General features: G+C 74.7%; 50 protein-coding genes (2 of these 50 cut by a window edge). 20 read left to right on the top strand and 30 right to left on the bottom strand.

Annotated features, from left to right (window positions below; all coding sequences use genetic code 11):
- Positions 1-1,344, top strand: the 3' portion of a protein-coding gene (locus AC0B61_RS15555) for an ABC1 kinase family protein (protein ID WP_471741183.1). 24 nt of this gene lie to the left of the window's left edge; 1,344 of the gene's 1,368 nt are visible here — the last part of the coding sequence; its start codon lies beyond the left edge, outside the window; the stop codon is at positions 1,342-1,344.
- A gap of 135 nt (positions 1,345-1,479) precedes the next feature.
- On the opposite strand, the gene AC0B61_RS15550 is transcribed toward AC0B61_RS15555, so the two are convergent.
- The 4 genes from AC0B61_RS15550 to AC0B61_RS15535 all read right to left on the bottom strand — a co-directional run bounded on the left by AC0B61_RS15550 (position 1,480) and on the right by AC0B61_RS15535 (position 5,454).
- Complete coding sequence (locus AC0B61_RS15550) at positions 1,480-1,878, bottom strand: hypothetical protein (protein WP_471741182.1); 399 nt, start codon at positions 1,876-1,878, stop codon at positions 1,480-1,482.
- Entirely contained in the window at positions 1,875-2,243 is a 369-nt protein-coding gene (locus tag AC0B61_RS15545) for a WhiB family transcriptional regulator (RefSeq protein WP_420791139.1), read from the bottom strand. The genes AC0B61_RS15550 and AC0B61_RS15545 overlap by 4 nt, the downstream gene beginning before the upstream one ends.
- Positions 2,244-2,409: 166 nt before the next feature.
- Positions 2,410-2,868 carry a hypothetical protein gene (locus tag AC0B61_RS15540; protein WP_471741181.1) on the bottom strand — a complete coding sequence of 153 codons (459 nt, stop codon included), beginning with the start codon at positions 2,866-2,868 and terminating at the stop codon, positions 2,410-2,412.
- 318 nt (positions 2,869-3,186) lie between these two features.
- Complete coding sequence (locus tag AC0B61_RS15535) at positions 3,187-5,454, bottom strand: ATP-dependent DNA helicase UvrD2 (protein WP_471741180.1); 2,268 nt, start codon at positions 5,452-5,454, stop codon at positions 3,187-3,189.
- A 218-nt stretch (positions 5,455-5,672) separates the two neighbouring features.
- Here AC0B61_RS15535 and AC0B61_RS15530 point away from each other — a divergent pair, with 218 nt between their 5' ends.
- On the top strand, positions 5,673-5,930 hold the full coding sequence (locus tag AC0B61_RS15530) for a mycoredoxin (RefSeq protein WP_030236313.1): 258 nt from the start codon (positions 5,673-5,675) through the stop codon (positions 5,928-5,930).
- A 30-nt stretch (positions 5,931-5,960) separates the two neighbouring features.
- On the opposite strand, the gene AC0B61_RS15525 is transcribed toward AC0B61_RS15530, so the two are convergent.
- From AC0B61_RS15525 to AC0B61_RS15500, 6 genes are all read right to left on the bottom strand, one after another.
- Positions 5,961-6,800, bottom strand: coding sequence for a GntR family transcriptional regulator (locus AC0B61_RS15525; RefSeq protein WP_471741179.1), 840 nt, complete (start codon positions 6,798-6,800; stop codon positions 5,961-5,963).
- Positions 6,801-7,022: 222 nt separating this feature from the next.
- A complete protein-coding gene (nudC, locus tag AC0B61_RS15520; protein WP_471741178.1) occupies positions 7,023-7,973 on the bottom strand; it encodes an NAD(+) diphosphatase in 951 nt (316 codons plus the stop codon).
- Between the two features lie 60 nt (positions 7,974-8,033).
- Positions 8,034-9,437 carry a dipeptidase gene (locus AC0B61_RS15515; RefSeq protein WP_471741177.1) on the bottom strand — a complete coding sequence of 468 codons (1,404 nt, stop codon included), beginning with the start codon at positions 9,435-9,437 and terminating at the stop codon, positions 8,034-8,036.
- 154 nt (positions 9,438-9,591) lie between these two features.
- Complete coding sequence (locus AC0B61_RS15510) at positions 9,592-12,465, bottom strand: FtsX-like permease family protein (RefSeq protein ID WP_471741176.1); 2,874 nt, start codon at positions 12,463-12,465, stop codon at positions 9,592-9,594.
- On the bottom strand, positions 12,462-13,226 hold the full coding sequence (locus tag AC0B61_RS15505; RefSeq protein WP_471741175.1) for an ABC transporter ATP-binding protein: 765 nt from the start codon (positions 13,224-13,226) through the stop codon (positions 12,462-12,464). Before AC0B61_RS15505 ends, AC0B61_RS15510 begins: the two co-directional genes overlap by 4 nt.
- 156 nt (positions 13,227-13,382) lie before the next feature.
- Entirely contained in the window at positions 13,383-14,030 is a 648-nt protein-coding gene (locus AC0B61_RS15500; protein ID WP_471741174.1) for a PadR family transcriptional regulator, read from the bottom strand.
- A gap of 134 nt (positions 14,031-14,164) precedes the next feature.
- On the opposite strand from AC0B61_RS15500, the gene AC0B61_RS15495 reads away from it, so the two are divergent.
- Positions 14,165-15,136 carry an endonuclease/exonuclease/phosphatase family protein gene (locus AC0B61_RS15495; protein WP_471741173.1) on the top strand — a complete coding sequence of 324 codons (972 nt, stop codon included), beginning with the start codon at positions 14,165-14,167 and terminating at the stop codon, positions 15,134-15,136.
- Positions 15,137-15,145: 9 nt separating this feature from the next.
- On the opposite strand, the gene AC0B61_RS15490 is transcribed toward AC0B61_RS15495, so the two are convergent.
- The 4 genes from AC0B61_RS15490 to AC0B61_RS15475 all read right to left on the bottom strand — a co-directional run bounded on the left by AC0B61_RS15490 (position 15,146) and on the right by AC0B61_RS15475 (position 23,708).
- Entirely contained in the window at positions 15,146-16,327 is a 1,182-nt protein-coding gene (locus AC0B61_RS15490) for a PP2C family protein-serine/threonine phosphatase (RefSeq protein ID WP_471741172.1), read from the bottom strand.
- A 194-nt stretch (positions 16,328-16,521) separates the two neighbouring features.
- On the bottom strand, positions 16,522-19,779 hold the full coding sequence (locus AC0B61_RS15485) for a UvrD-helicase domain-containing protein (protein ID WP_471741171.1): 3,258 nt from the start codon (positions 19,777-19,779) through the stop codon (positions 16,522-16,524).
- A gap of 32 nt (positions 19,780-19,811) precedes the next feature.
- Positions 19,812-23,222 (bottom strand): ATP-dependent helicase, encoded by a 3,411-nt coding sequence (locus tag AC0B61_RS15480; RefSeq protein ID WP_471741170.1) that lies wholly within the window; start codon positions 23,220-23,222, stop codon positions 19,812-19,814.
- A gap of 126 nt (positions 23,223-23,348) precedes the next feature.
- A complete protein-coding gene (locus tag AC0B61_RS15475; protein ID WP_471741169.1) occupies positions 23,349-23,708 on the bottom strand; it encodes an MGMT family protein in 360 nt (119 codons plus the stop codon).
- Between the two features lie 134 nt (positions 23,709-23,842).
- Between AC0B61_RS15475 and AC0B61_RS15470 the strand changes: the two genes are divergently transcribed.
- On the top strand, positions 23,843-26,575 hold the full coding sequence (locus AC0B61_RS15470) for a flippase-like domain-containing protein (RefSeq protein WP_471741168.1): 2,733 nt from the start codon (positions 23,843-23,845) through the stop codon (positions 26,573-26,575).
- Between the two features lie 59 nt (positions 26,576-26,634).
- On the opposite strand, the gene moeZ is transcribed toward AC0B61_RS15470, so the two are convergent.
- The 5 genes from moeZ to AC0B61_RS15445 all read right to left on the bottom strand — a co-directional run bounded on the left by moeZ (position 26,635) and on the right by AC0B61_RS15445 (position 32,631).
- On the bottom strand, positions 26,635-27,813 hold the full coding sequence (gene moeZ, locus AC0B61_RS15465; RefSeq protein ID WP_471741167.1) for an adenylyltransferase/sulfurtransferase MoeZ: 1,179 nt from the start codon (positions 27,811-27,813) through the stop codon (positions 26,635-26,637).
- 231 nt (positions 27,814-28,044) lie between these two features.
- Positions 28,045-29,055 (bottom strand): NAD-dependent epimerase/dehydratase family protein, encoded by a 1,011-nt coding sequence (locus tag AC0B61_RS15460; protein ID WP_471741166.1) that lies wholly within the window; start codon positions 29,053-29,055, stop codon positions 28,045-28,047.
- Positions 29,056-29,175: 120 nt separating this feature from the next.
- The gene (locus tag AC0B61_RS15455) at positions 29,176-30,303 is read right to left on the bottom strand and encodes a hypothetical protein (RefSeq protein WP_471741165.1); all 1,128 of its coding nucleotides are present in this window, start codon (positions 30,301-30,303) and stop codon (positions 29,176-29,178) included.
- Positions 30,303-31,916, bottom strand: a complete 1,614-nt coding sequence (locus AC0B61_RS15450; RefSeq protein WP_471741164.1) for a DUF3492 domain-containing protein — start codon at positions 31,914-31,916, stop codon at positions 30,303-30,305. The genes AC0B61_RS15455 and AC0B61_RS15450 overlap by 1 nt, the downstream gene beginning before the upstream one ends.
- A gap of 433 nt (positions 31,917-32,349) precedes the next feature.
- Positions 32,350-32,631, bottom strand: coding sequence for an alpha/beta fold hydrolase (locus tag AC0B61_RS15445; protein WP_471741163.1), 282 nt, complete (start codon positions 32,629-32,631; stop codon positions 32,350-32,352).
- Between the two features lie 220 nt (positions 32,632-32,851).
- Here AC0B61_RS15445 and AC0B61_RS15440 point away from each other — a divergent pair, with 220 nt between their 5' ends.
- The 3 genes from AC0B61_RS15440 to AC0B61_RS15430 all read left to right on the top strand — a co-directional run bounded on the left by AC0B61_RS15440 (position 32,852) and on the right by AC0B61_RS15430 (position 34,331).
- Positions 32,852-33,511: a TetR/AcrR family transcriptional regulator gene (locus AC0B61_RS15440; RefSeq protein WP_030236358.1), complete on the top strand. Its 660-nt coding sequence runs from the start codon at positions 32,852-32,854 to the stop codon at positions 33,509-33,511.
- Positions 33,512-33,642: 131 nt separating this feature from the next.
- Positions 33,643-33,870: a DUF3107 domain-containing protein gene (locus AC0B61_RS15435; RefSeq protein ID WP_471741162.1), complete on the top strand. Its 228-nt coding sequence runs from the start codon at positions 33,643-33,645 to the stop codon at positions 33,868-33,870.
- Positions 33,871-34,004: 134 nt separating this feature from the next.
- Positions 34,005-34,331: a hypothetical protein gene (locus AC0B61_RS15430; RefSeq protein ID WP_471741161.1), complete on the top strand. Its 327-nt coding sequence runs from the start codon at positions 34,005-34,007 to the stop codon at positions 34,329-34,331.
- Between the two features lie 6 nt (positions 34,332-34,337).
- On the opposite strand, the gene AC0B61_RS15425 is transcribed toward AC0B61_RS15430, so the two are convergent.
- The gene (locus AC0B61_RS15425) at positions 34,338-35,066 is read right to left on the bottom strand and encodes a ferritin-like fold-containing protein (protein ID WP_471741160.1); all 729 of its coding nucleotides are present in this window, start codon (positions 35,064-35,066) and stop codon (positions 34,338-34,340) included.
- 479 nt (positions 35,067-35,545) lie between these two features.
- Here AC0B61_RS15425 and AC0B61_RS15420 point away from each other — a divergent pair, with 479 nt between their 5' ends.
- The 5 genes from AC0B61_RS15420 to AC0B61_RS15400 all read left to right on the top strand — a co-directional run bounded on the left by AC0B61_RS15420 (position 35,546) and on the right by AC0B61_RS15400 (position 41,309).
- Positions 35,546-37,834, top strand: a complete 2,289-nt coding sequence (locus AC0B61_RS15420) for a DEAD/DEAH box helicase (RefSeq protein WP_471741159.1) — start codon at positions 35,546-35,548, stop codon at positions 37,832-37,834.
- Positions 37,835-38,027: 193 nt separating this feature from the next.
- Positions 38,028-38,903 carry an alpha/beta fold hydrolase gene (locus AC0B61_RS15415; RefSeq protein ID WP_471741158.1) on the top strand — a complete coding sequence of 292 codons (876 nt, stop codon included), beginning with the start codon at positions 38,028-38,030 and terminating at the stop codon, positions 38,901-38,903.
- A 379-nt stretch (positions 38,904-39,282) separates the two neighbouring features.
- The gene (locus AC0B61_RS15410) at positions 39,283-39,441 is read left to right on the top strand and encodes a hypothetical protein (RefSeq protein WP_158834957.1); all 159 of its coding nucleotides are present in this window, start codon (positions 39,283-39,285) and stop codon (positions 39,439-39,441) included.
- A gap of 304 nt (positions 39,442-39,745) precedes the next feature.
- Complete coding sequence (locus AC0B61_RS15405; protein ID WP_063752611.1) at positions 39,746-40,384, top strand: DUF6758 family protein; 639 nt, start codon at positions 39,746-39,748, stop codon at positions 40,382-40,384.
- Between the two features lie 64 nt (positions 40,385-40,448).
- Complete coding sequence (locus AC0B61_RS15400; RefSeq protein ID WP_471741156.1) at positions 40,449-41,309, top strand: PHP domain-containing protein; 861 nt, start codon at positions 40,449-40,451, stop codon at positions 41,307-41,309.
- An 81-nt stretch (positions 41,310-41,390) separates the two neighbouring features.
- Here the strand turns inward: AC0B61_RS15400 and AC0B61_RS15395 are convergent, their stop codons facing one another.
- Positions 41,391-42,032, bottom strand: a complete 642-nt coding sequence (locus AC0B61_RS15395) for a suppressor of fused domain protein (RefSeq protein WP_471741155.1) — start codon at positions 42,030-42,032, stop codon at positions 41,391-41,393.
- 459 nt (positions 42,033-42,491) lie between these two features.
- On the opposite strand from AC0B61_RS15395, the gene corA reads away from it, so the two are divergent.
- The gene (gene corA / locus AC0B61_RS15390; RefSeq protein WP_471741154.1) at positions 42,492-43,613 is read left to right on the top strand and encodes a magnesium/cobalt transporter CorA; all 1,122 of its coding nucleotides are present in this window, start codon (positions 42,492-42,494) and stop codon (positions 43,611-43,613) included.
- Positions 43,614-43,616: 3 nt separating this feature from the next.
- Here corA and AC0B61_RS15385 read toward each other — a convergent pair whose 3' ends face one another.
- Positions 43,617-44,552 (bottom strand): DMT family transporter, encoded by a 936-nt coding sequence (locus tag AC0B61_RS15385; protein WP_471741153.1) that lies wholly within the window; start codon positions 44,550-44,552, stop codon positions 43,617-43,619.
- A gap of 130 nt (positions 44,553-44,682) precedes the next feature.
- Between AC0B61_RS15385 and AC0B61_RS15380 the strand changes: the two genes are divergently transcribed.
- From AC0B61_RS15380 to AC0B61_RS15365, 4 genes are all read left to right on the top strand, one after another.
- Positions 44,683-45,222 (top strand): hypothetical protein, encoded by a 540-nt coding sequence (locus AC0B61_RS15380; RefSeq protein WP_471741152.1) that lies wholly within the window; start codon positions 44,683-44,685, stop codon positions 45,220-45,222.
- A gap of 128 nt (positions 45,223-45,350) precedes the next feature.
- Positions 45,351-46,652 (top strand): magnesium transporter MgtE N-terminal domain-containing protein, encoded by a 1,302-nt coding sequence (locus AC0B61_RS15375; protein ID WP_471741151.1) that lies wholly within the window; start codon positions 45,351-45,353, stop codon positions 46,650-46,652.
- Positions 46,653-46,701: 49 nt separating this feature from the next.
- A complete protein-coding gene (locus AC0B61_RS15370; protein WP_471741280.1) occupies positions 46,702-47,277 on the top strand; it encodes a DUF1003 domain-containing protein in 576 nt (191 codons plus the stop codon).
- 56 nt (positions 47,278-47,333) lie between these two features.
- Entirely contained in the window at positions 47,334-48,494 is a 1,161-nt protein-coding gene (locus tag AC0B61_RS15365; protein ID WP_471741150.1) for an Mrp/NBP35 family ATP-binding protein, read from the top strand.
- Between the two features lie 70 nt (positions 48,495-48,564).
- Here AC0B61_RS15365 and AC0B61_RS15360 read toward each other — a convergent pair whose 3' ends face one another.
- The 4 genes from AC0B61_RS15360 to sigE all read right to left on the bottom strand — a co-directional run bounded on the left by AC0B61_RS15360 (position 48,565) and on the right by sigE (position 51,818).
- On the bottom strand, positions 48,565-49,233 hold the full coding sequence (locus AC0B61_RS15360) for a hypothetical protein (protein ID WP_471741149.1): 669 nt from the start codon (positions 49,231-49,233) through the stop codon (positions 48,565-48,567).
- A gap of 222 nt (positions 49,234-49,455) precedes the next feature.
- Positions 49,456-49,884 (bottom strand): sec-independent translocase, encoded by a 429-nt coding sequence (locus tag AC0B61_RS15355; protein WP_471741148.1) that lies wholly within the window; start codon positions 49,882-49,884, stop codon positions 49,456-49,458.
- Positions 49,885-50,064: 180 nt separating this feature from the next.
- Positions 50,065-51,090, bottom strand: coding sequence for a zf-HC2 domain-containing protein (locus AC0B61_RS15350; protein WP_471741147.1), 1,026 nt, complete (start codon positions 51,088-51,090; stop codon positions 50,065-50,067).
- On the bottom strand, positions 51,087-51,818 hold the full coding sequence (sigE, locus tag AC0B61_RS15345; RefSeq protein ID WP_471741279.1) for an RNA polymerase sigma factor SigE: 732 nt from the start codon (positions 51,816-51,818) through the stop codon (positions 51,087-51,089). The genes AC0B61_RS15350 and sigE overlap by 4 nt, the downstream gene beginning before the upstream one ends.
- A 288-nt stretch (positions 51,819-52,106) precedes the next feature.
- On the opposite strand from sigE, the gene AC0B61_RS15340 reads away from it, so the two are divergent.
- Positions 52,107-52,742, top strand: a complete 636-nt coding sequence (locus AC0B61_RS15340) for an O-methyltransferase (RefSeq protein WP_471741278.1) — start codon at positions 52,107-52,109, stop codon at positions 52,740-52,742.
- Positions 52,743-52,877: 135 nt separating this feature from the next.
- Here AC0B61_RS15340 and AC0B61_RS15335 read toward each other — a convergent pair whose 3' ends face one another.
- Complete coding sequence (locus AC0B61_RS15335) at positions 52,878-53,045, bottom strand: DUF3117 domain-containing protein (RefSeq protein ID WP_014137929.1); 168 nt, start codon at positions 53,043-53,045, stop codon at positions 52,878-52,880.
- Between the two features lie 300 nt (positions 53,046-53,345).
- Between AC0B61_RS15335 and AC0B61_RS15330 the strand changes: the two genes are divergently transcribed.
- On the top strand, positions 53,346-54,146 hold the full coding sequence (locus AC0B61_RS15330; RefSeq protein ID WP_471741146.1) for an enoyl-CoA hydratase-related protein: 801 nt from the start codon (positions 53,346-53,348) through the stop codon (positions 54,144-54,146).
- Here the strand turns inward: AC0B61_RS15330 and AC0B61_RS15325 are convergent.
- Positions 54,143-54,736 (bottom strand): DNA-3-methyladenine glycosylase I, encoded by a 594-nt coding sequence (locus tag AC0B61_RS15325; RefSeq protein ID WP_471741145.1) that lies wholly within the window; start codon positions 54,734-54,736, stop codon positions 54,143-54,145. The two genes, AC0B61_RS15330 and AC0B61_RS15325, sit on opposite strands and share 4 nt — an antisense overlap.
- Positions 54,733-55,179, bottom strand: coding sequence for a DivIVA domain-containing protein (locus AC0B61_RS15320; RefSeq protein ID WP_471741144.1), 447 nt, complete (start codon positions 55,177-55,179; stop codon positions 54,733-54,735). Before AC0B61_RS15320 ends, AC0B61_RS15325 begins: the two co-directional genes overlap by 4 nt.
- Before the next feature lie 181 nt (positions 55,180-55,360).
- On the opposite strand from AC0B61_RS15320, the gene folP reads away from it, so the two are divergent.
- A complete protein-coding gene (folP, locus tag AC0B61_RS15315; RefSeq protein ID WP_471741277.1) occupies positions 55,361-56,173 on the top strand; it encodes a dihydropteroate synthase in 813 nt (270 codons plus the stop codon).
- Between the two features lie 10 nt (positions 56,174-56,183).
- On the opposite strand, the gene AC0B61_RS15310 is transcribed toward folP, so the two are convergent.
- Positions 56,184-56,628 carry the 3' portion of an LOG family protein gene (locus AC0B61_RS15310; protein ID WP_471741143.1) on the bottom strand. 365 nt of this gene lie beyond the right edge of the window, so the window shows 445 of its 810 coding nt (coding positions 366-810); the start codon falls outside the window, past its right edge; it ends in the stop codon at positions 56,184-56,186.

The raw sequence follows: 56,628 nt of genomic DNA, 5'->3' as shown, positions 1-56,628 counted from the left end.
GTGACCCGCACGGCACGGCTCGCCGCGCTGCCGCTGGGGATAGCCGGCCGCGCCACGCTCGGCCTGGGCAGGCGGATCGGCGGCCGGTCCGCCGAGGTGGTGACCGCCGAGCTCCAACAGGCCACCGCCGACCAGCTCTTCAAGGTCCTCGGCGAACTCAAGGGCGGGGCGATGAAGTTCGGGCAGGTGCTGTCCGTCTTCGAGGCCGCGCTGCCCGAGGAGGTCGCCGGCCCGTACCGGGCGGCGCTCACCAAGTTGCAGGACGCCGCTCCCCCGATGCCCGCCGCCAAGGTGCACACCGCGCTCGCCCAGCGGCTCGGTGAGGGTTGGCGCGAGCTGTTCCGGGAGTTCGACGACCGCCCCGCGGCGGCGGCCTCGATCGGCCAGGTGCACCAGGCGGTCTGGCACGACGGCCGCCGGGTCGCGGTCAAGGTGCAGTACCCGGGCGCGGGCGACGCCCTGCTCGCGGACCTGTCCCAGCTGAGCCGGGTGGCCTGGCTGCTCGGCCCGCTGATCCCCGGCCTGGACATCAAGCCGCTGATCGCCGAGCTGCGCGAGCGCGTCTCGGAGGAGCTGGACTACGAACTGGAGGCGCAGGCCCAGCGCCGGCACGCCGAGGAGTTCGCGGGCGACCCGGACATCGCGGTGCCGGGCGTGGTGGCGCAGGCCGACCAGGTGCTGGTCACCGAGTGGATGGACGGCACCCCGCTGGCCGAGGTGATCGCGCGCGGCACCCAGGAGGAGCGCGACCGCGCCGGGCAGCTGCTGGCCCGGTTCCTGTTCGCCGGCCCGTCCCGGACCGGTCTGCTGCACGCGGACCCGCACCCGGGCAACTTCCGGCTGCTGAAGGACGACGGCCCGGTGTCCGGCTGGCGGCTGGGCGTGCTGGACTTCGGCACGGTGGACCGGCTGCCGGGCGGGCTGCCCGCGCCGATCGGGGCGTCCCTGCGGATGGCGCTGGACGGGGACGCGGCGGGCGTGCTGCAGATGCTGCGCGAGGAGGGCTTCGTGAAGCCCGCGATCCGGCTGGACCCGGACGCGGTGCTGGACTACCTGCTGCCGATCATCGAGCCGGCGGCGGTGGACAGCTTCCACTTCACCCGGGCCTGGATGCGCGCCCAGGCGGCCCGGATCGCCGATCCGCGCTCCCCCGCCTACAACCTGGGCAAGCAGCTGAACCTGCCGCCCGCGTACCTGCTGATCCACCGGGTGACGCTGAGCACCATCGGCGTGCTCTGCCAGCTGGGCGCGAAGGCGCCGTTCCGCGCGGAGATGCTGCAGTGGCTGCCGGAGTTCGCCGAGCAGCCGACCAGCCGACCTGACCGGAGCGACCAGCCGACCTGACCGGCGCGGCCGGCCGCGCCGGCCCCCACCGCACCGCACCCGCACCGACGGCCGCAGGCCGCTCCCCACCAACGGGGAGCGGCCTGCGGCACGACGGGGGTCAAGCGGAAGGGGCGCGGACGCGCTACATCAGCGCTACATCAGCGCCACGGCGAGCGCCTTGCGGGCCCGCATCGAAGCCCGCTCGGCCCGCTGCCTGAGCTTGCGGGCCCGGACGACCCGGCTGACGAGGCGTTGGTTCTCGGCCTCGTGGAGCCTGTCTTGCATATGGGCCCGGGCCAGGGATTCGTGGAGGAGTTGCATTTCGAGGATCCTGTTCTGGGTCTGACGTTCGGTGGCCTGCTCGGCGCGGGCGGTGGGATCGGTGGCGGCGGGGGTCATGTCGTGGTCCTGCTCGTGGTGCGTGCTCGGAAATGGGGTACGGGCTGCGGCGTCGGCCTTGGCGGCGGCGATCCGCACGGATCGGCGGAGGGCGTTGTCCAGCGGGGTGTGCGTTCCCCTGCGGACGGCCCCGGCCTCGACGGCGGGGTTCACGCCATGACCTCGGTCTTGCGCGGGCGGCCACGCGGCCGCTTGCGGGCCACGACGACGCCCTGGACGAACAGCTCGCCGCCCCAGACGCCCCACGGCTCGCGCCGCTCCAGCGCGCCGGTGAGACAGGCGTCCTTGACCGGGCAGGTGCCGCAGAGGGACTTCGCGTACTCGACGTCGGCGGGCGTCTCGGCGAAGAAGACCTCGGGGTCGAAGGCGCGGCAGGGGATGGGGAGCCCGAGCGCTTCGGCCTGCTCGATGGAGCTGATCTGCATGGAAGGAACCTCCGGGGGGTCGGCCTGGTCGGCCTTGGTGATCTGGCTTGTCGGCGGTACGGACGGGGTGGGCGGTGTGATGACCGTGGACACTGTGGCGTCTTCCTCGTCTTCTCAGTGGTTCCGGCCCAGGTGACTGGTGGTGCTGGGCCGGAGGCCCCGGAGGGCCTGGGTGGTCTTGCGTACCGGACAAAACAGAAGGGCCGCGGATCCCGGTGTACGGGTTCCGCGGCCCTGGAGGTGCCGACCTGAGGCTGGCTCAGGTTCGTTCTCTCCAGGGTTCAGGCCCGCGGAAGGCCCGCATCCGGATGGCCTCGGCGCCGGTGAAGGCGGCCATGGCCTGGTTGATCAGCTGCTCGTTCTGCTTCTGGGGGTTTCCGGCACCGACGACCTGCGCATAGCCGCCATGCGTGGCGGCGGCTACTGCTGCCTTCGGTGCCTGAGTCGGTCGCTCGTCGCGCAGGGAGCGCGGCGTGCCGAACGACGCCCAGCCACGGGACAGACCGGTCTCGACGGAGATGCCTTCGACGCTCCTGTTGCCCGTGAGGCAGAGATCAGTGTGTCCAGGACCACTGACAGTGGGGGCGACGGAGACACCGGTGGTGTCGAGACCCAGACCGGTTCCACCGAGCTCGGCGAGCGCCCGCAGGCGGGCGGCACGCAGGGAGGCAGCGACAACGGTCCGGCCAGTCATTTTGGTGATCATGATGTTTCCCACTGTGCTCGCCTCCTCTCGGCGTCTCGCGGAGCCGGGTTTCCCCAGCGCCGAATGTTCGGATGTCTGTCTCGGTGAAGCAGTGAAGCAGTGAAGCTGTGTATCGGTGAAGCTGTGGGTGCAGGAGGCCGCTCGGCACAGGTGTGACCCCGTGCGACCGCGTCTCCTTGACCGCCCCGGCAGGCTATTGCGCTCCCGGTACGCCGCGCAAACTATTTTTCACGGCGAGTTCCGCGGCGAGTCCCGCGGCGTGTTCCGCGGCGGTCGTGCGGCCGGCGTCGAAGTCCCCCGAGCAGTCCCCTGGACCGCGCCCGTGCCGGCTCACGCCGGATCGACCGGACCGTCGTCCTCGACGCCGTCCGGATCCTCCTCGGGCTCCTCCCCCGCACACAACGAGAGCACGGCGGCCCCGTACTTGTCCAGCTTCATCGCGCCGACCCCGGAGATCACGGCCAGGTCCTGGCGGCTGGCCGGGACGTCCTCGGCGATCGCCATGAGCGTGGCGTCGGTGAACACCACGTAGGCCGGGGCGCCCTGCTTCTTCGCCTGCCGGGCCCGCCACTCGCGCAGCCGCTCGTAGAGCGCCTCGTCCATGGTGGAGGGGCAGTCCTCGCAGCGGCGCAGCTTGCGTTCGACGGCCTCGGTGAGCGCCTTGTCGCAGACCCGGCACTTGACCGGTCCGCGGGCCCGTCGGGCGGCGGAGCGCTCGCCGGCCTCGACGCCCCCGCGCCCGCCGCGCGCGCCGGTCCGTGCGCCGGGTGCGCTGGAGCCGGGGCGCAGCCCGTCCATGAAGCGGCTGGGCTTGCGGGAGGCGCGGCCGCCCGGGGAGCGGGAGAGCGCCCAGGAGAGGCTGAGGTGCTTGCGGGCGCGGGTGACGCCGACGTAGAGGAGGCGGCGTTCCTCCTCTACCTGCTCGTCGGTCTTGGCGTAGATGATCGGCAGGGTGCCCTCGGTGAGGCCGACGAGGAAGACGGCGTCCCATTCGAGGCCCTTGGCGGCGTGCAGGGAGGCGAGGGTGACGCCTTCGACGGCGGGGGCGTGCTGGGCGGCGGCGCGGGCGTCGAGTTCGACGACGTAGGCGGCGAGGTCGGCGTCCTGGCCGGCGGCGGTGCGGGTGCGCTCGAACTCCTCGGCGAGGCGGACGAGGGCGGCGAGGGACTCCCAGCGGTCGCGGACGGCGCCGGAGCCGGTGGGGGGTTCGGCGGTGAAGCCGCGGGTGGCGAGGACGGCGCGGACCTGGCCGGCGAGGTCGGGGGCGCCGTCGGTGAGGGGGTCGGAGGCGGCGCGGGCGGCGCCGCGCAGCAGGACGCCGGCGTCCCGGACCTCGGGGCGTTCGAAGAACCGTTCGGCGCCCTTGAGCTGGTAGGGGACGCCGAGGTCGGCGAGGGCCTGTTCGTAGACCTCGGACTGGCCGTTGGTGCGGAAGAGGACGGCGATCTCGCTGGCGCGCACGCCGGCGGTGAGCAGGTCCTTGATCCGGCGGGCGGTGGTCTCGGCCTCGGTGGGTTCGTCCTCGTACTCCGTGTAGACGGGTTCGGGGCCGGGGTCGCGCTGGGAGACGAGTTCGAGCCGGTGGCGAGCGGCTTCGCCGCGGGCCTGGGCGAGGAGTCCGTTGGCGAGGTGGACGACCTGGGGGGTGGAGCGGTAGTCGCGGACGAGCTTGACGACGGTGGCCTCGGGGTGGCGGGCGCGGAAGTTCAGCAGGTAGTCGGGGGTGGCGCCGGTGAAGGAGTAGATGGTCTGGCTGGCGTCGCCGACGACGCAGAGGCTGGCGCCGCCGTCGGGGCCGGTCCACTGGTCGAGCAGGCGCTGCTGGAGCGGGGAGACGTCCTGGTACTCGTCGACGGTGAAGTGCCGGTACTGGGAGCGGACCTGGTCGGCGATGTCCGGCCGGTCCTCCAGGATGGCGGCGGTGAGCAGCAGGACGTCCTCGAAGTCGATGCTGCCGCGGCGGCTCTTGGTCTCCTCGTACACGCGGTAGACCTGGGCGGTCTCGGCCGGGTCGCGGGGGGCGTCGCGGCCGGACTTGACGACGGCGGCGGGGTAGTCGTCGGGGCCGGTCTGGGTGACCTTGGCCCATTCGATCTCGGCGGTGAGGTCGCGCAGTTCGGTTCGCTGGACGCGCAGGCCGCAGCGGCCGGCGGCCTCGGCGACGAGCTGGACCTTGCGTTCGAGGAGCTGGGGCACGGGGCCGCCGACGGCGCGGGGCCAGAAGTATTGGAGCTGGCGCAGGGCGGCGGCGTGGAAGGTACGGGCCTGGACGCCGTCGGCGCCGAGCTGGCGCAGGCGGCCGCGCATCTCGCCGGCGGCGCGGGCGGTGAAGGTGACGGCGAGGACCTGCTGGGGGTGGTAGACGCCGCTGCGCACGCCGTAGGCGATGCGGTGGGTGATGGCGCGGGTCTTGCCGGTGCCGGCGCCGGCGAGGACGCAGACGGGGCCGTGCAGGGCGGTGGCGACGGCGCGCTGTTCGGGGTCGAGCCCGGCGAGCACGGCGTCGGGGCCCGTGGCGGCGCCGGGGTCGGCCCAGGGGGAGCCGTGGGTGCCGTCGTCGGGGCTGCCGCTCAAGAGGTCTTCCTGCATGCGTTCCATCTTCTCAGCCCGGTGGGACAGCCGGGGCGGGGTTGTCCACAGGCCCGGTGTGATCGCAGGATGATCGCTCCGAGCGACGGTCGACGGCCGACGGCCGACGGTCGACGGCCGAGCCGACGGTTGACGGTCGACGGTCGACGGAGTGCCGGAATGCCCGCCGCCCGGTGGACGTTCCGTCCTGAGACCGTACGCACCCCTCTTTCGAAGGAGCCCCCTCGATGTCCGGCACCGTGACGATGTACAGCACGACCTGGTGTGGGTACTGCAACCGCCTGAAGAGCCAGCTGGACCGTGAAGGCATCGGCTACACCGAGATCAACATCGAGGAGGACCCGGCGTCGGCGTCCTTCGTCGAGTCCGTGAACAACGGCAACCAGACGGTGCCGACGGTGCTGGTGACGCCGGTGGGCGGCGGCGAGCGGGTCGTGATGACCAACCCGAGCCTGCTGCAGGTCAAGAAGGCCCTGGCGGCCTGATCCGGCCGGGCCGCCCGGGGCCGGCGCGCGTCACGGCGCGTCGGCCCGGGCGGGGTCGACGGGTGCGGCGGGCGCGGGCAGGGTGGTGCGCGCGCCGAGGTCGCCGACGCCGTAGACGAGCCGGCTGCGGTCGGCGGAGTAGCGGGTCTCGATGACCCGGACCGGCCCGCGCCGGTCGTAGGTGACGCGGGTCTGCACCACGAGCGGCACGCCGGGGCCGCCCTGGAACCACTGGGCCTCCTCGGGGCCGGGCATCCGGGCGACGAGGTGGTCGACGGCGCCGATCTCGGTGCGGCCGAGGGTGGCGAGCACGGCCTCGTCGCCGCCCTCGACGGGGTCGGGTTCCATCAGGGGGGTGCCGGCGGCGAGGCCGGCCCGGTAGTGGCTCTCCTCGATGGAGTACGGCTCCCGGTCGAGCAGCCGCAGCTGGCGGCGGACCACGATGGCCTCGCCGGGGCGCAGTCCGAGCCGTTCGGCGATGTCCACCCGGGCCCGGACGATCATCATCTCGAAGTCGGTGCCGAGTTCGCGTCCGGCGTCGGCGGCTTCGCGGAGGTAGACGTCGGAGGGCGCGGCGAGGCAGTCGCGCGGGGCGGGGGCCGGGCCGGGTCCGTAGGCGCGGTGGTCCAGGACGGGGTGCTCGCGAAGGTAGGTGCCCTTGCCCTGGAGGCGGACCAGGCGGCCTTCGTTGACCAGGACGTCGACGGCGAGGCGGACGGTGTTGCGGGCGACGCCGTACTGGCGTTCCAGTTCGCTCTCGACCGGCAGGGCGGCGTCGGCGGTGAATTCGCCCTCGGCGATCCGACGGCGCAGGTCGGCGGCGAGGCGCTGGTATTTGGGGGATTGGGCGGTGCCCCGGGGGATTGTCACCCGAGTGAATCTAGCGAGCGCGGTGACCCGGTTTCAGCCGTTTCCGGCAATGTCGTCCGTGTGGGTTGACGGCGGGGCGTCGAGAGTGCCTTCCGGTAGCAGAACTGGCCCGTCCGGCCACGAACAGATGGGTCGTGGCGAATCGGGGAAGGGTTTGCGGAGAAAAACGGGGGCGCATGGCATAAGCCGCACGCCCCCTTTTCCGGGAAGCCCCGGACCGCATTACCAGCGCACCGCCGAGGGCAGCGGCTCGCCGTACCAGAGCTCGACCAGGTGCCGCGCGATCGAGATGCCGGACGGCGGCAGGATCTCGCCCGCCTCCATCCCGGCCCGCAGCTCCTCGCGGGAGAACCAGCGCGCCTCGGCCAGCTCCTCGCCGTCCACCGTGATCTCGGTGCCCCCGGGCAGCGCCTTGCCCTCGAAGCCGAGCATCAGGCTGGACGGGAACGGCCACGGCTGGCTCGCGACATAGCGCACCTCGCCGACCCGCACGCCCGCCTCCTCGTGCACCTCGCGGGCCACCGCCTGCTCGATGGACTCCCCCGGCTCGACGAACCCGGCCAGCGTCGACCAGCGGCCCTCCGGCCACAGCGCCTGGCGGCCGAGCAGGCAGCGGTCCTGCTCGTCGGTGATCACCATGATCACCGCCGGGTCGGTGCGCGGGTAGTGCTCGGCCGCACAGGAGGTGCAGCGCCGCACGTGGCCGGCCCCGGCCTTCTCGGTCGGGTGGCCGCAGCGCGAGCAGAAGCTGTGCAGCCGGTGCCAGTGCTCCAGCGCGACGGCGTGCACCAGCAGCCCGGCGTCCCGGTCGGACAGCATCGCGCCGACCTCGCGCAGCCCGGCCGGCCGGGCGTCGCCGTCCAGTCGCCCGGGCAGGCTCTCGCCGGCCAGCGCGAAGTACGAGACGCCGTCCTCGTCGGTGCCGAGGAAGTAGCGGTCGCCGTTCTGCGGCGCCTCGAAGGAGGGCAGCAGCACGAGTTCGGTGCCCTGCGCGGTGTCGACCACGAACGCCTCGCCGCCGGCGATCGGCAGCACCCGGGTCGCCGGGTGGCTCCAGGCCGCCGCCAGCCAGGGCTCGTCGAAGCGGTGCTCGGCCGCCCGTTCCACCCCGGCCCGGGCCAGTGCCAGGTGCAGCGGGCGCTCGGTCTCAGGCACGGTGCTCACAGGTTCCATCCCCACGTGGTGAATCATCCGGATGAGTGATCTGACTGGCCATGGTGTCCACGGGGCGGGTCACGCGCCGGGCCGGAAGTTCTCGGCCAGGTCGCCCCACAGGTACGCGGCGGTCTCCACGCCCTTGGCCAGCAGGTCCAGCTCGACCTTCTCGTTGACCGAGTGCCAGCCGTCCGAGGGCACCGAGATGCCGAGGAACAGCACCGGCGCGCCCAGCACGTCCTGGAGGTCGGCGGCGGGCCCGGAGCCGCCCTCGCGGGTGAACAGGACCTTCTGCCCGAAGGCCCGGCCCATCGCGCGGACGGTGGACTGCAGCGCCGGGTGGTCCAGCGGGGTCAGGCAGGGCCGGGTCGCGCCCGGGAAGGCCAGCTCGTAGCGGACTCCCTCGGGCACCCGCTCGGCCACCCAGGCCCGTACGGCCTCGCGGACCTTCTCCACCTCCTGCCCGGCGACCAGCCGGAAGGACAGCTTGAGGTGCGCCGAGGCGGGCACGATGGTCTTGCCGCCGGGGCCGGTGTAGCCGCCCCAGATGCCGTTGACCTCGGCCGTCGGGCGGGCCCAGATCCGCTCCAGGGTGGTGTACCCGGCCTCGCCCCGGGTGCCGTACGACTTGGCGACCCGCAGCCACTGCTCCTCGTCGAAGGGCAGCTCGGCGAACAGCTCGCGCTCGCGGTCGGTCAGCTCGACCACGCCGTCGTAGAAGCCCGGCACCGCGACCCTGCGGTCGGCGTCGTGCAGGGCGGCGGCCAGCTCGGCCGCGACCTGCGCCGGGTTGGGGACGGCGCCGCCGAAGGAGCCGGAGTGGATGTCGGTGTCCGGCCCGTACAGGTCGATCTGGGCGTCGGCGAGGCCGCGCATGCCGGTGCAGACGGTCGGCGTGTCGGCGGACCACATGCCGGTGTCCGAGATGACGACGACGTCGGCGGCCAGCCGGTCGGCCTCGCGGCGGACCAGGTCGGCGAAGTGCGGCGAGCCGGACTCCTCCTCGCCCTCGATCAGCAGCTTGAGGTTGACGGCCGGCGCGGTGCGGCCGGTGGCGTCCAGGTGGGCGCGCACCCCCAGGGTGTGGAAGAAGACCTGCCCCTTGTCGTCGGCGGCGCCGCGCGCGTACAGCCGGCCGTCGACCACGGTCGGGGTGAACGGCTCGGTGTCCCAGCCGTCCTCCTGGGCGGCGGGCTGCACGTCGTGGTGCCCGTAGACCAGGACGGTCGGCGCGGACGGATCCCCCGAGGGCCATTCGGCGAACACCGCCGGCAGGCCGTCCGTCTCCCACACCTCGGCGACCGGGAAGCCCGTCTCGCGCAGCTTGCCCGTCAGCCACTCGGCGGAGCGCCGCACCTCGCCGGCGCGGGCCGGGTCGGCGGAGACCGAGGGGATGGCCAGCCATTCGGCGAGGTCGGCGAGGAAGGCGGCCTGGTGCCGGTCGATGTAGGAGCGGACGGCGCTGTCCGGGGTTCTCGTCATACCGACGACTGTAGTTCGCCCGTACGGGTGCCCGCCCCGGACGTCCGGCTGCCGGGCGCTCACGGGGCTGTAACCTCCGTCACCCCCGCCGCGGTACGGCTGCGGCGGGGGTGGGGAGCGGTCGGACGGGCCTCAGCCCGGGCGGCGCGGGCAATCAGCCCGAGCGGCGCAGCATCGTGATCCGCGAGCGGGTCAGTACCGCCGCGAGGGCGGCCGCGAGCAGCGGGAGCACCACGACGGTGGCGGCGATGGTCGGCCACGGGAAGACCACGGACGCCCGGTGGGCGAGCTCGTCGGGGCTCATGCCGGGGTAGTAGCTCGCCGCGCCCTCGACCTTGCGCAGGGCCGCGCCCGGCACGATGCCGCAGACCACGCCGAGCAGGGCGCCCATGGCGGCGATCACGCCGCACTGGAAGCCGGACAGCGAGCGCCGGATGCGGGGCTCGGCGCCGACCGCCGCCAGGGTGGTGAGGTCGCGCTGGGAGTCCGCGGCGGCGAGTCCGGTGGCGATGCCGGCCGCGCCGAGGGCGACCAGCCCGGCGAAGACGGTCAGGCCGAGGGTGATGAGGTCGGCGTGGGACTGGTAGCCGCGCTCGACGGTGAGCAGGTCGCGGTCGGTGATCCTGGCCAGCGCGCCGTCGGCCTTCTGCTGGGCGCTGTCGGAGGGCGCGGAGCCGGGCAGCCAGACCGAGCCGGCTTCCGAGGTGGTGAACCCGAGCTTCGCGGCGGTGTCCGGGCTGAGCACGGCCTGCGCGGGGGAGGGCAGCGAGGCGTCGGCGAGGACGGCGTCGACGGCGACCTCGTGGCGGACCTGCTTGCGGGAGGCGTTGCCGCTCGCGTTGTAGTCCACCGGGTCGCTGTACTGCAGGGCGACCTTGCCGTCCCGGAGGTACCGGGCGTCGAAGATCACCGCCTTCCCGGCGGCGAGGGCCTGGCCGGCGGCCGGGTCGGTGACGCCGTAGAGGTTGCGCAGCAGGGTGGCGTCGCCGACGGTGAGCGGGCCGTACGGGCTTCCGCGGCGGGTGTCCGCCTGGCAGCGCTTGTCGGTCTCCAGGATCCGCTCGGCCTCGCCGGGCCCGAACTCGCGGTCCTCGTCGAGGACCGGGCAGCGCATCTCCTTGGGCAGGTCCACGCTGATGTAGCCGCAGGGCCCGCCGTCGGAGCAGTTGCCCTTGTAGTGCACGTTGCGGACGTCGGCGCGCGGGCCGAGGTCGGGGATGCCGCGTTCGACGGCCTCGCGCATCTGGGGCAGCAGCTTGCCGTCGGTCCCGCTCAGCCAGCCGCTGCCGAGCAGGACGGCGCCGGACGGGCCGTGGGCGACGTACTCGCTCCGGTACTGGTCCTCGAAGCTGGCGGTGTACACGCTGACGGCGACGGAGCCGGCGACGGCGGCCATGACGGCGGCGACGGCGGGCGCGGTGCGGCCCCGGTGGCGCACCGAGTCGCGCAGGGCGAGCCGGGGGCCGAGCGAGAGCCAGCGGCCGAGCCGGCCGAAGAGGCCGACCAGGTAGGGCGTGAGCGCGACCATGCCGAGTTCGGCGACGGCCGAGCCGCCGAGGACGGCCAGGCTGCGGTTGCCGATGCCGCTGGTGGCGCCCACCAGGGCCAGGGCGGCGCCGCCGCCGAGCATCAGCAGGCCGAGCACGGCGAGCTTGCGGCTCGGCGGCTTGAGCGAGTCGCGGCCGGTGAGCGCGGAGACGACGTCCTGCCGGGAGGCCTGGACGGCGGGGACGACGGCGGCGAGCAGGCCGGTGACCAGGCCGACCAGGAGCACGCCGAGCAGGTCGAGCGGCTGGAGGGCGAAGTGCCCGAAGCGCCGGCCGGAGTACTGCTCCGCCTGGGTGCGCAGCAGGGCGACCAGGCCGACGCCGAGGGCGAGGCCGGTCGCGGCGCCGACGACGCCGAGGACGATGCCGCCGCCGAGGACGACGGCGCGGACGTTGGCGCGGTCACCGCCGGCCGCGGCGAGCAGGCCGAGCTGCCGCCGGGAGCGCCGGGCCCCGACGGCGAAGGCGGGGCCCGCGAGGAGGACGATCTCCAGCAGGGCCATGCCGACGACGGTGGCGAGGATGACGACGGAGGTCCGGTTGAAGTACGACGCCTCGCCGAAGCCGTGCCGGTCCTGGTCGGTGAAGTACGGGACGTCGGCGCGGGCCGGGGGGTCGGTCAGGACCGCGCGCGAGGTGACGTGGAAGCCGTACTCGTTGAGTTCGGTGACCTTGTGCCAGTCGAGGCCGGCGCCGTCCGGGAGCTTGACCAGCCAGGTGGTGGGCTCGCCGGTGCCGGAGCCGGGGCCGCGGGCGGCGCCGGGGGTCTTGGCGATCCGGTCGATCAGGGCGCCGGGCTGGGCGAAGAGCTCGGTGGCGTTGAGCTCGCCGGGGTACTCGTAGACGCCGGTGATGGTGAACGGGGTGGCTTCCAGGCCGCGGACGGCGGTCCGGTCGCCGACCTTGAGGCCGGAGCGCTTGAGGAAGTCGGGGGTGACGGCGGTCTCGTGGTCGTTCGCGGGTGCCCGGCCCGTGACCAGGTCGACGCGGCCGTTCCAGACCGGGTCGCCCAGGTCGGCCTCGGTGACCCGGGTGGCGAGCAGGCCGTCGGTGCTGCTCGCCGCGGTGTACGGGCCCTGGCGTTCGGGCACGAGGGTGGCGCCGGCCGGCAGCAGCTGCCGGGCCAGTTCGGCGGGGTCGGTGCCGAGGGAGCGCTGCTGCGTGGCGGTGTACTGGGGCTCGGCGCCGCCGTTCTTCGCCGCGTCCTTGGGGCTCTTGACGGTGAAGCCCTGGTCCGGGTCCGGCGCCTGCACGACGGTGGCGCCGGGCTCGACCATCTCCAGCTCGGCGGCGGCCCGGCCCATGACGCGGACGGCGCGTTCGGCGGGCGAGAGGGCGGCGCTGCGGAAGACCACGTCGGCGCCGGTGACGCCGAGGACGGGCAGCGCGACCATCGCGATGACGAGGGCGCTGCGGCCCTTGGCGCGCAGGGCGTCGCGGCGGGCGATGCGCAGGGCGACCCGCCAGGTGCTGAGCTTCACTCGTCCACCTTCGCGCTGTTGGTGGCGGCGCTGACGAGCAGGCTGGCGGCGTCCTGGCTGACGGACTCGTCGACCATGCGGCCGTCGCGCAGGAAGACGACGCGGTCGGCCCAGGCGGCGTGCCGGGCCTCGTGGGTGACCATCATGGCGGCGGCGCCGGCGTCGCAGCGGGCGCGCAGGACGGCGAGGACGGCTTCGCCGGTGGTGGAGTCGAGGGCGCCGGTGGGTTCGTCGGCGAGGACGAGGCGGCGGTCGCCGATCAGGGCGCGGGCGATGGCGACGCGCTGCTGCTGGCCGCCGGACATGTCGTCGGGGAAGCGGTCGGCGAGCTCCGGGATGCCGAGTTCCTCCAGGGCGGCGAGGGCCTCGCGGCGGGCGGCGCGGGTGGACAGGCCGTCGAGTTCGCGCGGCAGTGAGATGTTCTCGGCGGCGGTGAGCGCCGGGATCAGGTTGTAGTCCTGGAAGACGTAGCCGACGGAGCGGCGGCGGACCTGGGCGAGCTTCTTGCGGTTGAGGTCGCCGAGGGCGACGCCCTCGACCAGGACCCGGCCGGTGCTCGGGCTGTCGAGGCCGCCGGCCAGGGTGAGCAGGGTCGACTTGCCGGAGCCGGAGGGCCCCATGACGGCGACGAACTCGCCGGGGTGGACCTTGAGGTCGACGCCGCGCAGGGCCTGGACCTCGGCTGCGCCGTGGCCGTGGACCCGGGTGACGTTCTCCAGGTGCAGCACCGGCGTGTGCCGGGCTTCTTCGGTGTGGGACACGATTCCCCCCTCGTACTGGGTGTCGGCTCGGGGTCGGGGTCCGAGCCGGTGGTTCGGTGCCGAGCGCTCAGGCGCCTCGGCGTTCAGGCGTGACGGCGCTCAGGCATTCGGGCGCTCAGGGCATTTAGGCGCTCAGGCATTCAGACGCTCAGGCGGTCAGGCGCGCAGCCGGCGGCCGCGCTTGGCCGGTGCGGCGCCGCCGTCGCGGCCGGCTTCGGCGGTGCGGGTCTGAAGCAGTTCGGCCTGCTGGGCGAGCCGGGTCTCGCAGTGGTCGAGCCAGCGGATCTCGGCCTCGGTCTGGAAGATCAGCTGGTCGAGGACGAGCAGCCAGGCGAGGTCGTTGCTGGTGGCGGGCACGGTGCCGGGCCGGTCCGCTTCGCCGGGCTGCGGGGCTCCGGCCAGGGCGCGGCCCTTGAGCCGGGTGTAGTCCTGCAGTGCCTTGATGCTGTGCCGGCGCTGGCCCTGGACGACGGCGGAGACGTCGACGCCGGGGACGGTGACGGCCATGGCGAGCTTGATCGCCAGTTCGTCGCGCGGGGGGCTGGTCCGGGGCACCGGGGTGTCGAACCAGGCCCGGAGTTCGGAGCGGCCGGCGTCGGTGACGGCGTAGAACTGGTGGCCGTCCTGGTCCTCCCCGGCGGGTTCGACCAGGCCGTCGCGCTCCAGTCTGGACAGCGTGGTGTAGACCTGCCCGACGTTGAGCGGCCAGGTGGCGCCGGTGCGCGCCTCGAATTCGGTGCGCAGTTGGTAGCCGTAGCGCGGGCCCTGGTCGAGCAGGGCGAGCAGACCGTGACGGATGGACATACTCGGTATGTATACCCGGTATGCCCTCCCACCTCAAGCCGCGCCCCTCACCTCGCCCCGCGCCCTCGCACCCCGCGCCCCACCCCTCCGCCTCGCGCCCCGCCTCTCCCGGCGACCGGGTACCGTCGTGCGGTGTGAGCCAGTTGCGCATCGCCACCTTCAACCTGTTGCACGGTCAGCCCCTCGCCCCGGACGGCGCGCCGCGGCCCTACCCCTCCGACGCCGGCGCACCGCTGGCCGAGGCCGTGGCCGCGCTGGACGCCGACGTCCTGGCCCTGCAGGAGGTGGACCGGCACCAGGCGCGCTCCGGCGGCACCGACCAGGCCGCGGTGGCGGCCGCGGCGATGGGCGCCAAGGACTGGCGGTTCGCCGCCGCGCTGCACGGGCGCCCGGCGCCGGTGGCCGGCTGGCTGCGGGAGCCGTCCGGGCCCGACGGCCTGCGGGTGTACGGGCCGGGCGAGGTGGGCGACGACGCCCCGCCCTCGTACGGGACGGCGCTGCTGACCCGGCTGCCGGTGCGGCACTGGCGGGCCCGGCGGTTCGCCCCGGCGCCGTTCGGGCTGCCGCTGCGGGTGGCCGGGCGGCGCGGGCTGACCCCGGTGCCGGACGAGCCGCGGGCGGCGGTGGCCGCGGTGCTGGAGGGCGACCTCGGGCCGTTCACCGTGGTGGCGGCGCACCTGTCCTTCGTGCCGGGCTGGAACATGGCGCAGCTGGCGGGCATCCGGCGCTGGATCGCCGACCTGCCCCAGCCGTACCTGGTCCTGGGCGACTTCAACCTGGTCGGCGCGGTGCCGCGCACGGTGCTCGGCGGGGCGACGGCACTGGAGCGCACCGCGCCGCGGGTACGGGTGCGGGAGCTGCGGGCGGCCCGCCGGGCGCACCCGCGGCCGGCCGAGGCGCGCCGGCGGCGCGTGCGCGAGCCGCGGCCCCGGCTGCCGGGCTGGTACGACCTGGCGCGCACGCCGACGTACCCCTCGCACCGGCCGGCGGTGCAGTTCGACCACGTGCTGGCGGTCGGTGTGCCGCGCACGGCGGTGGGCCCGGCGGCGGCGCCGCGCACGGCCGTGTCGGACCACCGGCCGCTGCTGGTCGAGGTGTCGCTGTAGCGGGTGGGGTCAGTGCCGCGTCAGGACTCCGGCCTGCTGCGGGACGTGGACGGTCGGCGGCGCGGGGGCGTACTGCAGGAGCAGCATGGCCGCGTCGTCGCCGAGTTGGCGCCCGACGTGGCGCACCACGTCCTCGTGGAGGCGCCGCAGGACGTCGGCGGGGCGGCCGTCGGCGCAGTGCGGGAGCCGTTCGGCGAGCGGGTAGAAGGTGCCCGCGCGGTCGCGGGCCTCGATCATCCCGTCGGTGAACAGCAGCACCCGGTCGTCGTCCCGCAGCTGGACCCGGTGCACCGGCGGGTGGACGTCGGCCGGGTCGAGGACGCCCAGCGGCGGTACGGTCTCGGCGAGTTCGAGCGGGCTGACCTCGCCGGAGCGCAGCAGCAGCGGCGCGGGGTGGCCGCAGTTGACGATCTCGGCGGCGCCGTCGGGCCCGACGCCGATCAGTACCAGGGTGACGAACTCCTCCTCCACGCCCGGGTGGTCGTTCTCGTGCAGGGCGCGGTCGAGGCTGACGGCCAGCCAGCCGGCCACCCGGTCCAGCGCGGGTTCCTGGTGGGCGGCCTCGCGGAAGGCGCCGAGCACGGCGGCGGCCGTCTCGACCGCGCCGAGGCCCTTGCCGCGCACGTCCCCGACCACGGCCCGGACGCCGTGCCGGGTGTTGACCACCTCGTAGAGGTCGCCGCCGATGCGGGCGTGGGCGGCGGCGGCCTCGTAGTGGACGGCGGCCCGGACGGTGCCGACCCTCTCGGGGACGGGCCGCAGCAGCACCCGGCGGGCGATCGAGGCGACCAGCTGGGCGTCGGCCAGGGCCCGCTCCTGGCGCAGTCTCAGGGTGGCGCTGACCCAGCCGATCGTGGCGACCAGCAGGACCGCGATGACGCTGGCGGCGTGCACGGACTCGCCGAGCGTGTCGCTGCGGAAGGCCATCAGGAAGGCCGCCGCCTCGGTGCACAGACCGATGACGAGCGGGTACCAGGTGCGGCGGCTGACCATGGCGGCCAGCGCGGGTACGGCGGTGAGGGCGGGTTCGACCGTCACCTCGGTGCCGCTGACGTAGTCGAGGGCGACGATCAGCACCATGCCGAGGAGGGGCAGCGCGAGCGCCGTCCTCGGCCAGGTGCCGGTCGTGCGCGGGGCGGGTCGCGGGGTCGGCCCGGCGAACCGCTCTCTGATCCATCCGGTCGCGCTCAACTTCGGTCTCTCCAGCAGAAGACGCCGGTGCCCGGGGGCACCTGCGGTGATGACTGAGGGTCAGGGAATGTGGGCCTCGCTGGCGGCCGGAGCACGGGGGTTGACCGGTTACCGACCCCACAATAGGCGCGAAACGTGCATGACGCACAGGTTTCGGGCACTGGCGTGATGACTTGGATGCTCTGCGTGACTCATTAGTCACTGTTCCCGATCAGGAGCCGTTCCAACTCTTTTCGGTCGGGAAGTCCTGCCGGACGGACGATCCGTCCGCTGCGGACGTACAGGAACGAAGCGGTGACCTGCTCGGGGTCGACGCCCGCCTGCTCGGCCCAGGCCAACCGGTAGACCGCGAGCTGCAGCGGGTCCGCCGTCTCCTCGCGGTGGGTCTTCCAGTCCACCACTTCGTAGCGTGACGCACCACCGGATTCCGTCAACGCGCCGGCGTCCCGGTAGACCGCGTCGATCCGTCCGCGCACCACCCGCCCCGCCAGCACCAGTTGGAACGGCGCCTCGACCCGGTGGGGCTTGCGCTGCGCGTACGGGGTGCGCAGGAACGCCTCCTTGAGCCGCTCCAGGTCCTGCTCGTCCTCGATGCCGTCGTCGTCGGCGCCGGGCAGCGCGCCGGGCTCGATCAGCAGCAGCGGCTCGATCCGGGACTGCACCCAGGCGTGGAAGCGGGTGCCGCGCCGGGCGGCGGGCTGCGGGGGGCGCGGCATCGGGCGGGCCAGGTCGCGGGCGAAGCCGTCCGGGTCGGCGGCCAGCCGCAGCAGCTGGGTGGCGGACAGCGCGGCGGGCAGCGGCACCTCGCGCGCGGTGCGCCGGGAACGCTCCAACTCGCCCAGCAGCGCGGTCAGATCGCGGTCCCAGGAGGCCACCTGGCGCTGGTCCTCGGCGGCCATCGGCTCGGGCTCCGGCGCCGGCCGGCCCGCCAGCCGGGCGTGCACCACCTCGGCGACCCGGCGGCGGGCGTGCTGCGCGGCAGGGTCCAGCGGCAGCGGCCAGGGGTGCTCGACGGGGGCGGTCAGCGCCGGGTTCGCGGCGCCCTCGGCCGGCCGCTCGGCCCAGTGTTCGACCTCGCCCGCGCCGGGCTGCTCGCAGTGCTCGCGCAGCCGCTCCAGGAAGTCGGACGGGCCGCGGACGGTCTTCTGGCTCGGCCCCCACCAGTGCCCGGAGGCCAGCAGCAGCGAGCGCGGGCGGGTGAACGCGACGTAGCCGAGGCGCAGTTCCTCGGTGCCGGCGTGCTCGGCCAGCTCCTTCCGGAAGGCGGTCATCGACTTCCCGGTCCAGCCGCCGCGCACGTCGGGCAGGGTGGCGGCGTCGCCGCGCAGGGCGTGCGGGAGCACGCGCTTGGCGCTGGTCCAGCGCTCGCGCGGGGTGGCGGAGGGGAACGCGCCCCGCACCAGGCCGGGGACGGCCACCACGTCCCACTCCAGGCCCTTGGACTTGTGGGCGGTGAGGACCTTCACGGTGTCCTCGCCGCCGGGCAGGCTGCTGTCCAGGCCGCGGTCGTACTCCTGGGCGGCGCGCAGGAAGCCCAGGAAGGCGGCGAGGCCCGGGTCGCCGTCGAGGTCGGCGAAGGAGGCGGCGACGTCCAGGAAGGCGTGCAGGGTCTCCCGCCGCCGGGCGGCCAACGCCTGCGGGGAGGCGGCGAGTTCGACCTCCAGGCCGGTGACGGCCAGCACCCGGTGCAGCACGTCCATCAGCGGGTCGGCGAGCGAGCGGCGCAGATCGCGCAGCTCCTGGGCGAGACGGGCGAAGCGCACCCGCGCCTCGGCGGAGAACGGCAGCCCGTCGGACTTGCCCTCCTCACCGGACGACCCGTCGAGGAAGCTCTCCACCGCGTCGGCCAGCGACACCACCTCGGTCGGGTCGGCCTCGGCGACGGCCGCGGCCAGCGCCTCGACGCCCTCGGGCCGGGCGGTGCGCACCAGTTCGGCGGCCCGCCGGCCGAGCAGCGCGAGGTCGCGCGGGCCGATCCGCCAGCGCGGGCCGATCAGCAGGCGCACCAGCGCGGCGTTGGCGGTCGGGTCCTGCAGCACCTCGCAGACCGCCACCAGGTCGGCCACCTCGGGCAGTTGCAGCAGCCCGCCGAGGCCCACCACCTCGACCGGCACCTCGCGGGCGACCAGCGCCGCGTGGATGTCCGGGAAGGCGGCGCCGCCGCGGCACAGCACGGCGATCCGGCCGGGCGCGGTGCCGGTGCGCACCAGGTGGGCGACCGAGTCGGCGAGCCAGTCGACCTCCTCGGCGTGGGTGGGCAGCAGCGCCGCCCGGACGAAGCCGTCGTGTTCGGCGCCGGGTGCCGGGCGCAGCGCCTCGACGCCCTCGTGCATCTCCCGCAGCGGCGCGGCGAGGGTGTTGGCGAAGGCGAGCAGGCGTCCACCGCTGCGGCGGTTCTCGCTGAGCGCGTAGCGGTCGGCGGGGCGGCCGTCGGCCTTGGGGAAGTGCCGGGGGAACTCGTCGAGGTTGGCGACGGAGGCGCCGCGCCAGCCGTAGATCGCCTGGCAGGGGTCGCCGACGGCGGTGACCGGGTGGCCGGTGCCGACGCCGCCGGGGCCGGCGCCGAACAGGCCGGCGAGCATCAGGCGCTGGGCCACCGAGGTGTCCTGGTACTCGTCCAGCAGCACCACCCGGAACTGGCCGCGCAGCAGCTCGCCGACCTCGGGGCGCTGCTGGGCGAGGCGGGCGGCGGCGGCTATCTGGTCGCCGAAGTCCATCAGCCCGGCGGAGCGCTTGCGGCGCCGGTACTCCTCGACCAGGCGCAGCAGCTCCTGCCGGGCGCGGGCGGCGGCCGGGACGGCCCGCAGGTCGTCGTTGGTCAGCTTGACGGTGGCGAGGGTGTCCAGCAGCCGCTCGTCGAAGTCGCGCAGGGCCTGCGGCTCGACGAGGTGCTCGGCGAGTTCGCCGTCCAGCGCGGTGAGGTCGGCGACCAGGTTGGTGAAGGTGCCGGTGAGCGCGGGGAACGGGCCGCGGGCGGTGCGCAGCACCTTGGCGGCGAGCTGGAAGCGGGTGGCGTCGGCGAGCAGCCGTACGTCCGGTTCGATGCCGATCCGCAGGCCGTGCTCCTTGAGGAGGCGGCCGGCGAAGGCGTGGTAGGTGGAGATCTCCGGCTCGCCGAGCGGTTCGGCGGCGCCCTGGCCGGCGGCGCTCCCCCAGCCGTCGGCCGGGGCCGTCCCCAGGCCGCAGACCCGCAGGGCGGTCCGGACCCGGTCGGCGAGTTCGCCGGCCGCCTTGTTGGTGAAGGTGAGGCCGAGCACCTCCTCGGGCCGTACGGCGCCGGAGCCGACCAGCCAGACGACCCGGGCGGCCATCACGGTGGTCTTGCCGGAGCCGGCGCCGGCCACGATCACGGCCGGTTCCAGGGGGGCGCCGACGGCCGCCATCTGCTCCCGGTTGAACGGGATCCCCAGCAGCTCCTTGAGCTGGTCGGGATGGCTGAGCACGGCGGTCACCCCGCAACCGTAACCGGAGCGGCGGACAATCCTCACTCGACCAGTTGGGCGCCGTCCCGCTGGGCCGAGCAGCTGCGGCGGAAGGAGCAGCGGTCGCAGCCGCCGCCGGTCTGCGGGACGAAGCGCTCGGCGAGGACCTTCCCGGCCGCCTCGGCGAGCAGGTTCTCGATCCAGCGCTCGCCGTCCGGCGGGTCCTGCCGCTGGACCTTGGGGGCGTCCTGGGCGGCCTTGGCGGCGGGCTCGCGCAGGTGCACCAGTTCGGCGCCGCCGGTGGCCGGGGGGTCCTCGGCGAAGCCGGGCAGCCCGCCCAGGGCGCCGGCCCGGACGGCGAGCTGGTAGACGGCGAGCTGCTTGTGCTCCGGCAGCGACCGGTCGGTGGGCAGCTGCTTGCCGGTCTTGAAGTCGACCACGTAGGCGCGCCCGGAGCCGTCCTTCTCGACCCGGTCCATCGAGCCGCGGATGCGCACCGAGACGCCGCCGACGTCGAGGGTGACGTCGAAGCCGTGCTCGGTGGCGACGACGTCCCGGCCGCGTTCCAGGACGTGCCAGTTGAGGAAGCGCTCCAGGGCGGCGCGGGCCTCGGTCTTCTCCTGCCGGGACTTCCAGGGCGCGTCGAAGGCCAGCGCGTCCCAGACGGTGTCCAGGCGCTCCATGAGGACGGCGAGGTCGGCGGGAGTGCGGCCGGAGCCGACCTCGTCGGCGAGCGCGTGCACCACGTTCCCGAAGCCCTGGGCGGCCGAGCCAGCGCCGCGCGCCTTGACCTCCTTGTCCAGGAACCACTGCAGCGAGCAGTTCTCCAACTGCTCCAGGCCGCTGCCGGACAGCCGTACCGGCAGGTCGGCGCTGCGCAGCGGCTCGGGGGCGGCGGTCGGTTCGTCCAGGCCCCACCAGCGGTCCGGGTGGGCGGCGGGCACCAGCGGCAGCCCGTCCTCGTCGGTGGCGGTGGCGAGGACGGCGAGCCGTTCGGCGGCGGCGCGGCGCAGTTCGGGCGAGCGCGCGGGGTCGACGGTGACCGCGCGCAGCTCGGCGACCAGCGCGGCGACGGACAGCGGGCGGCGCGGGCGGTGGGTGACATCCTCGACGGTGACCGGCGGGGTGCGGCGCACCACCTTGCCGGAGTGCGGGTCGACGTCCTCGCGGTAGAGCTCGCGCAGGAAGCGGGAGGGTTCGTCGCCGTCGTCGGCGGGGGCCTTGACGGCGGTGACGACCAGCCGTTCCCTGGCGCGGGTCGCGGCCACGTAGAAGAGGCGGCGCTCCTCGCCGAGCAGGGCGCCCGGGGAGAGCGGTTCGGCGAGGCCGTCGCGGCCGATCCGGTCGGCCTCCAGCAGGGAGCCGCGGCGGCGCAGGTCGGGCCAGAGGCCGTCCTGGACGCCGGCGACGACAACCAAGCGCCACTCCAGGCCCTTGGAGCGGTGGGCGGTCATCAACCGGACGGCCTCGGGGCGCACCGCCCGGACGGTGAGGGTGTCGGCGGCGATGTCCTGGGCTTCGAGTTCGGCGAGCAGGTCGAGGGCGCTGCGGTGGCCGGTGACCTGCTCCTCGGCACGGGCGGCGGTCTCGAACAGGGCGCACAGCGCGTCCAGGTCGCGGTCGGCGTTGCGGCCGGCGGCGCCGCCGCGCAGGGCGGCCCGCTCCAGGCGCTCGCGCCAGCGTCGGCTGCCCTCCCAAAGCTCCCACAGCGCCTCCTCGGCGGTGCAGCCGCCGGCCAGCATCTCGCGGACCTTGCGCAGCAGCGTGCCGAGGTCGCGGGCACGGCGGGCGTACGCGGGGTCGAGGGCGACCAGCCGCTCGGGCTCGGCGAGGGCTTCGCGGATCAGCTCGTCGGCCGGGCGCGGGGCCGTGCCGGGACGGCCTTCGGCGCGCAGCGCGGCGCGTTCCTCCTCGCGCAGGGCGCGGCCCAGGCGCCGCAGGTCGGAGCCGTCGAGGCCGCCGAGCGGGCCGGTGAGCAGGGCGTGGGCCAGCTCGGTGGTGAGCGGGTCGGCTGCGGCGTCGGTGTCGGTGTCGCGGGCGCCGGGAGCCTCCACAGCGTCCGCAACGTCCGTCACATCCTCTGCGTCCGCTGCCTCCGGGTCGCCGTACCGGTCGCGGGCGGCCTGCCGCGACGCCTGTCGGGCGCAGACCCGCAGGGCGAGCAGCAGCTGGGCGACGGCCGGCTCCTCGCGCAGCGGCAGGTCGTCGCCGTCGATCTCCAGCGGGACGCCGGCCGCGCCGAGGGCCCGCCGCACGCCGGGGATGGAGCGGGCGCCGGCCCGGACGAGCACGGCCATCTCGCCCCAGGGCACGCCGTCCTCCAGGTGGGCGCGGCGCAGCAGGTCGGCGATCGAGTCGAGTTCGGCGCCGGGGGTCGGGTAGGTGTACACCTCGACCCGGCCGCCCTCGCGGGAGGGCAGCAGGGCGCGGTGCTGGGCGAGCTTGTCGGCGGGCAGGCGGCCCATCGGCATCCGCCGGGCGATCTCCCGGGAGGCGGCGAGCAGGAGCGCGCCGGAGCGGCGGGAGACGCGCAGGACCTTGACCTCGGCGGGGCTGCCGTCGGCCCGGCGGAAGGTCTGCGGGAAGTCGAGGATGCCGTTGATGTCGGCGCCACGGAAGGCGTAGATCGACTGGTCGGGGTCGCCGACGGCGACGAGGTCGCGTCCGTCGCCGGCGAGCCGGCGCAGCAACCGGACCTGGGAGGGGTCGGTGTCCTGGTACTCGTCGACGAAGACGGCGTCGTAGCGCTGCCGCAGCTCCTGCCCGACGTCGGGGCGCTCGGCGAGGAGGACGGCGCGGTGGACGAGTTCGGCGTAGTCGAGGACGCCGCGCAGGTCGAGCACGTCGAGGTAGTCGGCCAGGAAGTGGGCGGCGGCGGCCCAGTCGGGGCGCTGGACGCCCTGGGCGAAGCGCTCCAGTTCGGCTTCGCCGAGGCCGAGCTCGCGGCTGCGGGCGAGGACGGCGCGGACTTCGTCGGCGAAGCCGCGGGTGGTCAGGCAGGCCCGCAGGTCCAGCGGCCACGGGATCCGGGAGCTGCCGAGGCGGGCGTCCTCGGCGCCGCCGGCGAGCAGTTCGCGGACCATGACGTCCTGCTCGGGGCCGGAGAGCAGCCGCAGCGGCTCGGCGTAGTCCTGCGGGTCCTGGTGGGCGCGCAGCAGGGCGTAGCAGAAGGAGTGGAAGGTGGTGGCCTGCGGGGCGGCGGCGGTGCCGCCGAGCCGGCCGGCCATCCGGTCGCGCAGCTCCGTCGCGGCCTTGCGGCTGAAGGTGAGGACGAGGATCCGCTCGGGGTCGGTGCCGTCCTCGATCCGCCGGGCGACGGCCTCGACGAGGGTGGTGGTCTTGCCGGTGCCCGGGCCGGCCAGGACCAGCAGCGGGCCGCCGGCGTGCTCGACGACGGCGCGCTGGTAGGCGTCCAGCACGGGGGGGTCGGGCTGGACGAGGGGGCTGCGCACGAGCCGGTAGGGGGAGTTCACGGACTGGTCCCGGGGTCGAACAGGGCATGGCCGGGCGGGCCCCGCCGGGGCCCGCCCGCATCGAGCCTACGGTCCTGCTCCGTCATTCCCCGCCCGCGCGGGGCGTCCCCGGCGTCCCCGGCGCCCTCAGTGGGCTTCCGGCGGTTCCCCGTCCCAGCGGGCCCGCTTGAGGTCGACCCGGGGCGGGTCGGCGAGTTCGCGCAGCGGGGTGCCCTCCTCGCCGTAGTGGGCGAGGGCGCGCTGCTCGTGGCCGGGCAGGAGGCGCCCGTCCGCGCGGATGACCCGCCACCAGGGCACCGAGCCGCCGTAGTGGGCCATCACCCGGCCGACCTGCCGCGGTCCGCCCTGGCCGAGGTACTCGGCGACGTCGCCGTAGGTCATCACCCGCCCGGGTGGAATCCGCTCGGTCAGGTCGAGCACCAGTTCGGCGAAGGGCGGTAGGGCGTCCGGGAGGCCGTCGTCTGTTACGTCCGTCACCTGCGGCATTCTTCCGCACGGGCGCGCACCCGCGGTGCCGTACGAACGGGACGCCGCGCCCGATCCGCCCCCTGTCCAGCACGGGGCCTCGGGGCATGCCACCATCTTCGGGGCGGTGAGTGGTGATACGAGGACAAGACCAGATGACCGGGACGGTTGACGTGGGCGTGGACAAGGACTCCGACGAGTCCGCTGCCGCCGTGCCCCCGGCGCCCGGCGGCGGGGACGAGGACCGGCCCGCACCGGGGCCGACCCCGGAAGTCTCCCTGATCAAGGACCGGACGATCAAGACCCCCGCGCCCGGCCGGCCCGCCACCCCGCAGCCCCCGGCCCCGGAGCCCGCAGCCCCGCAGGCCCAGGCTCCGCTGCCCGACGACCACGACCAGGACCCGCTGGACGACGCCCCGCACCTGGACGTCGACGAGCCGCTGCTCGCCGCCCGCGCGCACCGCCCGTCCGACCTGCTCCGCTTCCTCACGGGCGTCTTCGGGATCGTCGCCGTCTTCGTGCTGGCCGGCATCGCCACTTCAACGACCACCGGCATCGAGCAGGACATCGCCACCAACGCGCCGCACTTCTCCGCGGTGCTCGCCACGATCACCGGCCTGGTCTCCAGCGTCGCGGTGCTCGCCGTGCCGCTGGCCTTCGCCGTCGAGCGGCTGATCAAACGCGACGGCCTGCGGGTCGCCGACGGCGTCCTGGCCTCGGTGCTCGCGTACGGCGTCTCGCTCGGCATCGACTGGTGGGTGGCCGAAGGCGCCTCCGACCACATCCGGGAGGCGCTGACCAGGCTGCCGCTGGACAGCAACGGCACCCTCACCGACCCGGTGCACGGCTACCTCGCGCCGGTGATCGCCTACATGACCGCCGTCGGCATGTCGAGCAGACCGCGCTGGCGGGTCGCCCTGTGGGTGGTGGTGGTCTTCAGCGGGGTCACCGAGCTGCTCGGCGGCTACACCACCCCGCTGTCGCTGATGCTCACCGTGCTGATCGGCTGGTCCGTCGCCTACGGCACGCTGTACGCGATCGGCTCCCCCAACATCCGGCCCACCGGCCAGCACATGATGATCGGCCTGCGCAAGGTCGGCTTCACCCCGGACGGCGCCCACCGCGCCTCCGACGCCCCCGGCGGCACCCGCCGGTACTACGTCACCCAGCAGGGCGGCCCGCCCCTGGACGTCCACATCATCGACCGCGAGCAGCAGGCCTCCGGCTTCTTCTACCGGGCCTGGCGGCGGCTGCGGCTGCGCTCGGTCGCGGTGCGCCGCAGCCCGCAGTCGCTGCGCCAGGCGCTGGAGCAGGAGGCCCTGATCGCGTACGCGGCGGCCGCCTCGGGCGCCCGCGCGCCGCAGCTCGTCGCCACCTCCGAACTCGGCCCGGACGCCGCGATCCTGGTGTACGAGAACGTCGAGGGCCGCGCCCTGGACGAGCTGGCCGACGACGAGGTCACCGACCGGGTGATGGCCTCGATCTGGCAGTCCGTGGCCGCCCTGCACGAGCGCCGGATCGCCCACCGCCGGCTGACCGGCGAGTCGCTGCTGGTGGTGGACGAGGAGACCGGCTGCCTGGTCAACCTCTCCGGCGGCGACATCGCCGCCACCGACCTGACCCTGCGCATCGACGTCGCGCAGCTGCTCACCACCTTCGCGCTGCGGATCGGCCCGGAGCGGGCCGTCGCCGCCGCCAACGCGGTGCTCGGCGCCGAGCGGGTGGCGCAGGCGCTGCCGCTCCTCCAGCCGGTCGGGCTGAGCCGTTCCACCAGGATCGAACTGGCCAGGCTCGGCAAGGAGCGCAAGGCCGCCGCCCGCGCCAAGGCGCTGGCGCAGGTCGCGGCCGGCGAGCGCACCCAGCAGCAGGCCGAGGAGGACATCGCGGCGGCCGGCGAGGACCTGCTGAGCCGCATCCGCGGCCAGATCCTGCAGATCGCCCCCGAGGCGCCGATGGAGCCGGCCAAGCTGGAACGGCTGAAGCCCAAGAGCCTGATCATGGTGATCGCGCTCACCTTCGCCGCCTACCTGGCCCTGACCACCATCAAGCCGGCCCAGCTCAAGCTCTCCCAGATGAACTGGGCCTGGGCGGCGGCCGCCCTGGTCGCGGCCGCGTTCAGCTACGTCGCCGCCGCGATGAGCCTGACCGGCTTCGTCCCCGAGCGGCTGCCGTTCCGGCGCACCGTCGCCGCCCAGCTGGCCGGCTCCTTCGTCAAGCTGGTCGCCCCCGCCGCGATCGGCGGCATCGCCCTCAACACCCGCTACCTGCAGCGGGCCGGCATCCGTTCCGGCCAGGCCGTGGCCTCGGTCGGTGCCTCCCAGCTGGCGGGCCTGGCCGGGCACCTGCTGCTGCTGTTCAGCTTCGGCCTGATCACCGGCAGCCAGACCAACGGCGACCTCTCCGCCTCCCGCGCGGTGATCATCGGCGTGCTGACCGCCGCCGTACTCGCCCTGGTGGTGGCCGCCGTCGCGCCGCTGCGCCGGTTCGTGCTGGGCCGCCTGCGCTCGCTGTTCTTCGGCGTGGTGCCGCGGATGCTCGACCTGATGCAGACGCCCAGCAAGCTGGTCACCGGCTTCGGCGGCATCCTGCTGCTGACCCTGTCCTTCACCGCCTGCCTGGACTTCTCGGTGCAGGCCTTCGGCGGCGACGTCAGCTTCTCGGCCGTCGCGGTGGTCTTCCTGACCGCCAACGCGGCGGGCTCGGCGATCCCCACCCCGGGCGGCATCGGCCCGGTCGAGGTGGCCCTGATCGGCGCCCTGACCGTCGCGGACGTGTCCCCGACGGTCGCCACCCCGGCGGTGTTCCTCTACCGGGCGCTCACCTTCTGGCTGCCGGTGCTGCCGGGCTGGATCGCCTACAACGTGCTGCAGCGCAGGCACGCGCTCTGACCGCACGACGAAGGGCCCGCCGAACGGCGGGCCCTTCGTCGTCAACGTGAACGCGTCGGTCAGTAGACCGGCTTGTGCGGCTCGATCTGGTTCACCCAGCCGAGCACGCCGCCGCCAAGGTGGACGGCGTTGGCGAAGCCCGCGGACTTCACCACGGCCAGCACCTCGGCCGAGCGCACGCCCGACTTGCAGTGCAGCACGATCTTCCGGTCCTGCGGCAGCGACTCCAGGGCGTTGCCCATCAGGAACTCGTTCTTCGGGATCAGCACCGCACCGGGGATGTTGACGATCTCGTACTCGCCGGGCTCGCGGACGTCGACCAGGAAGATGTCCTCCTTGTCGTCCTGCCACTGCTTGAGCTGCTTCGAGGTGATGGTCGAACCGGCGGCGGCGGCCTGCGCCTCGTCCGACACGACGCCGCAGAAGGCCTCGTAGTCGATCAGCTCGGTGACCGTCGGGTTCTCGCCGCAGACCGCGCAGTTCGGGTCCTTGCGGACCTTCACCTGGCGGTAGGTCATCTCCAGGGCGTCGTAGATCATCAGCCGGCCGAGCAGCGGCTCGCCGATGCCGGCCAGCAGCTTGATCGCCTCGGTGACCTGGATCGAGCCGATGGACGCGCACAGCACGCCCAGCACGCCGCCCTCGGCGCAGGAGGGGACCATGCCCGCCGGCGGGGCCTCCGGGTACAGGCAGCGGTAGCAGGGGCCGTGTTCGGCCCAGAAGACGCTGGCCTGGCCGTCGAAGCGGTAGATCGAGCCCCACACGTACGGCTTGCCGAGCAGCACCGCGGCGTCGTTCACCAGGTAGCGGGTGGCGAAGTTGTCGGTGCCGTCGACGATCAGGTCGTAGCCGGAGAAGATCTCCATGACGTTGGAGTTGTCGAGGCGCTCCTCGTGCAGGACCACGTCGACGTAGGGGTTGATCTCCTTGACCGAGTCGCGCGCCGACTCCGCCTTGGAGCGGCCCACGTCCGACTGGCCGTGGATCACCTGGCGCTGCAGGTTCGACTCGTCCACCACGTCGAACTCGACGATGCCCAGCGTGCCGACACCGGCGGCGGCCAGGTACAGCAGGGCGGGCGAGCCCAGGCCGCCGGCGCCCACGCACAGCACCTTGGCGTTCTTCAACCGCTTCTGCCCGGCCATGCCCACGTCGGGGATGATCAGGTGGCGGGAGTACCGGCGGACCTCATCGACGGTGAGCTCGTCGGCCGGCTCGACCAGGGGTGGCAACGACACGGGGACTCCGATGGGTGTCTTGTTCGGGTGGCCTGGGCCAGCCTCTTCGTGGGGTTGTTGCTCCACCACTCGGGTGGCTCTCTAGGCCAACAGTGTCACGCCCCCTCTCTATTCCGAGACAGCCTGTCCGGTGGGCGAGACAGGTGGCGCCGGATCGTGGGACCGGGCGCCGGGCCCCCGAAGGCGCCCCGGGCCCGTGTCCCACCGGCCCCGAGGCACCCCGGAGCCTCCTCAGACCCGGCAGGCCGTCTCCAGCCAGACGTCCCCGAGGGACTCCTCCAGCGGCACCTGCGTCCGCCATCCGAGACGGTCCCGGGCGGTGCGCACGTCCGCCTGCCGCCACGGCACCGGCTCGCCCGCCGCCGCCCGGCCCTCCGGCCGCTGGCCGTCCGCCCGGTGGCCCGGGAGGTAGGGGCCAGGCTGGTGGTGGTGATGGCCGTGCGGGTGCTCGCCCGCCGCCACGCCGGCCTGCGCGGGCAGCAGGACCTGCCGGTTCTCCTCCACGATGGACCCCTCGAACCCCGAGGCCCGCACCAGCAGTTGGGCCGCGTCACGGGCCCGGACGGCGTGCCCGCTGCCGATGTTGACCACCCCGGTGGCGGCCGACACCGCGGCCGCCTGGATGGCCCGTGCGACGTCCCGCACGTCCACGAAATCCCGGTATCCGGACAGGTCCGGCATCCGCACCTGGCTCTCGTCCCGCTCCAGCGCCCGCCGCAGCCCCTCGGCCAGCCGCCCGAACAGCGAGGCCGTCGGCGCCCCCGGCCCCACCACGTCGAACACCCGCAGCACCGCCGCGTCCAGGCCGGAGGCCAGCACCAGCTCCGTCCCGGCCAGCTTGGACACGCCGTACGGGCCGACCGGCCGCGGCTCGGCCTGCTCCGAGACCGGCACCCCGCCGGGCACCGGCCCGTACTCGGCGGCCGAGCCGACGTGCACCAGCCGGGCCGGCTCCCGGCTGCGCCGGATCGCCTCGCAGACCGTCGCGACGGCCAGCGTGTTCGACCGGATCAGGGTGCGCGAGCTGCCGTAGGTGGCGCCGGCGCAGTTGATCACCACCTGCGGCGCGACCGCGTCCAGGAACCGGGCCAGCGCACCCGGGCTCCCGGTGGTCAGGTCGAAGCGGATGTCGGCCGAGTCGCGCCGGCCGAGCACCGTCACCTGCAACTCCTGGTCCATCAGCAGACGGTCGGTGACCCGGCGGCCGATGAAGCCGTCGGCGCCCAGCAGCAGCACCCTCATCAGGGGTGTCCTTCCACGAAGCCAGGCCGGGGACGACCTGGCGGACTGAAAACAGACGGAAAAACAGACGGAAAACGGACTGAGAACGGACTGAGAACGACGAACGGACGAAACGGGGGATCACGAAAGGGGGCAGCGGTACGAGCCGGCCCGGCCGAGCACCGCCCAGGCGTACGCCAGCAGCACCACCGCGACGGCGCCGCCGCCGAGCAGCAGGGCCGCCGGCAGGGAACGGCCCAGGGCGAGCAGCCCGAGCGTCGCGGCGGCCCCGGCCGACGCCCCCAGCGCGGCGGCCGTCGTCCGGCCGCAGCGCGCCAGCAGCGCGGGCAGCACCAGCAGCAGGCCCAGCACGCCCTGCGCCGCCCACGGGCCGGGGCCGGCCCGCTCGGCCACCACGTGCAGCAGCCCGCCGCCGTGGCCCGGCCCGGGACGCGGCGCGAGGACGGCCGCCACGGCCAGCGCGGCGAAGGTCAGGGCGCCGAGCACCGCCAGGTGCAGGGCCAGCGCGACCGGCAGCACCGGCCGCATCCGGGCCCGGAACTCGGCCATGGTGGCCGCCGCACCGAGGTGGCCGCAGCCGACCTGCCGGTACCAGCGGGCCACCCGCTCGGCCGACCCGGCAGACAGCGCCGCCGCCGGCACCAGCGCGGCCGCCAGCGGCCGGTCCGCGCCCGGTACGGCCGCCGGGACCAGCAGCAGCGCGGCCAGGCCCAGCCCGTACCCGAGCGCGGCGGGGTCGTACCGGGAGCCGCCGCGCCATCGAGGCCGCACCCGGGGCCGCCGCCGGGGCCCGAGGGCGTCCGACGGACGGGCGGGCCCGGCGAACGGCGGGCCGGGCTCGGCCCGGGGCGGCGCGGTCAGCGCGGGCAGCAGCACCAGCGGCAGGGCGGCCGCCACCGCCACCGCCGCCGTCACCGGCCGGCGGGCGCCGAGCGCCACCACCGCCGCGCAGGGCAGTGCGGCCAGCGCCGCGGCGGTCAGCGCCGCCCGGGCATCGGCCCCCCGCCGCCGCGGCGGGGCCGGCCCGGGCTCCGGCGGCCGGCGGGGCACCCGGGCGTACAGCTCCTCGGCGAGCGCGAACAGGTCGGCGTGCCGGCAGCGGGCGGCGGCGTCCGGCCCGAGCCCGGCCTCCTCCAGCCCGGCAGCGATCTCCAGCGGATCGACGGCGCGCTCGCACAGCTCCCGGTGCTCCGCCATGAGCTCGCGCACCGGGTCCGCGCTGCTGCCGAGCGCCGCACCGCCGGCCATCAGACGGCGTCCGCGAGCTCGGCCGGCTCCCGGACGCCGCCGGCCTCGGGCCCGTCCTCCGGGGCGCCGTCGCGGCCGCCGCGCGGGCCCTCGGCGAGCCAGTACTCGGCGGGCCGGGCGAACGGGCGCGGCGCCTGGCCGCGCTCACCGCCGCCCGCGCCGCTCCCGCCGTCGGGGAAGGCCGGGTACTGCGAGACCAGTTCCAGGTAGATCTCCCGGAAGGCGCCGATCACGGGTTCCACGGCGAAGCGTTCCTGCGCCCGGAGCCGCCCGGCCAGCCCGAGCCGGGCCCGCCGCTCCTCGTCGCGCAGCAGTGCCAGGCAGGCGCCGGCCAGGGCCCGCGGGTCGCGGGCGGGCACCAGCAGCCCGGTCGGCCCGACCACCTCGCGGGCCACTCCGACATCGGTGGACACCACCGCCCGGCCGCTGAGCATGGCGTCCACGAGCAGCCTGGGGCGGCCCTGGGAGAGCGCCGAGAAGACGGCCACCGTGCCGGCCTCCCACGCCTCGGCGAGCGGGCCGGGCGGCCCGGCGAAGTCCACGGCCGGGGCCACCCCCATCCGTTCGGCGACCGCCGCGCAGTGCGCCTGGTAGCCGGGCGCCGCCTCCTCGCCGTGCAGCACCAGCCGGGTGCCGGGCAGTTCGGCACGGACCCGGGCGAAGGCGTGCAGCATCAGCTCGGGGTCGCGGCCCGGCTCCAGCGCGCCCGCCCAGACCAGCGTCGGCGCAACCGGCTCCGGCCCGGCGGCGGGGCGGTCCACCGCCGGCGTGCCCTCGTACACCACCCGGGTCCGCGCCGGGTCGGCCCCGCAGCGGCGCTGCCACTGCTGGTCGTGGGCGCTGCCCGGGGTGAGGACCGCGGCCTGCCGGTAGGTCTCCTCGGTGAGGGCGCGGAAGAAGGACAGCAGCAGCGCCCGCACCGGCCACCGGTACGGCGCCTCGCGGTAGCCGAGGTACTGCTGGCGCAGGTGCAGGCCGTGTTCGGTGACCACGAACGGCACGCCGTGCAAGTGCCGGGCCACCAGGGCGGGCAGCGCGGCGGGGCCGCCGCCGACCACGTGGCACAGGTCGGCGGCGCCGAGGCCGCCGGGGCCGGTGCCGTACCAGGGCGCGGACAGCGGGCGCAGGCACTGTTCCAGCAGGTCGGTCGCGACCAGCACGTCGCGGACCAGCGGCTGCCCGGCCGAGGTGTCCGCGCCGGGCAGCCGCCAGGTCCGCTCGACTATCCGGCGGGCGTGCGCGGACGCCAGGAAGGCGGGCAGTGTGCCGTCCTCCCGGGCCTGCGCGGCCAGCCGGTACAGCCCGGGGCCGAAGCCGGCCCGCTCCCGGGGCAGCACCAGCGCCCGTACCAGTCGTTCGTACGCCCCGGCGTACTGGCGTCTGCGCAGCGCGCCCGGCGCCCGACCGCCCGGCCGGCGCCCCCACAGCGCCAGGCCGTGCGTGCCGCGCCAGACGGGCGACGGCGGCTCGGCGGCGGTCGGGCTTTGCGGGCCGGTCAGCAGGTACCGCGCGAACTCGTGCTCCGGCAGGCCCTCGGCCAGCCGGTCGCACCATCCTCCGGCACCACGCCGGGAGTGCGGACGGGCACCCTCGGTGATCAGGGCAACGCGCACGGGGACCTCCAGGGCAGAGCGGTTCTCGGGGCGGCTTCGGGACGGCTTCGCGGGCGGTTCACGGACGGGTCGACGGTCGGCCCAGCGGCCCGGGCAGCGGCCGGCGGCACCCCGCGGGCGGCGGCGGGGACGGCCGGGGCCGGGTGTCCGGCCGGGCCGGCTCCGCGTCCCGTTCCCCCGGGTGCCCGCCCCACCGGGGCCCCAGGTACGGCCGCCCTCCGGTCTCTCCGGCGGCCGCGACTCCCCCACACCTGTTCGGTCCGACAGCAGAAAGGTAGGACCGGCCCCGGGCAATCCATCGGTCACATGCCTGGCTGCCACCTGATCGAGTGAACCGCCGTGACCTCGGCCCGAACCGGGCCGTTACCGGGCGCTCCGCGCGGCCGCCCGCGACGAGGGCCGCCGGGCCCGACGGACTGCCTGCCCGCCCCGCTCAGCCCGCGGCGTGCGAGACCAGCTCCCGTACGGCGCGGGCGACGTCGTCGGGGTGCTCCGTCATCGCCACGTGCCCGGACTCCGATAGCACCGGCAGCCGGGCGTCCGCGAAGGCCGTCCCGGCCCGGCGGGCCGACCGGTCGGCGACCAGCTCGTCGCGCAGCCCGTACACCGGCAGCACCCGGCGCCGGTACTCGGCGACCGCCTCGGCCCGGGCGGCCGGGGTCAGGGCGCCCGGGTCGCCGTAGACCAGCCGCACCCGCTGCTCGGCGCCGCGCATGGTGGACGATGGTACTGAGCCCGGGCCGGGGGCACCGGGGGTGGCCCGGCCGTCCCCGCCCTCGTCACACCCCTGCCGAGGCCGAGGTCAGCGCCGTATTGTGGGCTCCTGACAACCAGGACGACCAGCTTTTCCCGCCTTCGCCGAACCCGGGCGCGGTTACCGAAAAGTAGAATCGGCCATCTTGCCAGCCCCGAACAGACCCGAAGTGAGGAGCGCCGTGACGGCCATCCAGGAGGCGCAGGAGCGCCCGCGCGGTGCCCGCCTGCCGCGAAGCGCCCGCCGTGAACAACTGCTCGGTGCCGCCCAGGAGGTGTTCGTCGCACACGGCTACCACGCGGCCGCCATGGACGACATCGCCGACCGCGCCGGGGTGAGCAAGCCGGTGCTGTACCAGCACTTCCCGGGGAAGCTGGAGCTCTACCTGGCGCTGCTGGACAAGCACTGCGACGCCCTGGTCGAGTCGACCCGCGAGGCGCTGTCGACGACCGTCGACAACAAGCAGCGGGTGGCCAACACCATGGAGGCGTACTTCAACTACGTCTCCAGCGAGTCCGGCGCCTTCCGCCTGGTCTTCGAGTCCGACCTGACCAACGAGCCGGCCGTGCGCGAGCGGGTCGAGCGGGCCTCCGAAGCGAGCGCGACGCTGGTCAGCAAGGTCATCCAGGAGGACACCGACCTGCCCGAGGCGGAGTCCAAGCTGCTCGCCGCCGGGGTCTGCGGCCTGGCCCAGATCACCGCCCGGTACTGGCTCTCGCAGGGCCTGGAGATCCCGCGCGACGAGGCGGTGCGGCTGGTCGCCAGCCTGTCCTGGCGCGGCCTGAAGGGCTTCCCGATGCACCCGGGCGAGCAGTCCGGCGAGGCCGCCCACCAGGAGTGATCCGCCGACCCTCGCCTGGGCGGTGATCCGGTGCTCTATGGTGAAGCCGTACGGCGCGGTCGCCGCGAACGCTTGTCCCAGGCGGTGCGGCGCCCGTGCGTGGAGGCTGCAACCCCGGAGGGACGGAAGCCGTGGAGGTCAAGATCGGCGTGCAGAACGCGCCCCGCGAGATCGTGATCGAGAGCTCGCAGACTGCCGATGAGGTCCAGAGCGCGATCGCGAAGGCGCTGGAGGGCCCGGACAAGCTCCTGGCGCTGACCGACGAGCACGGCCGCCGCGTCATCGTCCCGGCCGAGCGCCTGGCGTACGTGGAGATCGGCGAGCCGGCCGTCCGCAAGGTCGGCTTCGGCACGCTCTGAGGCGCCCCGAGACGGTCGTCCCGGTGCCCCGTTCCCGCGAGGGAGCGGGGCACCGCTGCGTGTACGGCCCGGCGGGGCGGGGTACGGCGACGAGTGCGGCGCCGGTGCCGCACGCCCGCCCCCGGGAGGCACTCTTGCTGGTCGAGTCGATCGTCTTCGCCGTCGTCGGCCTGGTGACGGGCGCCACCGCGCTGCTGGCCCTGCCCTCGTACTTCCGGGCGCCCCGGGCGCTGACCGTGGGCACCGCGCTGGCGGCGGCCCTGGTCGGCGGGGTGATCGCGCACTTCTGCCTGGACGGGCGCTACCCGCCGGTGTCGGTCGCGGCGTCCGCGCTGGCCTCGGGCGTGCTCACCTCGCTGCTGGCCCGGCCGGACCTCGCCGCCGGGCGGGCCCCGGCGCACCGGCACCACCCGCACCGGGCCGGCACCCACCGCGCACCACGGCGGCACCGGCCGGCCTGACGGGCCTCAGCTGGCCAGGCCCAGGGCGGCCATCCGCTTGGTGTGGGCCTCGGTGATCCGGTTGAACATCTTGCCGACCTCGACGAGGTCGAAGCCCTGCAGCTGCACGCCGCCGACCAGCAGGTTGGACAGCGCGTCGCGCTCGGCGACCACCCACTGGGCCTGGCTGAGCGCCTCGCCCATCAGCCGCCGGCCCCACAGCGCGAGCCGGCCGCCGGCCCGCGGGTCGGCCTCGATCGCCTCGCGCACCTTGTCGACGGCGAACTGGGCGTGGCCGGTGTCGGACATGACGCCGAGGACCAGGTCGCGGGTGTCGTCGTCCAGCCGGACGGCCACCTCGCGGTAGAAGTCGGTCGCGATGGCGTCGCCGACGTAGGCCTTGACCAGGCCCTCCAGCCAGTCCGAGGGCGCCGTCATCCGGTGGAACAGCTCCAGCGGCTCGACGAAGGGGCGCATCGCCTCCTGCGGGTCCGCGCCGATCTCGGCGAGCCGGTCGTGCAGGCGCTGGTAGTGCTGGAACTCGGCGGAGGCCATCCGGGCCAGGGCCGCCTTGTCGGCGAGGCCGGGCGCCAGCTTGGCGTCCTCGGCGAGCCGCTCGAAGGCGCTCAGCTCGCCGTAGGCGAGTGCGCCGAGCAGGTCCAGCACCGCCGCCCGGTAACCGGGGTCGGCCGAGCACGCGGCCCAGTCGCCGATCGAGCCGGGCGCGGCGTCCTGCGTCTCACCATGGGTCTCCATGACCCGCCACCTTAGTCCCGCGGGCCCGGCCGCCCCACCACCCCCGGCACCCGGGTGACCAGCCGGATCGCCCGCCCGGGCGCCGGTCGCCGGGGCCGGTGTCAGACGCGTCACGTGTTCGAGTCGTCGGCTGACTGTATGGTGGTACGGAGCCCCGTCGTGCTCGCGTGGTGTCGCCGCCGTCTCGGCAACCCGCGCAGGCCCGCTCCCTAGCGGCACCGTCCAGCCGGACGTGTCCGCACCGGAGGCACGGGTACTCACGTACGCGGATGCCCGGTCGGAGAGCCGATCGGCTCCGACCATGGCTTGGACTTCAAGCCCTGGCACCGCATCAGTGGCCGAGCGAGGGCCGCCGAGACCCCGCCCCCTGGCGGAGGTCCCGCGCAGGTCCCTCACGGGAAACCCTCCCCGACGCCGCCGGCGACGCGCCCCCGCACCGGGGCAGCGCGCACCGGCCGGCCGCAGGGACCGGCGCGGTTGTGCGTCCGCGCAGCTGTAATCGGGGCCGCACAGGCCCGTACGCAGCCGCGCGGCTGCCCGCCCGCCGCTCGCTCTCGGCCCCTCCACACGGAAGAGGCAGCACCCTGTCCACCACCGCTGAACCCATCAAGACGACCTTCCGGGACCTGGGGATCCTCCCGGAGACCGCCGAGGCGCTCGAAGCCGTCGGCATCGTCCACCCCTTCCCCATCCAGGAGATGACCCTCCCGGTCGCGCTGACCGGCCACGACGTCATCGGCCAGGCCAAGACCGGCACCGGCAAGACCCTCGGCTTCGGCCTCCCGCTGATCGAGCGGGTCGTCGTGCGCGCCGACGTGGACGCCGGCCGGTCCACCGAGGAGCAGCTCTCCGACTTCCCGCAGGCGCTGATCGTCGTCCCGACCCGCGAGCTGTGCACCCAGGTCACCAACGACCTGCAGACCGCCGGCAAGGTGCGCGACGTGCGCGTCCTCGCCGTCTACGGCGGCCGGGCGTACGAGCCGCAGGTGGAGGCGCTCACCAAGGGCGTCGACATCGTGGTCGGCACCCCGGGCCGGCTGCTCGACCTGGCCGGGCAGAAGAAGCTGAACCTGTCCACGGTCCGCGCGCTGGTGCTGGACGAGGCCGACGAGATGCTCGACCTGGGCTTCCTCCCGGACGTCGAGAAGATCATCACCATGCTGCCGGCCAAGCGGCAGACCCTGCTGTTCTCGGCCACCATGCCGGGCCAGGTGATCAACCTCGCCCGCCGGTACATGAGCCAGCCGACCCACATCCGGGCCACCGCCCCGGACGACACCGGCGCGACCGTCGCCAACACCGAGCAGCACATCTTCCGTGCGCACTCGCTGGACAAGGTCGAGATGGTCTCGCGCATCCTGCAGGCCGACGGCCGCGGGCTGGCGATGATCTTCTGCCGCACCAAGCGCACCGCCGCCGACGTCGCCGACCAGCTGACCCAGCGCGGCTTCGCGGCCGGCGCCGTCCACGGCGACCTCGGCCAGGGCGCCCGCGAGCAGGCCCTGCGGGCCTTCCGCAACGGCAAGGTGGACGTGCTGGTCTGCACCGACGTCGCCGCCCGCGGCATCGACGTCGAGGGCGTCACGCACGTCGTCAACTACCAGTGCCCCGAGGACGAGAAGACCTACCTGCACCGGATCGGCCGCACCGGCCGGGCCGGCGCCTCCGGCACCGCCGTCACCCTGGTCGACTGGGACGACATCCCGCGCTGGCAGCTGATCAACAAGGCGCTGGAGCTGAAGTTCAACGACCCGGAGGAGACCTACTCCACCTCGCCGCACCTGTACGAGCTGCTGAAGATCGCGCCGGGCACCAAGGGTGTCCTGCCGCGCTCCGAGCGGACCCGCGCGGGGCTCGGCGCGGAGGAGGTCGAGGACCTCGGCGAGACCGGCGGACGCGGCGGCCGGGCCGGCCGTGGTCGCAGCGGGAACGCGAACGGCAACGGGAAGAGCGCCGCCCCGGGCCGCCCGGCTGCCGCCGCCCCGGTCGAGACCGAGGAGGAGAAGCCGCGCCGCACCCGTGAGCGCCGCCGCACCCGTCGGGGCTCGGCGGTCGGCGCCGAGGGCGAGGGCGGTGCCGTCACCGAGGCCGCCCCGGCTGCGGCCGGCGAAGGCGCCGAGGGCGAGGCCGCGCCGCGCCGTCGCCGCCGCCGCTCGCGCGGTGCCAACGGCGAGGCTCCGGCCGCGGTCGGGACGGCTCCGGTCGTCGAGGCCGCCGAGGCCATCGTCGCCGCGGCCGCCGCGGCGCAGGCTCCGGCCGTGGCGCAGGCTCCGGCCGTGGCGCAGGCTCCGGCCGTGGCGCAGCCGGCGGCCGAGAAGCTGGCCGCCCGCACCCGGACGCGCAAGCCGAAGGCGGAGGCCGTCGCCACCGAGATCGTCGCGGCCGAGGTCGTCGCGGCCGTCGAGGCGGTCGTCACCGAGGCTCCGGCCGAGGCGAAGCCCGCCGCCCGGACGCGCACCCGCAAGCCGAAGGCCGAGGTCGCCGAGGCGGCCACCGCCGAGGCGCCGGCGGCCGAGAAGGCCGAGAAGCCGGCCACCCGTACCCGGACGCGCAAGCCGAAGGCGGAGGCCGTCGCGGCCGAGGCCGTCGAGGCGGTCGTCACCGAGGCTCCGGCCGAGGAGAAGCCCGCCGCCCGTACCCGGAGCCGCGCGCGCAAGGCCGCCGCCACCGCGGAGACCGCCCCGGAGGCCCCGGCCGGCGAGGTCCCGGCCCCGCGCAAGCGCACCCGGACCCGCAAGGCCGCCGTGGAGGCCACCCCGGAGAGCTGACCCACCCGGTCTCCCCGAGGGGGCGCGCCAGGCCATCCGGCCCGGCTCGCCCCCTCGGGCGTTCCCGTCCGGTGCTCGCGGGTTGCGGGACCGGCCCCCCACTCCCCGGCGCCGCCACGCAGGCGGGGGTTCGAGGGCGGGCCCTAAGCTCGGGACGTCGGAAGTCGCGGGTAGCAGAGCAGGGAGAACGCCCATGAGCACGCCGCCGTTTCTGAGGTTGCCCGGGTGTGCGCGGGCCGAGCGGGTGCTGACCGGGCGCGGGGAGTTCGCGGTGGTGCGGGCGGAGCCGGCCGGTGCGGTGCGGGGGTCGGCGCTGCTGGTGCCGGGGTTCACGGGCAGCAAGGAGGACTTCATCGCGCTGCTGGAGCCGCTGGCCGCGGCCGGGTACCGGGTGACCGCGGTGGACCAGCGCGGGCAGTACGAGACCGGCGGGCCGGACGATCCGCGGGCTTACGCCGTCGAGGCGCTGGGCGCGGACGTGCGGGCGCTCAGCGAGGTGCTGGCGGCGGACGGCGGGCCGCTGCACCTGCTGGGTCACTCCTTCGGCGGCCAGGTGGTGCGCGAGGCGGTGCTCGCCGCCGCCGAGCAGGGCCCGCTGCCGTGGCGGTCGCTGACCCTGGTGTCCACCGGGCCCGGCGCGATCGACCCGGCCGAGGCGGCTCGCACCAAGCTGCTGCTGGACGCGCTGCGGGTGATGAGCCTGGAGGAGATCTGGCAGGTCATGCGGCAGATGGAGGCGGACAGCGGGCAGCCGCAGCCGAGCCTGGACCCGGCCGTCGCGCAGTTCCTGCACCGCCGCTGGCTGGCCAACGTGCCGCAGGCGCTGTCCGTCACCGGCGGCCACCTGGTCTCCGCACCGGACCGGGTGGAGGAGTTGGCCGCCGCCACCGCCGGGCTGCCGGTGCTGGTGCTGTCCGGGGTGCGGGACTACGCCTGGCCGGTCCCCGAGCAGACCGTGATGGCCGAGCGCCTGGGCGCCCGCCGGGTGGTGGTCGGGGACGCCGGCCACTCCCCCAACGCGGAGAAGCCGGCCGAGACCGCGGGGGCGCTGGCCGCGTTCTGGGCCTGACCGGCCCGGTCGATCCGCCCTCCCCGAGAGTGGTCTCTACCACTTCCGGAACTTCGACCGGCTTCAACGCAGGACAAAAGTCGTTAGTTACGGTAATCTTTGATTCTGTCCGGGAATCATCGCCGGCCTCGACGCCGACGCGCGCCACCCGAAACCTGGACTTCACGGACGGGCAACGGCCCGGTAGCACCGCCACGACACCGTGGTTCACGAGGCACTGGACGCACCAGGCAAGCAGGGGGAGCCCTTGCCGCAGCAGACCGCCGCACGTACGACCCGCCCGGTCCGGCCGCTTCGCCGGATCCGCAGGACACCGAAAGAGCTGATACCGACTCAGCCGCAATCGCCCCGCTCGGCGGGGCCAGGAAAGGAGACGCCCATGACGAAGACCATGCGCTTCGAGATCGTCCGGCTGGACGACACCAACGGCTCCGCCACCGACCGTCTGATCGCCGACGCCGCCACGGTGCGCGAGCACGTCCAGGCCGCCGCCCGCACCGGCGAACGCCTGCTCATCCGGCCGTGCCCGACCGTCTGATCCAGCGCGGCGCCCCCGACCGGGGGCCCGCACCCGCCGCAGACGAGCCCGGCGCGTCCGATCCGGACGTTCCGATACCCGACTGACGCCCCGTCACCGCAACCGCCGATGACGGGGCGTCAGTGCGTCCGGGCCCGGCCCGGGACGTTTGCCGCCGCCCGCCACGGGACATCCCCCAACGGGAACCGCTCGCGCCGCGCCCACCCGGCGCCGCCGGGCGTCCGCCACCGACAGGTGCCGCCGAGCCCTCCGTACGGGTGATCGTCCTTGACGCGGCGGTCCGGAGGGAGGAGCGTTGACGGCTATGAGGGGCGAGCCCAGCTGCCCGAGGTGCGCCGGTCGGGTCCGCGCCCCCGGTCTGTTCTCAGACACCTGGCAGTGCGACCGGCACGGAGCGGTGCACCCGATGCAGCCCGTGCTGCCCCCGAGTGTGGAGGCCCTGGGCGTCGCCGTCGCCCGCTCCCAGGTCCCCGTCTGGCTGCCCTGGCCGCTCCCGGTCGGCTGGCTCTACACCGGCATCGCGCACGTCGGCGACGACGTCTCGGGCGCCCGGGCCACCGCCGTCGCCTGCTCCGGCCCGGCGCCGCTCGGCGGCTTCGGCGAACTGGTGCTGGTCGCCGAGGAGCTGGGCGTCGGGCTCGGCGCCCGCTACGCCGGACTCCCCGGGCCGGACCCGGGCGACTCCGTCGGCCTCTACAAGCCCGCCGACGCCAAGCTGATGGCCGCCGGCCGGCCCACCCCGATGTTCCACGTCCCGGACGCGCCGGCCGACCGCGCGGTGTTCGTCGGCGAGGCCCGCGGGCTGTGGCTGTGGGCGATCGCCTGGCCCGAGCAGTCCGCCCTGGTGATGTACGACGAACTGGTGCTCACCGACCTGCGCGACGCCGGCGCCGAGCTGGACCTGCTGCCCTGCGGGGCGCCCTCCCCCCGGCTGCTCGGCTGACCCCCGCCGGCTCGCCCGGACGGCCTATCCTGGCCGCACCCACGAGCCTCCAGGAGCCCGACCCGTGCGCATCGACCTGCACGCCCACAGCAACGCCTCCGACGGCACCGACAGCCCCGCCGAACTGGTCGCGGCGGCCGTCGCCGCGGGCCTGGACGTCGTGGCGCTCACCGACCACGACACCGTGGCCGGCCACGCCGAGGCCGCCGGGGCGGTGCACGCGCTGCCCGACGGCACCCGGCTGACCGTCGTCCCGGGCGCGGAGCTGTCCTGCGTCGTGGACGGCGTCAGCATGCACCTGCTGGCCTACCTGTTCGACCCCGCGGAGCCGGCGTTCGCGCGCGAGCGGGAGCTGGTGCGCACCGACCGGTTCCGGCGCGGGCAGGCGGTCGTCGAGCGCTGCCGGGAACTGGGCGCGGACATCAGCTGGGAGCAGGTGCGGCGGATCGCGGGCGCCGGCTCGGTCGGCCGGCCGCACGTCGCCAGCGCGCTCGTCGAGGCCGGCGTGGTGGCGACCGTCTCGGACGCCTTCACTCCCGAGTGGCTGGCCAACGGCGGCCGGGCGGACGTCCGCAAGCACGAGACCGATCCGATCGAGGCGGTCCGGCTGGTCCGGGCGGCCGGCGGGGTGCCGGTGTTCGCCCACCCGGGCGCGGACAAGCGCGGCCGGACCGTTCCCGCCGGGGTGATCGCCGACCTCGCGGCGGCCGGGCTGGCCGGGCTGGAGGTCGACCACACCGACCACGACGAGGAGACCAGGGCCCGGCTGCGCGGCCTGGCCGGCGAACTCGGCCTGCTGGTCACCGGCTCCAGCGACTACCACGGCGCCCGCAAGGCCGTCCGGCTCGGCGAGCACACCACCGACCCGGCGGTGTACGAGGCGCTGCTGGCGCAGGCCACCGGCGCGAAGCCGATCGAGCGCTGAGGACGCGGGCCGCCGCGGCCCGGCGTGCGGGGCGCGGCGAGGGTGTACGGGCCCGCCGGACCGGCCGCGCCTGAGCGCCCGTCAGTCCAGCCGGACGCCGCGCCGGTCCGGGTCGCGCAGGTCGGTGCCCTGGTCCAGCCAGCGCTCCTGGAGCGCGGCGGCGCCGTGCACCCGCTTCCAGCCCGCCTCGTTGGGCGTCATCGGCAGCAGCGGCAGGAAGCGGACCGGCTCGGCCGGCTCGGCCAGGTCCAGGTCCTCGACCAGCCCGCCCGGCTCGGCGGCCAGCACCGAGGTGAAGGGGGCGCCGTCCCAGAGCGGGGCGCCGAGGTCCAGCGAGCCGCCCGGGGCCACCACCAGGCCCTCGACCTGCGGCGTCGCCGCGAAGGTGGCCAGGCTGCGCAGCACGCTGTCGCGGCCGCCGCGGACGGTCAGCACCAGTTCGACGCGCGGGCCGCGCAGTTGGTCGGCGACCGCGGCGGTCGGGTCGGCCATCGGCGCGGCCGCCATCCCGAGCGTGGCGTACCGGACCAGGCCCTCGGCGTCCGGGCCGAAGCGCAGCACCTCGATCCGGTCGGTGCCGAGGAAGGTGACCGCGGCGCGGCCGCTCGGCTCGCCGAAGGTGGCGATCAGCCGGGCCTCGACGGCGGCCAGCACCGCCTCCCGGGAGAGCTCCGGGGAGCTGCCGCCGTGGGGGTCGCCGAAGAGCGGGAAGTCGTGGGCCATGCCGGTGAGCGTAACCCGCTGGGGCGGCCCGGTTCCGGGCGGGCCGAGCCGCTCCCCGGCGGCTTGCCCGCCGCTTGCCCCGCCGCCGCCCGTAAAGGCTTCGGAAAGCCCTGGGCAACCCGTCGGCGCCGATGGCCGGTCAGCTGTTAGGGTGAGCGACTGGCCACCGGGATCGTTCCGTTCCGGGGCGGCGGCGCGAAGGAGGTGGTTGCGGTGGATACCGGCCGACCATGCAGTACCGGCAGCTCTGCCCGGCCCCGACTCCCCCGTACCCCGCGCCCCGCAGGCCCAACCGGCTGATCCAGCCGCAGTAGCCCCCGGGCGCAGGCCTCACGGCGGACGAACCGGCCGGGAGAGCACCTTCATCCCCCTTCACCGGTGTTCTTCGCCGTCGTACCGCGGCCGAACGTTTCCACTTCCGTGCCGCTGTGTGACGGCTCCTGCCCCTGGGAGCCTGCCATGTCGATGATCAACAGCCTGCGTGCCGCCGTCCGCACCAACCGTCGGCGCGGCGCGGCCGGGGTGTACGACGTCGCCTCCGACGACGCCGGCTCGGCGGTCGTGGACTGCGCGGTCTACCAGCACGGCAAGCGCGAGGGCGACGTCTGCAGCCCGCGCGAGGCCGTCCGCCGGGTCAAGGCGGAGCAGCAACTGCCTGACGGCGTCAGCTCGTTCAGCTGGATCGGGCTGCACGAGCCGACCGAGGCCGAGTTCGAGGGGATCGCCCAGCGGTTCGGCCTGCACCCGCTCGCGGTCGAGGACGCGGTGCACGCGCACCAGCGGCCCAAGGTCGAGCGCTACGACGACGTGCTGTTCGCCGTCTTCAAGACCATCCGCTACGTCGAGCACGACCAACTCACGCCCACCAGCGAGGTGGTGGAGACCGGCGAGCTGATGGTGTTCGCCGGCCGGGACTTCGTGATCACCGTGCGGCACGGCGGCCACGGCTCGCTGCAGGAGCTGCGCCACCGGCTGGAGGCCGACGCGGACGAGGCCGGGCTGCTCGCCAAGGGCCCGGCGGCGGTGCTGCACGCGATCGCCGACCATGTCGTGGACAACTACCTGCTGGTCGCCGAGCGGCTGCAGAACGACGTGGACGAGATCGAGTACGGCGTCTTCTCGGCCAAGGGCGGCCGCAGCTCCGACGTCGGCCGGGTCTACCAACTCAAGCGCGAGGTCCTGGAGTTCAAGCGCGCCGTGGTGCCGCTGCTGCGCCCGATGCAGCAGCTGTCCGAGCCGCTGCAGCGTCTGGTGGACCCGGACATCCAGAAGTACTTCCGGGACGTCGCCGACCACCTGGCCCGGGTCGCCGAGCAGGTCCACGGCTTCGACGAACTGCTGAACTCGCTGCTGCAGGCCAACCTCGCGCAGGTGTCGGTGGCGCAGAACGAGGACATGCGGAAGATCACTGCCTGGGCGGCGATCTTCGCGGTGCCCACCATGATCACCGGCGTCTACGGCATGAACTTCGAGTACATGCCCGAGCTGCACCACAAGTACGGCTACCCGATGGTGCTCGGCGCGATCGTGCTGATCTGCGTCGGGATGTACCGGGGCTTCCGCCGCAACGGCTGGCTCTGAGCGCTACCGGCGCCCGCCGCGGGCGACCAGCACCAGCCCGAGCAGGATCAGCACCACCGCCGGGTAGGCGGCCGCCGGCGGCCACTGGCCCAGCCAGAGGGCGGCGATCAGCGCCGCCCCCGGCGTCTCCAGCAGGATCGCGGTCGAGGTGATCGACGGGCCGAGGCTGCGCACCACCCGGTTGCTCAGCGAGTGCCCGAGCAGCTGGGCGGCGACCATCAGCAGCACGATCTGCCACCACACCCCGGCCGGCCACCCGGCCAGCGGCGTGCCGGCGACCAGGCAGATCCCGAGCAGGACCACCGCCGTGGTGGCGTAGCAGACCAGGGTGTACCCGGTGGTGCTGACGGTCTTGCGGACCTCCGCGCCCAGCAGCATGTACCCGGCCGCGGCCAGGCCGGCGGCGAGGGCGAGCGCGTCGCCGAGCAGCGCGCGCGGGGAGAGCGCGAGGTCGACCCCGGTCAGGACCAGCACGCCGGCGAAGGCCACGACCGTACCCAGCCAGACCATCCGTGGCGCCCGGACACCCATCAGCCGCATCAGCAGGATGGTCCACAGCGGGGTGGTGGTGACCAGCGCGGTGGCGGAGGCCACCGACGTCATCCGCAGGCTGGGCATCCAGAGCGCGAAGTGCACGGCGAGCAGGGCCCCGGCCGCGACCGCGAGCAGCAGCGCCCGGCGGCCGATCCCGCGCAGCTCGGCGCGGTGGCGCAGCAGCGCGTACGGGCCGAGGACGCCGACCGACATGACGTTGCGCCAGAAGGCGATCGCCAGGGCGGGCGCGGCGGTGGCGCTGATCAGCGGGCCGGAGAGGGAGATGCCGCCGATCGAGACGGCGAGCAGGAGCAGGTCGAGCGTGGGCAGCGGGTGTGTCGGCCGCTGGTCGGCGGCGACGGCGCGGGCCGGGGCGTGGGCGGTCGCGGGCCGGGCGGCGGGCACGGCGCTCCTCTTCCTGGTCGGGTGGTGGGCGCTCATACGGTAAGGCCCGTGGTGCGCCGAAGGAACTGTCGCCCGGCAGCTGAGACATCCGGCGGACCGGCCGGGACGGGAAAGCCGTACGCTGTCGGCCATGGACCGTACGCCCGCCGCCGCGACCGCCGACGCCTTCCTCGACCGGGCCCTCCTGGAGGAGGCCGCGAAGAAGTCCGGCCTGCTGTGGGTGTGCGCGGACGGGCAGGAGCAGGCCCGGCCGCTGTGGCACGCCTGGCACGACGGCGCGGTCGTGGTGGTCGGCGACGGCGGCGAGCAGCCGCTGCACGGCCTGACCGCCGGCGCCGGCGCCGTGGTGACCGTCCGCAGCAAGGACAAGGGCGGTCGGCTGACCGGCTGGCGCGCCCGGGTCGTCGAACCGGCGCCGGACAGCGAGGCCTGGCGGGGCGCCGTCGAGGAGCTGAAGGGCAAGCGGCTGAACGCGCCCGACACCGACGCCATCGCCGAGCGCTGGGCCCGCGAGTGCCGGGTGCTGCGGCTGGAGCCGGCCGGTCCGCTCACCGAGCGCCCGGGCGCCATGCCGGACGGCTCGCACGCCGCCGAGCCGATGCCCACCCCGGTCACCACCCGCCGCCCGATCCCGGCCGGCCTGCCCAAACTGCTGTTCAAGCGCCGTTAAAGGTTCACGCCGAGGACGCCCGCGGCCGCTACCGTGCCCTCGTCGGGCCGGGCTCCGCACCAGCGGGTAGCCTTGGCCGCGGGTGCGCCCCGGCACCACGCACGGCGTCGAGCGAGTCGAGGGAGTCCATGGCCGGACCAGGCACCCGGGTCTTCATCTCCCACCTCTCCGCCATCGCGGTCTTCGACCCGAACGGCGACCAGGTCGGACGGGTCCGGGACGTGGTCGTCTCGCTGCGGCTCGGCGGCCGCCCGCCGCGCGTGCTCGGCCTGGTGGTCGAGGTGGTCGGCCGGCGTCGGATCTTCCTGCCGATGACCCGGGTCACCAGCCTGGAGTCGGGCCAGGTGCTCACCACCGGCGTGATCAACCTGCGCCGCTTCGAACAGCGCCCGTCCGAGACCCTGGTCCTCGGCGAGCTGCTGGACCGCACCGTCACCTGGTCCAAGACCGGCGAGGACGTCACCGTGCTGGACGTCGGCATGGTGCAGACCCGGCTGCGCGAGTGGGAGATCAGCAAGGTCTTCGTGCAGGTCGGCCGGGCCGGCCGGCTGCGCAAGGCCAAGGGCGAGCGGCTGACCCTGGACTGGCAGGACGTCACCGGCTTCTCGCTGCCCGAGCAGGACCAGGGCGCCGCCAACCTGCTCGCCACCTTCGAACAGCTGCGGCCCGCCGACCTCGCCAGCGTGATGCACCACCTGTCCGCCAAGCGCCGCGCCGAGGTGGCCGCCGCCCTGGACGACGAGCGGCTGGCCGACGTCCTGGAGGAGCTGCCCGAGGACGACCAGGTCGAGATCATCGGCAAGCTCCAGGAGGAGCGCGCCGCCGACGTCCTGGAGGCGATGGACCCGGACGACGCCGCCGACCTGCTCTCCGAACTGCCCGGCGAGGAGGCGGAGCGGCTGCTCCAGCTGATGGAGCCGGACGAGGCCGCACCGGTGCGCCGCCTGCTGTCGTACGAGGAGGACACCGCCGGCGGCCTGATGACCACCGAGCCGGTCGTCCTGGAGCCGGACGCGACGGTCGCCGAGGCGCTGGCCCGGGTCCGGGTCAGCGACCACAAGCCCGCCCTCGCCGCGCAGGTCTTCGTCTGCCGCCCGCCCAACGAGACCCCGACCGGCCGCTACCTGGGCACCGTGCACTTCCAGCGGCTGCTGCGCGAGCCTCCGTACGTCCTGGTCGGCTCGCTGGTGGACGACGACCTGGACCCGCTGCCGCCGGACACCCCGCTGACGCTGATCACCAGCTACCTGGCGACGTACAACCTGGTCGCCGCGCCGGTCGTGGACGAGGCGGACCACCTGCTCGGCGCGGTGACCGTCGACGACGTGCTCGACCACCTGCTGCCGGACGACTGGCGCGACGCCGCGCTGCACGCCCACGACGACGACGCCCGGCACGACGAGACGGAAGGGGTGACCGGTGGACGGTGACCGCAACGGCCGGCCCGACGACCCCGCGCGCCGCCGCCTGCAGGGCGAGCTGCGGCAGCTGCGCCGGCTGCGCGAGCTGCGCACCCGCGAGGGCAACCGGGAACGGCGCGTGGAGACCGCCCCGATCACGGGCACCGGCCGCACCCGGCTCGACCAGCCGCGCACCGCGCGGCCCGGCCTGCTGTCGCTGCCCTCCTACGACCCGGAGGCCTTCGGCGTCCTGTCCGAGCGGATCGCCCGCTTCCTCGGCACCGGGCGGTTCATCGTCTGGATGACGGTGGTGGTCGTCATCTGGATCGGGTGGAACACGCTCCTGCCGGCGGCGGTGCGCTTCGACAAGTACCCGTTCATCTTCCTGACCCTGGCGCTGTCGCTGCAGGCCTCCTACGCGGCCCCGCTGATCCTGCTGGCGCAGAACCGCCAGGACAACCGGGACCGCGTCAACATGGAGCAGGACCGGGCCCGCAGCGACCGCAACATCGCGGACACCGAGTACCTGACCCGCGAGGTCGCGGCCCTGCGGCACGGGCTCGGCGAGGTCGCCACGAGGGACTTCATCCGCTCCGAACTGCAGTCCCTGCTCAGGGAGATCGAGGAGCGCCGGGAGGCCCCCGAACCGCTGTGACCCGCGGCACGCCACCGCCCGGTCACCCGGTTCGTCCGGCGCCGTACCATCAAGGCATGGCCAACGAGACAGAGGTCGCGGTCGGCGTCACGGAGGAGTCCGTACGCGAGGCACTGGCGACCGTCAACGACCCGGAGATCAACCGCCCGATCACCGACATCGGCATGGTGAAATCGGTCGAGATCGCCGAGGGCGGCGCGGTGCGCGTCGCGGTCTACCTGACCGTCTCCGGCTGCCCGATGCGCGACACCATCACCACCCGGGTCCGCGAGGCGGTCGGGAAGGTCCCCGGCGTGAGCGGCGTCGAGGTCGAGCTCGACGTGATGAGCGACGAGCAGCGCAAGGAACTCTCCCAGCTGCTGCGCGGCGGCGCCCCCGAGCGGGAGATCCCGTTCGCCAAGCCCGGCACGCTGACCCGCGTCTACGCCGTCGCCTCCGGCAAGGGCGGCGTCGGCAAGTCCTCGGTGACGGTCAACCTGGCGGCCGCGATGGCCGCCGACGGCCTGAAGGTCGCCGTGGTGGACGCCGACATCTACGGCCACAGCGTGCCGCGCATGCTGGGCGTCGAGGGCCGGCCCACCCAGGTCCAGGACATGATCATGCCGCCGCAGGCGAACGGCGTGAAGGTCATCTCGATCGGCATGTTCACCCCGGGCAACGCCCCGGTGGTCTGGCGCGGCCCGATGCTGCACCGCGCGCTCCAGCAGTTCCTGGCCGACGTGTACTGGGGCGACCTGGACGTCCTGCTGCTGGACCTGCCGCCCGGCACCGGCGACATCGCGATCTCGGTCGCGCAGCTCGTGCCGAACGCCGAGATCCTGATCGTCACCACCCCGCAGATGGCCGCCGCCGAGGTCGCCGAGCGGGCCGGCACGATCGCGGTGCAGACCCACCAGAAGATCGTCGGCGTGATCGAGAACATGTCCGGCATGCCGTGCCCGCACTGCGACGAGATGATCGACGTCTTCGGCACCGGCGGCGGCCAGACCGTCGCCGACGCGCTCACCCGCACGGTCGGCGCGACCGTCCCGGTGCTCGGCTCGATCCCGATCGACGTACGGCTGCGCGAGGGCGGCGACGACGGCCGCCCGGTCGTGCTCGCCGCGCCCGACTCCCCGGCCGGCGCCGCCCTGCGCGCGGTGGCCGGCAAGCTCGGCGGCCGCCGGCGCGGGCTGTCCGGGATGTCGCTCGGGCTGACGCCCAGGAACAAGTTCTGAGCCGGTAGCCGACGGAGGGGCCGGGTGGTGCAGTCCGCACCGCCCGGCCCCTCCGTCGTCGCCGCGGGCGCTACGGCCGGGTGTAGTCGGCCAGGTCCTGAACGGTCGAGAAGCCGACGCCGTAGGCGCTGACGCCCCGGCCGTAGGCGCCCAGCAGGACGCCGGGGGCCTCGCCCGCCAGCACCCAGCCGTACTCGGACTCGCGGTAGCGGAAGGGCTGCGGCAGGCCGTTGACCGGCAGGCTCAGGGTGGACCAGCCGGGGCCGGCCAGGTCGTCGGCGAGGTCCCAGGCGAGGCTGCTCTGCTGGTCCAGCCAGTCCTGGCGCAGCGTGCGGTCCAGCTGGCCCGGCCAGGTCGCGGCGAGCAGTCCGGAGCCGGCCAGCCAGGCGGCGGAGGAGGCGGAGGTCGCCTCCAGGGTGCCGGTGTTGTCGGCGCTGCGGCGGCTGTCCCGGCGGGCCATGGTGACCACGGCCGCGAACTTGCGCATGTCGCGCGGCTCGTACTGCTTGGCCGGCTCGTCGCCGTGGCCGAGCGAGCCGTAGTCGATGGTGCCCGCGGCCCGCAGGCCGGCGCCGGCCTGCATCAGGTAGCGGCGGCCGGTCCAGCCCTCGTCCAGCCCGTACCAGCGGAAGTCGGCGGACAGGTAGGGCACCAGCGGGTCCGCCGGGGCGGCCTGCCCCCCGACCACCGGGCCGCCGGCCGTGGCCGTCGCCCCTCCCGCCTGACTCGTCGCGTCCATCCCCGGGCCTCCTCAAACACACGTTTGCCTGTCGTGGCGCGCTCCCATGGTGGCGTACCGCGGCGTTCCCGGGAGCCGTTCCTGGTCCGCGACGGCGCGGAATGTGACGGACGGCTCAGCGGGAACAATCAGCACAATAGCGGCGCACACGCCACCGCCCCGCTCAGCCGGGCGGCCGGGCGGGGCGGTGGCGTACGGCAGGGCGTCGTGCCGGCCGGCGGTTCAGGTGGCGTCGGGGTCGAACGGGGGCCGCTCGCCGGCCGCCAGCGGGGCGCCGGCGGAGGCGGGCGCCGGGCCCGGCTTCTCGAAGCTGACGCTGCGGCCGTTCACCGGGGCCGCGGGCTTGTCGTCCAGGACTGACCGGATGTCCAGCGAGTCCTTCATCTCCTTGAAGCCCAGCGGGTCCTCCTGGCCGCCCATGAGCTGCTTGCGGACGAAGTTCTTGGGGTTGAGGTCCTCGAACTCGAAGTCCTGGAACTCGGGGCCGAGTTCACTGCGGATGTCCTCCTTCGCGTTGTCGGCGAAAGCGCGGATCTTCCGGATGAAGCCCATGGTGTCCTGGATCAGCTTGGGGAGCTTCTCCGGGCCGAAGATGATGATCGCCATCACGATCAGGGTCAGGAGCTCCAGCCCACCTACGTCGCTGAACACCTTTGCTCCCTAGCTCGCCGGACGACGGTTCCTACAGGGTAATGGCCACCGGCGAGTCCCTGGCCCACGCTGGGATGAAGCCGTGGTAAAGACCTACCGGTGGCCGGAACCCGCCGCAACCGCCGGGACCTGAGTGGGGCCTGGGTGGGGCCTGGGTGCCGGGGCCCCTCCAGGGCCGCTCTAGCGGGTCTGCTGGCGAAGTGCGGCGACGCCGCCGGGGTAGCGGTCCGGGGACGACGGCGTGGACGCCTCGCGGGTCGCGGCGACCGGGCGGCCCGGGAAGTCCACCGGGACCTGCGCCGTCATCGGGACCAGGCCGCCGCCGCGGCCGGTGCCGGCGTTGCCACCGGCCGGGCTGACCGTCGTGCCGTGGCGGTCCTCGCCCTGCGCGGTGAGCCCGCCGACACTGCCGAGCGTGACCGCGGCGACGGAGAAGGCGCCGGCGGCGGCGAAGACCAGGCGGCGCCCGCGCGCGGGCGGGCGGACGGCGGCCGCCGAGGACTGCGGACGGGCGCCGCCGTCCGCTCCGGCGGCGGCCTCGGGGCCGGCGGAGCGCCGGCCCATCAGCGGCCGCAGCACCGCGCCGCGGCCGAAGGCACGCGGGTCGACCCCGGGTACGGGGGTGTCGGCGCCGAGCGCGCCCGCGCCGAAGGAGGCCCCGGCGCCGCGGCCGAAGGAGCCGCCGGTGAGCCGGCTGGCGCCGAACGTGCCGGTGGCCGCGATCCCGCCGCCGGGCAGGTCGTCGTCGTCCTCGCGGCGCCCGCGCCCGGCGGGCCGGCCGCCGTCCGCCGGGCCGTCCTCGGGGAGGGTGCCGACGGCCATCAGCCGCGCCATCAGCGCGGAGGACGGGGCGGGCGTGCCGGTACGGGTCAGCAGGTGCTTGACGCTGCGGCCCTCGTCGACCTCGGCGAGGCACTGCGGACAGGTCGCCAGGTGGGCCTGGACGCGGTCGCGCGAGTCGTGGCCGAGTTCGCCGTCCAGGAAGGCGGACAGGCGCTCGCCGAGGTGGTGCTCCTCGGCGGCGGGCTCGGCGGCCCGTACGGGCAGCGCGCGCATCTCCGTGTCGGCGGGGAGCGCCAGCGCGGGCAGCACGGGCTCACCGGGTTCGCCGGTGCCGCGGCGCCCCGGCAGGGCCCAGCTCCGCCGGGACAGGGACCGGCCGGACGAGTCCGACCGGTCCGAGCCGGACCGGCTGGTTCCGCTCACGACCGCCTCCGTCCGCGCCCACCGGGCGCGACCGCGGCCTCGACCGCCCCGACGCCGACCGCCACCGGCTCCTCCGAGCCGCCGCGGCGCTCCCGGCCGGGGGCCGAGCCGGGGGCGCGGTGCTTGAGCGCGGCGCGCAGGTGGGAGCGGCCGCGGTGGATGCGGCTGCGGACGGTGCCGAGCTTGACGCCCAGCGTGGCGGCGATCTCCTCGTACGACAGGCCCTCGATGTCGCAGAGCACCACGGCGGCGCGGAACTCCGGGGCGAGGGTGTCCAGCGCCTGCTGGACGTCGGCGTCGAAGTGGGTGTCGCTGAAGTGCTGCGCCGGGCTGGGCTCCCGCGAGGGGAGCCGCTCGGCCGCGTCCTCGCCGAGCGCGTCGAAGCGGATGCGCTGGCGGCGGCGGACCATGTCCAGGAACAGATTGGTGGTGATCCGGTGCAGCCAGCCCTCGAACGTGCCGGGGGTGTAGGTGGACAGCGAACGGAACACCCGGACGAAGACCTCCTGGGTGAGGTCCTCGGCGTCGTGCTGGTTGCCCGTCAGGCGGTAGGCGAGCCGGTAGACGCGGGCGCTGTGCGCCTCGACGATCTCCTCCCAGGTGGGCGGAGTCCAGGTCTGCGCGTCGGGGCCTTCGGTGAAGGTCGCGAGGGCGGGGGCCTCGGTGGCGCCCGCGGCCGGCGTCCGGGCGGCGGGCTGGTCCAGGTCGGAGTGCGCAGGCTGGTTCATCACGGGCTTCGGCGTACGGGCCGACGCGGTGCCGCGGAAGTGCCGCCGCACGGGGACGTCGCCCTCGGCCACACCTCCTCGGTCGGCTCTTCTGCCCAGCAGGGCCACCACCATATCCACCTCACCCGTCAAGCCCGGATAAAAGTGCCCGGGAGCTCTCCCGTACCCGGTCCGTCATGACAACGGCCCGCCGCCGTACGCGGTTCCCGGCAGGCCAGTAATCTGTGCCAGGAAATATCGACATCCCCCGGCACCGGGCCGCCACCCGGGGCTCCGAAAGAGGCAGCCATCAGCGAGTTCGGGCCCGCGCACGCGGCCCTCGCCGACACCTTCGTGAGCGAGGACGCGGTGCTCACCTACGCCCGGGCCCAGTCCGCGCGAACCGGCATACGCGCGATCGGGCCGAGCGGCGGGGCCTGCCTGCGGCTGCTCGCGGCCGCCCTGGACGCCAAGGCGGTGGCCGAGATCGGCACCGGCACCGGGGTCTCCGGGGTCTACCTGCTGCGCGGGATGCGGCCGGACGGCGTGCTCACCACGGTCGACGCGGAGCCGGTGCGCCAGCAGCTGGCCCGCGAGGCGTACCACGCGGCCGGCTTCGCCGCCAACCGCTCCCGGTTCATACCGGGCCGGGCGCTGGACGTGCTGCCCCGGCTCGCCGACGGCCAGTACGACCTGGTGTTCTGCGACGGCGATCCGGCCGAGTCCCGCGAGTACCTGCTGGAGTCGCTGCGGCTGCTGCGGCCGGGCGGGATGGTCTGCTTCGAGGGGGTCTTCCAGGAGGGCCGGCTGGCCGAGCCGGAGCTGCAGGATCCGCAGACCGGCGCGGTGCGGGACCTGGTCCGGGACGTCCGGGAGAGCGAGTCCCTGCTGCCGGCGCTGCTCCCGGTCTCGGACGGGCTGCTCTGCGCCGTCAAGCGCCACTAGCCCGCCGGACGGGGCGCCGGACGCCCGGGCCGCCCTCGAACCCGCCGCCGGAAAACGCACGGACCCGGGCCGACATGACGTCGAACCCGGGCCCGGCGGCGCATCTCCAGGAGATGGCGAGCACACCTACTGCGGTCAGCCGCAGGCCTTCTTCAGGGCCTCGCCGAGGGCGTCGGCCTCGTCAGGCGTGAGCTCCACCACGAGGCGTCCGCCGCCTTCGAGCGGAACGCGCATGATGATGCCCCGCCCCTCTTTGGTGACTTCGAGCGGGCCGTCACCCGTCCGCGGCTTCATGGCCGCCATGCTCGTTCCCCTTCCTGCAACCGCTCAGCTACGCACCGGAAGTCCGTCCACCGCCGGTATCGAACGCATTGATCGGAAGCCATTATCCCGCATGCCACGGGCTGATGACCAACATCACTCTCGGTGCAACCTCGGCCGGACCGCCCCCAACCGCCGTAATTCATGGCATAAGCCCCGGCGTGGCGACGGTGCGGGCTCCGGCGGAAGGTGCGATACCTCACACTCCCCAGGCCACCCTGTGCTCCGGCATCCTGGCACACGACACCGACACCGCGACGATCACCCGGGGAGCCCTCACCGATGTCCGATTCCGTGCTGTACGAGCTGGACGGCGGCCTGGCCGTCATCACCATCAACCGTCCGGAGGCGATGAACGCCCTCGACGTCGCCACCAAGGTCGCGCTGCGCGACACCGTGGTCGCCGCGGCCGAGGATCCGGCGGTGCGGGCCGTGCTGCTGACCGGGGCCGGCGAGCGCGCGTTCTGCGTCGGGCAGGACCTCAACGAGCACCTGGCGCTGCTGAAGCGGGCCGAGGAGACCGGCGAGGGCGCGCTGCGGACCGTCGCCGAGCACTACAACCCGCTGACCCGGGCGCTGGCCGGGATGCGCAAGCCGACCGTCGCCGCCGTCGGCGGGGTGGCGGCCGGCGCGGGCGCCTCGCTCGCCTTCGCCTGCGACTTCCGGATCCTGTCCGACCGGGCCGGCTTCAACACCGCCTTCGCCGGGATCGCCCTGACCGCCGACTCCGGAGCGTCCTGGACGCTGCCCCGGCTGGTCGGGCACGCCAGGGCCACCGAACTGCTGATGCTGCCCCGGACGGTGAAGGCCGCCGAGGCGATGGAGCTGGGCCTGGCCACCAAGGTGGTGCCGGCCGAGGAACTCGCCACCACCGCACGGGACTTCGCCCGCGAGCTGGCTGCGGGCCCGACGGTCGCGTACGGCGCCATCAAGGCCTCGCTGGCGTACGGCGCCTCGCACTCGCTGGACGAACTCCTCGACCAGGAGGACGAGCTGCAGACCCTGGCCGGGGAGAGCGAGGACCACCGCATCGCGGTGCGCGCCTTCATCGCCAAGGAGAAGCCGAAGTACGTGGGCCGCTAACCGCGCTCGCCGGTGCGGACGTGGCAGTCCGCCAGGTGGTCGTCCACCAGCCCGCAGGCCTGCATCAGGGCGTAGGCGGTGGTCGGGCCGACGAAGCGGAAGCCCGCCGCCTTCAGCGCCTTCGCCAGCGCCGTCGACTCGGGCGTGATGGCCGGCACCTCGCTCAGCGTGCGGGGGGCCGGCCGGCCCGGCTCCGGGGCGAATCCCCAGATCAGCCCGTCCAGTCCGCCCGCGAGGTCGCGGGCGGCCCGCGCGTTGGCGACCGCCGCCTCGATCTTGGCCCGGTTGCGGATGATGCCGGGGTCGGCGAGCAGCCGCTCCTTCTCCGCCTCGCCGAACTCGGCGACCTTGGCGATCTCGAAGCCGGCGAACGCGGCCCGGAAGCCCTCGCGGCGGCGCAGGATGGTGAGCCAGGACAGCCCGGACTGGAAGGCCTCCAGGCAGACCCGCTCGAACAGCGCGTCGTCGCCGTGGACCGGACGGCCCCACTCGGTGTCGTGGTAGACGCGGTAGTCGTCGGTGGAGTCGCCCCAGGCGCAGCGGCGCCGTCCGTCCGCGCCGAGCACCGCACCGACGGCGAGCACGGTCACTGGTCCGCCGCCGGCCTGGCGTCCTCGGGCGCGCGGGCTGGCTCCTCGGCCTGCGGCTTGGTGAGCGCGACGGCCGGCTCGACCACCTTGGCGAACTCCTCCAGGCCGGGCAGCGGTTCGGCCGCCGGGTCGGGGCCGGCGGTCGCCTCGACCGCGCCGCGCAGGTGGGCGGCGGCCTCCAACTCGGCGATCCGCGCGTCGCGGTAGGCGAGTTCGGCGCCGAGGCGGTCGAGGACGTCGTCCACCTCGTCCATCCGGTAGCCGCGCAGTGCCATCGGCAGGCGCAGCTCGTCCACGTCCGCCTTGCCCAGCGGGCGGTCCTGCGGCAGCCGCGCGGACAGGCGGTCGGGTACCGCCTCCGGCATCGAGCCGCCTCCGCCGAGCGCCACCAGGGCGGCGCCGCCGACCACCACGGCCATGGCGACCACGATCACCCAGAACACGAGCTGTCCTCCCGAACTCCCGGACGGTCCTCGTCGAAGTGCCGGGGAACCAGACTGATCATGACAGCATGGTCCCCAAGTGAGGCCGGGGGCCATCATCGCACCCGCAGGAGCTCTGGAGGAGACATCGGTGGCACTGCGCCTGGGACCGCGGGAATTCGGTGACGACGAGCTGGTGATCATGGCGATCGTCAACCGGACTCCGGACTCGTTCTTCGACCGGGGCGCGACCTTCGCCGACGAGGCCGCGTTCGCCGCCGCCGACCGGGCGATGGCCGAGGGTGCGGCGATCCTGGACATCGGCGGGGTGAAGGCCGGGCCCGGCGACGAGGTCTCGGTCGAGGAGGAACTGCGGCGCACCGTGCCCTTCGTGGCCGAGCTGCGCAAGCGCCACCCCGAGGCGGTGATCAGCGTGGACACCTGGCGGCACGAGGTCGGCGAGGCGGTCTGCGAGGCCGGCGCGGACCTGCTGAACGACGCCTGGGGCGGGGTGGACCCTAAGCTCGCCGAGGTGGCCGCCCGGCACCGCGTCGGGCTGGTCTGCACCCACGCGGGAGGCGTCGAGCCGAGGACCCGCCCGCACCGGACCGGGTACCCGGACGTGATGGCGGACATCCTGCGGGTCACCGTGGGCCTGGCCGAGCGCGCGGTGGAGCTGGGCGTGCCGCGGGACGCCGTGATCATCGACCCGGGGCACGACTTCGGCAAGAACACCCGGCACTCGCTGGAGGCGACCCGGCGGCTGCCGGAGATGACGGCGACCGGCTTCCCGGTGCTGGTCTCGCTCTCCAACAAGGACTTCGTCGGCGAGACCCTGGACAAGCCGGTGGACGAGCGGCTGCTCGGCACGCTGGCGACCACGGCGGTCTCGGCCTGGCTGGGTGCGCGGGTCTACCGGGCGCACCAGGTCGCGCAGACCCGGGAGGTGCTGGACATGGTCGCCTCGATCCGGGGCACCCGCCCCCCGGCGGTCGCCCGCCGGGGGCTGGCGTGACGCCGCGGCGCTAGATCTCGTTGCCGGGCCGGCGGGCGTCGGCGAGGATCTTCATGACCTCGTCGACCTCGTCGGTGATGTGGAACAGCTCCAGGTCGTGCGGGGCCGCCTTGCCCTGCGCGACGAGGGTGTTCTTCAGCCACTCGAACAGGCCGCCCCAGTACGCGGTGCCGTAGAGGATCACCGGGAAGCGGGTGACCTTCTTCGTCTGCACCAGGGTGAGCGCCTCGAACAGCTCGTCCAGGGTGCCGAGGCCGCCGGGCAGGACCACGAAGCCCTGCGCGTACTTCACGAACATCGTCTTGCGGACGAAGAAGTAACGGAAGTTCAGCCCGAGGTCGACGAACTCGTTGAGGCCCTGCTCGAAGGGCAGCTCGATGCCGAGTCCGACGCTGAGGCCGCCGGCCTCGGAGGCGCCGCGGTTGGCGGCCTCCATCGCGCCCGGGCCGCCGCCG

The organism is Kitasatospora sp. NPDC023385, assembly GCF_055664045.1.
This window is presented reverse-complemented; position numbering and strand designations above follow the sequence as displayed.

Bases quoted from the DNA above. Each gene is read 5' to 3' on its own strand.
- AC0B61_RS15405 (WP_063752611.1), top strand. From the start codon at position 39,746: ATGAGGGGCGAGCCCAGCTGCCCGAGGTGCGCCGGTCGGGTCCGCGCC.
- AC0B61_RS15500 (WP_471741174.1), bottom strand. From the start codon at position 14,030: ATGTCCATCCGTCACGGTCTGCTCGCCCTGCTCGACCAGGGCCCGCGC.
- AC0B61_RS15410 (WP_158834957.1), top strand. From the start codon at position 39,283: ATGACGAAGACCATGCGCTTCGAGATCGTCCGGCTGGACGACACCAAC.
- AC0B61_RS15395 (WP_471741155.1), bottom strand. From the start codon at position 42,032: ATGGCCCACGACTTCCCGCTCTTCGGCGACCCCCACGGCGGCAGCTCC.
- folP (WP_471741277.1), top strand. From the start codon at position 55,361: ATGGCGATCGTCAACCGGACTCCGGACTCGTTCTTCGACCGGGGCGCG.
- AC0B61_RS15460 (WP_471741166.1), bottom strand. From the start codon at position 29,055: ATGAGGGTGCTGCTGCTGGGCGCCGACGGCTTCATCGGCCGCCGGGTC.
- AC0B61_RS15425 (WP_471741160.1), bottom strand. From the start codon at position 35,066: ATGGAGACCCATGGTGAGACGCAGGACGCCGCGCCCGGCTCGATCGGC.
- corA (WP_471741154.1), top strand. From the start codon at position 42,492: ATGTCGATGATCAACAGCCTGCGTGCCGCCGTCCGCACCAACCGTCGG.
- AC0B61_RS15375 (WP_471741151.1), top strand. From the start codon at position 45,351: ATGGCCGGACCAGGCACCCGGGTCTTCATCTCCCACCTCTCCGCCATC.
- AC0B61_RS15445 (WP_471741163.1), bottom strand. From the start codon at position 32,631: ATGCGCGGCGCCGAGCAGCGGGTGCGGCTGGTCTACGGCGACCCGGGC.
- AC0B61_RS15415 (WP_471741158.1), top strand. From the start codon at position 38,028: ATGAGCACGCCGCCGTTTCTGAGGTTGCCCGGGTGTGCGCGGGCCGAG.
- AC0B61_RS15455 (WP_471741165.1), bottom strand. From the start codon at position 30,303: ATGGCCGGCGGTGCGGCGCTCGGCAGCAGCGCGGACCCGGTGCGCGAG.
- nudC (WP_471741178.1), bottom strand. From the start codon at position 7,973: ATGGAACCTGTGAGCACCGTGCCTGAGACCGAGCGCCCGCTGCACCTG.
- AC0B61_RS15515 (WP_471741177.1), bottom strand. From the start codon at position 9,437: ATGACGAGAACCCCGGACAGCGCCGTCCGCTCCTACATCGACCGGCAC.
- sigE (WP_471741279.1), bottom strand. From the start codon at position 51,818: ATGAACCAGCCTGCGCACTCCGACCTGGACCAGCCCGCCGCCCGGACG.
- AC0B61_RS15335 (WP_014137929.1), bottom strand. From the start codon at position 53,045: ATGGCGGCCATGAAGCCGCGGACGGGTGACGGCCCGCTCGAAGTCACC.
- AC0B61_RS15360 (WP_471741149.1), bottom strand. From the start codon at position 49,233: ATGGACGCGACGAGTCAGGCGGGAGGGGCGACGGCCACGGCCGGCGGC.
- AC0B61_RS15475 (WP_471741169.1), bottom strand. From the start codon at position 23,708: ATGCCGCAGGTGACGGACGTAACAGACGACGGCCTCCCGGACGCCCTA.
- AC0B61_RS15470 (WP_471741168.1), top strand. From the start codon at position 23,843: ATGACCGGGACGGTTGACGTGGGCGTGGACAAGGACTCCGACGAGTCC.
- AC0B61_RS15365 (WP_471741150.1), top strand. From the start codon at position 47,334: ATGGCCAACGAGACAGAGGTCGCGGTCGGCGTCACGGAGGAGTCCGTA.
- AC0B61_RS15380 (WP_471741152.1), top strand. From the start codon at position 44,683: ATGGACCGTACGCCCGCCGCCGCGACCGCCGACGCCTTCCTCGACCGG.
- AC0B61_RS15330 (WP_471741146.1), top strand. From the start codon at position 53,346: ATGTCCGATTCCGTGCTGTACGAGCTGGACGGCGGCCTGGCCGTCATC.
- AC0B61_RS15530 (WP_030236313.1), top strand. From the start codon at position 5,673: ATGTCCGGCACCGTGACGATGTACAGCACGACCTGGTGTGGGTACTGC.
- AC0B61_RS15535 (WP_471741180.1), bottom strand. From the start codon at position 5,454: ATGGAACGCATGCAGGAAGACCTCTTGAGCGGCAGCCCCGACGACGGC.